This window comes from Tepidimonas sp., assembly GCF_046292505.1.
Lineage (GTDB): Bacteria > Pseudomonadota > Gammaproteobacteria > Burkholderiales > Burkholderiaceae_C > Tepidimonas.
The window spans coordinates 1-49,488 of the sequence record NZ_JBKBQX010000014.1 but is presented as its reverse complement, the minus strand read 5'-3'; the positions used below and the strand labels follow the sequence as shown (position 1 = coordinate 49,488).

At 68.3% G+C, this 49,488-nt stretch carries 43 protein-coding genes, 3 tRNA genes, 2 rRNA genes and 1 pseudogene; 23 read left to right on the top strand and 26 right to left on the bottom strand.

The genetic code is table 11. The features are described from left to right. From ACK4TH_RS07805 to ACK4TH_RS07765, 9 genes are all read right to left on the bottom strand, one after another. On the bottom strand, positions 1-226 hold a 226-nt coding region (locus ACK4TH_RS07805), incomplete at its 3' end, for a GTP-binding protein (RefSeq protein ID WP_409624675.1). Between the two features lie 70 nt (positions 227-296). Next, positions 297-371, bottom strand: a tRNA-Thr gene (locus ACK4TH_RS07800). 62 nt (positions 372-433) lie between these two features. Next, positions 434-507 (bottom strand) — tRNA-Gly (locus tag ACK4TH_RS07795). Positions 508-575: 68 nt separating this feature from the next. Continuing rightward, positions 576-661: transfer RNA gene (locus ACK4TH_RS07790), tRNA-Tyr, on the bottom strand. A 15-nt stretch (positions 662-676) separates the two neighbouring features. Beyond that, on the bottom strand, positions 677-1,255 hold the full coding sequence (locus ACK4TH_RS07785) for a hypothetical protein (RefSeq protein ID WP_409624672.1): 579 nt from the start codon (positions 1,253-1,255) through the stop codon (positions 677-679). Next, complete coding sequence (gene trpC, locus ACK4TH_RS07780; RefSeq protein ID WP_409624668.1) at positions 1,252-2,052, bottom strand: indole-3-glycerol phosphate synthase TrpC; 801 nt, start codon at positions 2,050-2,052, stop codon at positions 1,252-1,254. The genes ACK4TH_RS07785 and trpC overlap by 4 nt, the downstream gene beginning before the upstream one ends. Continuing rightward, entirely contained in the window at positions 2,049-3,104 is a 1,056-nt protein-coding gene (trpD, locus tag ACK4TH_RS07775) for an anthranilate phosphoribosyltransferase (protein ID WP_409624665.1), read from the bottom strand. Before trpD ends, trpC begins: the two co-directional genes overlap by 4 nt. A 33-nt stretch (positions 3,105-3,137) precedes the next feature. Then, on the bottom strand, positions 3,138-3,716 hold the full coding sequence (locus tag ACK4TH_RS07770) for an anthranilate synthase component II (RefSeq protein WP_409624662.1): 579 nt from the start codon (positions 3,714-3,716) through the stop codon (positions 3,138-3,140). After that, positions 3,713-5,233 carry an anthranilate synthase component I family protein gene (locus tag ACK4TH_RS07765; RefSeq protein ID WP_409624659.1) on the bottom strand — a complete coding sequence of 507 codons (1,521 nt, stop codon included), beginning with the start codon at positions 5,231-5,233 and terminating at the stop codon, positions 3,713-3,715. The genes ACK4TH_RS07770 and ACK4TH_RS07765 overlap by 4 nt, the downstream gene beginning before the upstream one ends. 354 nt (positions 5,234-5,587) lie before the next feature. Here ACK4TH_RS07765 and uvrA point away from each other — a divergent pair, with 354 nt between their 5' ends. After that, positions 5,588-8,551, top strand: a complete 2,964-nt coding sequence (gene uvrA, locus ACK4TH_RS07760; RefSeq protein WP_409624656.1) for an excinuclease ABC subunit UvrA — start codon at positions 5,588-5,590, stop codon at positions 8,549-8,551. A gap of 5 nt (positions 8,552-8,556) precedes the next feature. Here uvrA and ACK4TH_RS07755 read toward each other — a convergent pair whose 3' ends face one another. Next, entirely contained in the window at positions 8,557-9,420 is an 864-nt protein-coding gene (locus ACK4TH_RS07755) for a MipA/OmpV family protein (RefSeq protein WP_409624653.1), read from the bottom strand. A 119-nt stretch (positions 9,421-9,539) separates the two neighbouring features. Between ACK4TH_RS07755 and gorA the strand changes: the two genes are divergently transcribed. Beyond that, positions 9,540-10,946, top strand: coding sequence for a glutathione-disulfide reductase (gorA, locus tag ACK4TH_RS07750; protein ID WP_409624650.1), 1,407 nt, complete (start codon positions 9,540-9,542; stop codon positions 10,944-10,946). Here gorA and ACK4TH_RS07745 read toward each other — a convergent pair. After that, positions 10,915-12,207: an MgtC/SapB family protein gene (locus tag ACK4TH_RS07745; RefSeq protein WP_409624647.1), complete on the bottom strand. Its 1,293-nt coding sequence runs from the start codon at positions 12,205-12,207 to the stop codon at positions 10,915-10,917. The two genes, gorA and ACK4TH_RS07745, sit on opposite strands and share 32 nt — an antisense overlap. 50 nt (positions 12,208-12,257) lie before the next feature. Between ACK4TH_RS07745 and ACK4TH_RS07740 the strand changes: the two genes are divergently transcribed. Beyond that, complete coding sequence (locus tag ACK4TH_RS07740) at positions 12,258-13,787, top strand: AMP nucleosidase (protein ID WP_409624644.1); 1,530 nt, start codon at positions 12,258-12,260, stop codon at positions 13,785-13,787. Between the two features lie 39 nt (positions 13,788-13,826). Here ACK4TH_RS07740 and asd read toward each other — a convergent pair whose 3' ends face one another. Continuing rightward, on the bottom strand, positions 13,827-14,696 hold the full coding sequence (gene asd, locus ACK4TH_RS07735) for an archaetidylserine decarboxylase (protein ID WP_409624641.1): 870 nt from the start codon (positions 14,694-14,696) through the stop codon (positions 13,827-13,829). A gap of 91 nt (positions 14,697-14,787) precedes the next feature. Further along, positions 14,788-15,042, bottom strand: coding sequence for a helix-turn-helix domain-containing protein (locus ACK4TH_RS07730; RefSeq protein WP_409624638.1), 255 nt, complete (start codon positions 15,040-15,042; stop codon positions 14,788-14,790). Positions 15,043-15,147: 105 nt separating this feature from the next. Here ACK4TH_RS07730 and ACK4TH_RS07725 point away from each other — a divergent pair, with 105 nt between their 5' ends. The 3 genes from ACK4TH_RS07725 to ACK4TH_RS07715 all read left to right on the top strand — a co-directional run bounded on the left by ACK4TH_RS07725 (position 15,148) and on the right by ACK4TH_RS07715 (position 17,766). Then, the gene (locus ACK4TH_RS07725; RefSeq protein ID WP_409624635.1) at positions 15,148-15,849 is read left to right on the top strand and encodes a hypothetical protein; all 702 of its coding nucleotides are present in this window, start codon (positions 15,148-15,150) and stop codon (positions 15,847-15,849) included. 151 nt (positions 15,850-16,000) lie between these two features. Then, entirely contained in the window at positions 16,001-16,936 is a 936-nt protein-coding gene (locus tag ACK4TH_RS07720; RefSeq protein WP_409624632.1) for an ATP-binding cassette domain-containing protein, read from the top strand. 5 nt (positions 16,937-16,941) lie between these two features. Further along, positions 16,942-17,766: an ABC transporter permease gene (locus tag ACK4TH_RS07715; RefSeq protein WP_409624629.1), complete on the top strand. Its 825-nt coding sequence runs from the start codon at positions 16,942-16,944 to the stop codon at positions 17,764-17,766. Positions 17,767-17,770: 4 nt separating this feature from the next. On the opposite strand, the gene ACK4TH_RS07710 is transcribed toward ACK4TH_RS07715, so the two are convergent. The 3 genes from ACK4TH_RS07710 to ACK4TH_RS07700 all read right to left on the bottom strand — a co-directional run bounded on the left by ACK4TH_RS07710 (position 17,771) and on the right by ACK4TH_RS07700 (position 20,664). Next, positions 17,771-18,925, bottom strand: a complete 1,155-nt coding sequence (locus tag ACK4TH_RS07710) for an aminotransferase class V-fold PLP-dependent enzyme (protein WP_409624626.1) — start codon at positions 18,923-18,925, stop codon at positions 17,771-17,773. 110 nt (positions 18,926-19,035) lie between these two features. Then, on the bottom strand, positions 19,036-20,166 hold the full coding sequence (locus ACK4TH_RS07705) for a YbdK family carboxylate-amine ligase (RefSeq protein ID WP_409624623.1): 1,131 nt from the start codon (positions 20,164-20,166) through the stop codon (positions 19,036-19,038). A 9-nt stretch (positions 20,167-20,175) separates the two neighbouring features. After that, positions 20,176-20,664: a hypothetical protein gene (locus ACK4TH_RS07700; protein ID WP_409624620.1), complete on the bottom strand. Its 489-nt coding sequence runs from the start codon at positions 20,662-20,664 to the stop codon at positions 20,176-20,178. Between the two features lie 257 nt (positions 20,665-20,921). Between ACK4TH_RS07700 and ACK4TH_RS07695 the strand changes: the two genes are divergently transcribed. After that, positions 20,922-21,296 carry a hypothetical protein gene (locus ACK4TH_RS07695; protein ID WP_409624617.1) on the top strand — a complete coding sequence of 125 codons (375 nt, stop codon included), beginning with the start codon at positions 20,922-20,924 and terminating at the stop codon, positions 21,294-21,296. Positions 21,297-21,411: 115 nt separating this feature from the next. Here the strand turns inward: ACK4TH_RS07695 and ACK4TH_RS07690 are convergent, their stop codons facing one another. Continuing rightward, on the bottom strand, positions 21,412-22,275 hold the full coding sequence (locus tag ACK4TH_RS07690; protein WP_409624614.1) for a class I SAM-dependent methyltransferase: 864 nt from the start codon (positions 22,273-22,275) through the stop codon (positions 21,412-21,414). Positions 22,276-22,376: 101 nt separating this feature from the next. On the opposite strand from ACK4TH_RS07690, the gene ACK4TH_RS07685 reads away from it, so the two are divergent. After that, positions 22,377-22,967: a hypothetical protein gene (locus ACK4TH_RS07685; protein WP_409624611.1), complete on the top strand. Its 591-nt coding sequence runs from the start codon at positions 22,377-22,379 to the stop codon at positions 22,965-22,967. 24 nt (positions 22,968-22,991) lie between these two features. On the opposite strand, the gene htpG is transcribed toward ACK4TH_RS07685, so the two are convergent. The 3 genes from htpG to ACK4TH_RS07670 all read right to left on the bottom strand — a co-directional run bounded on the left by htpG (position 22,992) and on the right by ACK4TH_RS07670 (position 26,583). Then, on the bottom strand, positions 22,992-24,929 hold the full coding sequence (gene htpG / locus ACK4TH_RS07680; protein WP_409624608.1) for a molecular chaperone HtpG: 1,938 nt from the start codon (positions 24,927-24,929) through the stop codon (positions 22,992-22,994). Between the two features lie 118 nt (positions 24,930-25,047). Further along, on the bottom strand, positions 25,048-25,818 hold the full coding sequence (locus tag ACK4TH_RS07675; protein WP_409624681.1) for a pseudouridine synthase: 771 nt from the start codon (positions 25,816-25,818) through the stop codon (positions 25,048-25,050). Between the two features lie 48 nt (positions 25,819-25,866). After that, entirely contained in the window at positions 25,867-26,583 is a 717-nt protein-coding gene (locus tag ACK4TH_RS07670) for a Crp/Fnr family transcriptional regulator (protein ID WP_409624605.1), read from the bottom strand. Positions 26,584-26,787: 204 nt separating this feature from the next. On the opposite strand from ACK4TH_RS07670, the gene ACK4TH_RS07665 reads away from it, so the two are divergent. The 9 genes from ACK4TH_RS07665 to ACK4TH_RS07625 all read left to right on the top strand — a co-directional run bounded on the left by ACK4TH_RS07665 (position 26,788) and on the right by ACK4TH_RS07625 (position 38,310). Next, positions 26,788-28,734 (top strand): AMP-dependent synthetase/ligase, encoded by a 1,947-nt coding sequence (locus ACK4TH_RS07665; RefSeq protein ID WP_409624602.1) that lies wholly within the window; start codon positions 26,788-26,790, stop codon positions 28,732-28,734. 40 nt (positions 28,735-28,774) lie between these two features. Next, positions 28,775-29,560, top strand: coding sequence for an ABC transporter ATP-binding protein (locus ACK4TH_RS07660; RefSeq protein WP_068606285.1), 786 nt, complete (start codon positions 28,775-28,777; stop codon positions 29,558-29,560). 12 nt (positions 29,561-29,572) lie between these two features. Then, positions 29,573-30,502: a branched-chain amino acid ABC transporter permease gene (locus ACK4TH_RS07655; RefSeq protein ID WP_409624599.1), complete on the top strand. Its 930-nt coding sequence runs from the start codon at positions 29,573-29,575 to the stop codon at positions 30,500-30,502. 11 nt (positions 30,503-30,513) lie between these two features. Then, positions 30,514-31,590: a branched-chain amino acid ABC transporter permease gene (locus ACK4TH_RS07650; protein WP_409624596.1), complete on the top strand. Its 1,077-nt coding sequence runs from the start codon at positions 30,514-30,516 to the stop codon at positions 31,588-31,590. Between the two features lie 46 nt (positions 31,591-31,636). Beyond that, positions 31,637-32,974, top strand: a complete 1,338-nt coding sequence (locus ACK4TH_RS07645; RefSeq protein ID WP_409624593.1) for an ABC transporter substrate-binding protein — start codon at positions 31,637-31,639, stop codon at positions 32,972-32,974. A 141-nt stretch (positions 32,975-33,115) separates the two neighbouring features. Beyond that, positions 33,116-33,925: an ABC transporter ATP-binding protein gene (locus tag ACK4TH_RS07640; RefSeq protein ID WP_409624590.1), complete on the top strand. Its 810-nt coding sequence runs from the start codon at positions 33,116-33,118 to the stop codon at positions 33,923-33,925. Positions 33,926-33,970: 45 nt separating this feature from the next. Next, positions 33,971-35,236, top strand: coding sequence for a phenylacetate--CoA ligase family protein (locus tag ACK4TH_RS07635; protein WP_409624587.1), 1,266 nt, complete (start codon positions 33,971-33,973; stop codon positions 35,234-35,236). Between the two features lie 80 nt (positions 35,237-35,316). Further along, a complete protein-coding gene (locus tag ACK4TH_RS07630) occupies positions 35,317-37,233 on the top strand; it encodes a potassium transporter Kup (protein ID WP_409624584.1) in 1,917 nt (638 codons plus the stop codon). Positions 37,234-37,323: 90 nt separating this feature from the next. Further along, positions 37,324-38,310 (top strand): tripartite tricarboxylate transporter substrate-binding protein, encoded by a 987-nt coding sequence (locus ACK4TH_RS07625; RefSeq protein ID WP_409624581.1) that lies wholly within the window; start codon positions 37,324-37,326, stop codon positions 38,308-38,310. Positions 38,311-38,321: 11 nt separating this feature from the next. Here ACK4TH_RS07625 and ACK4TH_RS07620 read toward each other — a convergent pair whose 3' ends face one another. Then, positions 38,322-38,651: a DUF1840 domain-containing protein gene (locus ACK4TH_RS07620; RefSeq protein ID WP_409624578.1), complete on the bottom strand. Its 330-nt coding sequence runs from the start codon at positions 38,649-38,651 to the stop codon at positions 38,322-38,324. A gap of 213 nt (positions 38,652-38,864) precedes the next feature. Between ACK4TH_RS07620 and ACK4TH_RS07615 the strand changes: the two are divergent. From ACK4TH_RS07615 to ACK4TH_RS07590, 6 genes and pseudogenes are all read left to right on the top strand, one after another. After that, positions 38,865-41,208 (top strand): annotated as a pseudogene (locus tag ACK4TH_RS07615) (bifunctional salicylyl-CoA 5-hydroxylase/oxidoreductase). Between the two features lie 5 nt (positions 41,209-41,213). Further along, on the top strand, positions 41,214-41,696 hold the full coding sequence (locus tag ACK4TH_RS07610; protein ID WP_409624575.1) for a MarR family winged helix-turn-helix transcriptional regulator: 483 nt from the start codon (positions 41,214-41,216) through the stop codon (positions 41,694-41,696). Next, on the top strand, positions 41,693-42,547 hold the full coding sequence (locus ACK4TH_RS07605) for an enoyl-CoA hydratase family protein (RefSeq protein ID WP_409624572.1): 855 nt from the start codon (positions 41,693-41,695) through the stop codon (positions 42,545-42,547). Before ACK4TH_RS07610 ends, ACK4TH_RS07605 begins: the two co-directional genes overlap by 4 nt. 1 nt (position 42,548) lies before the next feature. Further along, on the top strand, positions 42,549-43,769 hold the full coding sequence (locus ACK4TH_RS07600; RefSeq protein WP_409624569.1) for an acyl-CoA dehydrogenase family protein: 1,221 nt from the start codon (positions 42,549-42,551) through the stop codon (positions 43,767-43,769). Between the two features lie 17 nt (positions 43,770-43,786). Continuing rightward, on the top strand, positions 43,787-45,445 hold the full coding sequence (locus ACK4TH_RS07595; RefSeq protein ID WP_409624566.1) for an AMP-binding protein: 1,659 nt from the start codon (positions 43,787-43,789) through the stop codon (positions 45,443-45,445). Positions 45,446-45,466: 21 nt separating this feature from the next. After that, on the top strand, positions 45,467-45,892 hold the full coding sequence (locus ACK4TH_RS07590; protein WP_409624678.1) for a RidA family protein: 426 nt from the start codon (positions 45,467-45,469) through the stop codon (positions 45,890-45,892). A 69-nt stretch (positions 45,893-45,961) separates the two neighbouring features. Here the strand turns inward: ACK4TH_RS07590 and ACK4TH_RS07585 are convergent, their stop codons facing one another. The 5 genes from ACK4TH_RS07585 to ACK4TH_RS07565 form a co-directional block, all read right to left on the bottom strand. After that, positions 45,962-46,834 carry a MinD/ParA family protein gene (locus ACK4TH_RS07585; RefSeq protein WP_409624563.1) on the bottom strand — a complete coding sequence of 291 codons (873 nt, stop codon included), beginning with the start codon at positions 46,832-46,834 and terminating at the stop codon, positions 45,962-45,964. A gap of 22 nt (positions 46,835-46,856) precedes the next feature. After that, positions 46,857-47,582, bottom strand: coding sequence for a GGDEF domain-containing protein (locus ACK4TH_RS07580; RefSeq protein WP_409624560.1), 726 nt, complete (start codon positions 47,580-47,582; stop codon positions 46,857-46,859). A 105-nt stretch (positions 47,583-47,687) separates the two neighbouring features. Beyond that, the gene (locus tag ACK4TH_RS07575) at positions 47,688-48,749 is read right to left on the bottom strand and encodes a homocysteine S-methyltransferase family protein (protein WP_409624557.1); all 1,062 of its coding nucleotides are present in this window, start codon (positions 48,747-48,749) and stop codon (positions 47,688-47,690) included. A 95-nt stretch (positions 48,750-48,844) separates the two neighbouring features. Continuing rightward, positions 48,845-48,958: ribosomal RNA gene (rrf, locus tag ACK4TH_RS07570) — 5S ribosomal RNA — on the bottom strand. A gap of 268 nt (positions 48,959-49,226) precedes the next feature. Further along, positions 49,227-49,488 (bottom strand): 23S ribosomal RNA (locus ACK4TH_RS07565); the annotation flags it as partial.

The window sequence follows — 49,488 nt, the reverse complement described above, 5'->3', positions numbered from 1 at the left end:
GGCGGTTGGCCGTCTCGTACTCGACGTGCGCGGTGTTGATGGTGATGCCGCGCGCCTTCTCTTCGGGCGCCGCGTCGATCTGGTCGTACGCCTTGGCTTCACCGCCAAACTTCTGCGACAGCACCGTCGTGATCGCCGCCGTCAGCGTCGTCTTGCCATGGTCCACGTGACCAATCGTGCCCACGTTGACGTGCGGCTTGGTCCGCTCGAATTTTTCCTTTGCCATCGTTACCGCTCCGAATGGATGTTTGCCGAACTCACTCACACGCCCCGACGTGGGGCCAGGACAACAACGTTGGTGCCCATGGGCAGGATCGAACTGCCGACCTCTCCCTTACCAAGGGAGTGCTCTACCACTGAGCCACATGGGCCTGCGACCGCCTTGCGGCGACCACAAACAAATCGTTCACCAACTCCAGCACCGGCGCTGCGTTGGAGCGGGAGACGGGAATCGAACCCGCGTCATCAGCTTGGAAGGCTGAGGTTCTACCATTGAACTACTCCCGCGTCGAACCCCGCCTGATTCGGACGCGGGCCGTCACTGCCTTCTCTCTTGCCAACACAACCGGCATCGCTGGTGGAGGGGGTTGGATTCGAACCAACGTAGGCGTAAGCCAACAGATTTACAGTCTGCCCCCTTTAGCCACTCGGGCACCCCTCCAGCGAGAGCCCCAGATTATGCCACGATTTGCGGCGCGTTTTCGACCCCCGGGGAAAATTGTTGCAGCACCGCGGCGCACCAGTGCGCGATGCGGCCGGCGGTGTCGGCGCCGGCGCGGATGCTGTTGATGGACCGCTGGCTCAGGTGGCGCTCGCAGGCGATGTCGGCCGTCAGCAGCCCTGCGTCGCGCAGCGCGCGCACGGCGGCATGGGCCTGGGCCCCGCAGGCCACCACCCAGCGCAGGCCGGCCAGTTCGGCGGCCAGCCGCTCCAGATTGGCCGGCTGCAGCACTTCGGCCACCGTGGGCACCGAGCGGCCGGTGAGTGCCGGGTATTCGACCTGCGGCCACGCATTGGTGACGACATAGTCGGCCCGGTGCGGGGACGCAAACCGCGCCGCATCTCGGCGATGCAGCTCGACCAGCACGCGCGCCAGGTTCGCCCCCGTGCCGGCGGCGCACGGGTAGCCGCGCTGCGCCTCGTAGCGGCCCGGGCAGATGAAGACGAAGCCGGTGGTGGCGCCGGGGCTGGGCTGGTGGTGGGCCGTGAGGCCCGGCACCGTCATCAGCGCCGCCACTGGCACCTGCCCGCTCATGCGCCGAACAGCGCGGCCAGCGCCGCGCCAGGGTCGTCGGCGCGCATGAACGCCTCGCCGACCAGGAAGGCCGGCACGCCCGCGTCGCGCAGGCGGCGCACGTCGTCGCGCGTGGCAATCCCACTTTCGGCCACCAGCAACCGCTCCGGCTCCAGCCGCGGCAGCAGGTCCAGCGTCGTCTGCAGCGAGACCAGGAAGGTGCGCAGGTCGCGGTTGTTGACGCCGATGAGCGGCGTGCGCAGGCGCTGCGCGCGCTCCAGCTCCGCCGCGTCGTGCACCTCCACCAGCACCGCCATGCCGAGCGCGTGCGCAATCGCCTCGAAGTCTGCCATCTGCGCGTCGTCCAGACAGGCCGCAATCAGCAGGATGGCGTCGGCGCCGAGCGCGCGCGCCTCCCAGACCTGGTACGGGTCGACGAGGAAGTCCTTGCGCAGCGCCGGCAGCGCCGCGGCCGCGCGCGCCTGACGCAGGTAATCCGGGTGGCCCTGGAAGTACGGCACGTCGGTCAGCACCGACAGGCAGGCCGCGCCGTGGCGCGCGTAGCTGGCGGCGATCGCCGCCGGGTCGAAGTCGGCGCGCAGCACGCCTTTGGAGGGGCTGGCGCGCTTGGCCTCGGCAATGACGGCGGCGCGCCCGGCGGCCTGCGCGGCGCGCAGCGCACCGGCGAAGTCGCGCGGCGGATCGTCGCGCAGGCTGGCTTCGGCCTGCGCGCGCACGGCCGCCAGCGGCGCACGCGCGGACGCGGCGGCCACCTCCTCGCGCTTGGTGGCACAGATGCGCTGCAGGATGTCGCTCACGCCGCAGCCTCCATGCCCAGCCGGTGTGCGGCCGTGACGAATTGCTCCAGCTTGGCCTTGGCCGCGCCACTGGCGAGCGCCTCGCGGGCGCGGGCGATGCCGGCCTCGATGGAATCGGTCACATTGGCGGCATACAGCGCCACGCCGGCGTTGAGGACGACGATGTCGGCCGCCGGGCCGTCTTGACCGTCGAGCACGGCCAGCAGCAGGGCGCGCGATTCCTCGGGCGTACTCACCTGGAAGGCCCGGTGGCTGGCCATGGCCAGCCCAAAGTCCTCGGGGTGGATGTCGTATTCGATGATCTCGCCGTCTTTGAGCTCGCCGACCATGGTCGCGGCGCCCAGGCTGACCTCATCCATGCCGTCCTTCCCATAGACGACCAGCGCGTGCTGGGTGCCCAGGCGCTGCAGCGCCCGCACTTGGATGCCAACCAGATCGGCGTGGAAGACCCCCATCAGGATGTTGGGGGCGCCGGCCGGGTTGGTCAGCGGACCCAGGATGTTGAAGAGCGTTTTGACACCCATCTCGCGCCGCACGGGGGCGACGTTCTTCATCGCCGGGTGGTGGTTGGGCGCGAACATGAAGCCGATGCCGACCTCGCGGATGCACTGCGCGATGGCCGCCGGTGGCAGGTTGATGTTGACGCCCAGGCTTTCCAGCACATCCGCGCTGCCGGACTTGCTGCTGACGCTGCGCCCGCCATGCTTGCTGACCTTGGCGCCCGCCGCGGCCGCGACGAACATGGCGCAGGTGGAGATGTTGAAGGTGTGCGCCCCATCGCCGCCGGTGCCGACGATGTCGACCAGGTGGGTGGTGTCCTCCACATGGACCTTGGTGGAAAACTCCCGCATCACCTGGGCTGCGGCGGTGATCTCGCCGATGGTCTCTTTCTTGACGCGCAGGCCAGTGATGATGGCGGCGGTCATCAGCGGGGAGATTTCACCACTCATGATCAGACGCATCAGGTGCAGCATCTCGTCGTGGAAGATCTCGCGGTGCTCGATGGTGCGCTGCAGCGCCTCTTGCGGTGTGATGACGTGGCGGTGGGGCATGAGGGGTCTCCTGGAGTCGGACGACGAAGGGGATCAGGGGGATTGCAGAAAATGGTTCAACAGCGCGTGGCCGTGCTCGGTCAGGATGCTTTCGGGGTGGAACTGCACGCCCTGCACCGGCAGCTCGCGGTGGCGCACGCCCATGATCTCGCCGTCGTCGCACCAGGCGGTGATGGCCAGCTCCGGCGGCAGCGTGGCGCGTTCGATGGCCAGGGAGTGGTAGCGGTTGACGGTGAACTGGCGCGGCAGGCCGGCGAACACGCCCTCCTGCGTGGTGGTGATGAGGCTGGTCTTGCCGTGCATCAGCTCGCGCGCACGCACGATGCGCGCCCCGAACGCGGCGCCGATGCTCTGGTGCCCCAGACAGACCCCCAGGATCGGCACGCGGCCGGCGAAGTGGCGGATCGCCGCCACCGAGATGCCCGCCTCGGCCGGGGAGCATGGCCCGGGCGAGATGACCAGCCGGTCCGGCGCGCGCTCGGCGATGCCCTCCAGCGTGATCTCGTCGTTGCGGAACACCTCCACCTCGGCGCCCAGCTCGCCGAAGTACTGCACCAGGTTGTAGGTGAACGAGTCGTAGTTGTCCACCATCAGCAGCTTGATGCGGCTCATTCCAGCCCCTCCTCGACCAGTTCGCTGGCGCGCAACAGGGCGCGGGCCTTGTGCTCGGTTTCCTTCCACTCCAGCTCCGGCACCGAGTCGGCCACCACACCGGCGGCGGCCTGCACGTAGAGGGTGCCGTCGTGCACGACGCCGGTGCGAATGGCGATCGCCAAGTCCATGTCGCCCGCCCAGCTCAGGTAGCCGACCGCGCCGCCATAGATGCCGCGCTTGGTGGGTTCCAGCCGATCGATCAGCTCCATCGCATGCACCTTGGGCGCGCCGGTCAGCGTGCCGGCCGGGAAGGTGGCACGCAGCACGTCCATGCTGGTCAGGCCCGGGCGCAGCAGCCCCTCGACATTGCTGACGATGTGCATGACGTGGCTGTAGCGCTCCACCGCAAACGCCTCGGTGACCTTGACGGTGCCGATCTGCGCGATGCGGCCAATGTCGTTGCGCGCCAGGTCGATCAGCATCACATGCTCGGCGCGTTCCTTGGGATCGGCCAGCAGATCTTGCTCAGCGACCTTGTCTTTTTCGGGCGTGGCGCCGCGCGGCCGGGTGCCGGCCAGGGGCCGGATGGTCACCTTCACCCCTTCGTCGGTGCGCTCCTGGCGCACCAGGATTTCGGGCGAGGCGCCCACCACGTGCAGGTCGCTGCCACGCGCATCGGCCCCGGCCAGGTTGTAGTAGTACATGTAGGGGCTGGGGTTGAGCGAGCGCAGCGCGCGGTACAGGCTCAGCGGGCTGTGCCGGTAGGGCTTGTGGATGCGCTGGCCGATCACGATCTGCATGAAGTCGCCCTGCTGGATGAGGGCCTTGGCCTCATCGACGGCCGCCAAGAAATCGGCCTTGCCGCGTTCGCGCTGCTCGGGGTAAGCGTCGCCGGCCTTGACGGACGGAGCGCTGACCGAGTAGCGCAGGCGGTCCTTGAGCTCGCGCAGACGGCGCTTGGCGCTGGCGTAGGCCTCGGGCTGGGCAGGATCGGCATAGACGATCAGGTACAGCTTGCCCGAGAGGTTGTCGATGACGGCCAGCTCCTCGGTCTGCAACAACAAAATGTCGGGCAGATCGAGCGGATCCGGTGGGCAGGTGCCGGCAAGTTTGCGCTCGATGTGGCGCACGGTGTCGTAGCCGAAATAGCCCGCCAGCCCGCCGCAAAACCGCGGCAACCCGGGGCTGAGCGCCACGCGAAAGCGTTGCTGGTAGGCGGCGATGGCATCCAGCGGATTGCCGCCCAGCGTCTCGACGACGGTGCCGTCGCGCACGACCTCGGTTCGCGCCGCCTCGCCAAAGCCATAGGCGCGCAGCCAGGTGCGCGCCGGCAGGCCGATGAAGCTGTAGCGGCCGAAACGCTCGCCGCCGACGACGGACTCCAGCAAAAAGCTGTTGCGGCCGCCGTGGGTGGCGTGGGCCAGCTTGAGGTAGAGGGACAGGGGGGTTTCCAGATCGGCGAAGGCTTCGGCGATCAGCGGGATGCGGTTGTAGCCTTCGGCGGCAAGGCTGCGGAATTCCAGTTCGGTGATCACGGCAACGGGGCTCCTGGCGGGGCGGGCCGGCGGGCGGTCTCGGACGGGATGGCCGGCACGGCCTGGTGGGTCCAACGGGGCCGGCGCGAGCGGCAACCGGCACAGAGAGCGGCACAGCGGACCGACTGCGCGGCGGCAGCGGTGCGTGCGCGCGGAGGGGGATCAGGCGCGCGTCGTTGGCTTGCGCCAGGGCCAGGCCTCCCGGCGGCCGGTCTTGAGGGCGGCAGCCAGGCGGGCGTCGAAGGTGCTGCGGACAGCGAACATGGCGGTGAGTGTATCAAAGGCACCGGGTGGTGCCCGCGTTCTATGATGCGCGGTTGCCCTCACCCTTGGCTCCCTCGGTCCGCCTCACCCATGTCTGCCCTGCCGTCCCCGCCCCCGGCCGACCGCGCGATCCGCATCCGCGGCGCGCGCACGCACAACCTGCGCAACCTGGACTTGGATATCCCCAAGCACGCGCTGGTGGTGATCACCGGGCTGTCCGGCTCCGGCAAATCCAGCCTGGCCTTCGACACCTTGTACGCCGAGGGCCAGCGCCGTTACGTCGAGAGCCTGTCGGCCTATGCGCGGCAGTTTCTGGAGCGCATGGACAAACCGGACGTGGACCTGATCGAGGGCCTGAGCCCGGCGATCGCGATCGAACAAAAGGCCACCAGCCACAACCCGCGCTCCACCGTCGGCACCGTCACCGAGATCCACGACTATCTGCGCCTGCTGTTCGCCCGCGCGGGCGTGCCCCACTGCCCGGCACACGACCTGCCGCTGCGCGCGCAGACCGTGAGCCAGATGGTGGATGCTTTGCTGGCCCTGCCGGCCGAAACGCGGCTGATGCTGCTGGCGCCGGTGCCCGCCGTGCAGGCAGACGATCCGGTCGCCGCGTTGCGGGGCCGGCAGGCCCAGGGCTATGTGCGCTTCCGCGTCGATGGCACGGTGGCCGAGGGCGACGAGGCGGCGGCCCTGCTGCGCCCGGGCGCGACGCTGGAGGTGGTGATCGACCGCCTGAAGGTGCGGGCCGACGCACGTCAGCGGCTGGCCGAGAGTCTGGAAGCGGCGCTGCGCGTGGGCGATGGCAAGGCGCGCGCGCTGGACCTGGACACGCAGGCGCTGCACGCCTTCTCGGCGCGCTACGCCTGCCCAGTGTGCGACCACACGCAGGCCACGCCCGAGCCAAGGCTGTTCTCCTTCAACGCGCCGCAAGGGGCCTGTCCGCGCTGCGACGGGCTGGGGCATGTGGAACTGTTCGACCCCGCGCGCGTGGTGGCGTTTCCGGAGCTGAGCCTGGCCGGCGGTGCCATCAAGGGCTGGGACCGGCGCAACCCCCATTACTTTGCGCTGATCGAGAGCCTGGCGGCGCACTATGGCTTCGACCCCGACACCCCGTGGCAGGAGCTGCCCGAGACCGTGCGCCATGTGCTGCTGCACGGCAGCGGCAACGAGGCCCTCGCCTTCCAATACGGCGCCGACGGCGGACGGCGGGTGACCAAGCGCCACCCCTTCGAGGGCATCCTGCCCAATTTCGAGCGGCGCTGGCGCGACACCGACTCGCCCACCGTGCGCGAGGAGCTGGGCCGCTACCGCAGCACCCACGCCTGCCCGGGCTGCGGCGGCACCCGGCTGCGGCGCGAGGCGCTGCAGGTCTATCTGGGCGAGGGGACGCAGCGTCGCCACATCCACGCCATCGGCCAGATGACGCTGGCCGAGGCGCTGGCGTACTTCGAGGGTTTGCAGTGGCAGGGTGCGCGTGCCGAGATCGCCGACAAGGTGGTGCGCGAGATCCGGTCCCGGCTGCGTTTTTTGAACGACGTGGGGCTGCCCTACCTGACGCTGGCGCGCAGCGCGGACACCCTCTCCGGTGGCGAGGCGCAGCGCATCCGCCTGGCCAGCCAGATCGGCTCGGGCCTGAGCGGCGTGATGTACGTGCTGGACGAACCCAGCATCGGCCTGCACCAGCGCGACAACGACCGCCTGATCGGCACCCTGCAGCGGCTGCGCGATCTGGGCAACACGGTCATCGTGGTGGAGCACGACGAGGACATGATGCGGGCCGCCGACCACCTGATCGACCTGGGGCCGGGCGCCGGCGTGCACGGCGGGCAGGTCTTGGCCCAGGGCCACTGGGAGGCGGTGGCGGCGGAGCCCGCCTCGCTGACGGGGCAGTATCTGTCGGGGCGGCGGCGCATTCCGGTGCCCGCGCGGCGCACACCGTGGCAGCCCGCGACCGGGGACGGCTCGGAGCCCGCGCCCCGGCGCAGCGGCGGCTGGCCCGGCCGGATGGAGCGCGCCGGCGGCCGGCAGCGCGATCCGGCGGTGCCCTCCATGGCGGCCCTGCGCCTGATCGGCGCGCGCGGGCACAACCTGCGCGATGTGACGGTGGAGTTTCCGGTCGGGCTGTTCACCTGCGTCACGGGTGTCAGCGGTTCGGGCAAATCCACCCTGGTCAACGACACGCTGCTGCGGGCGGTGGCGCGCCACCTCTACCGCAGCCATGACGAGCCGGAGCCGTTCGACGCCATCGAGGGGCTGGAGCACTTCGACAAGGTGATCGCCGTGGACCAAAGCCCCATCGGCCGCACGCCCCGCTCCAACCCGGCGACCTACACCGGCCTGTTCACCACCATCCGCGAGCTGATGGCCGAAACGCCCGCCGCGCGCGAGCGCGGTTATGGCCCGGGGCGCTTCAGCTTCAACGTCGCGGGCGGGCGCTGCGAGGCCTGCCAGGGCGACGGCGTGGTCAAGGTGGAGATGCACTTTCTGCCCGATGTGTATGTGCCGTGCGACGTCTGCGGCGGCGCGCGCTACAACCGCGAGACGCTGGAGGTGCGCTACAAGGGGCGCAACATCGCCGAGATCCTGGACCTGACCGTGGAGCGGGCCCACGGTTTCTTTGGCGCCGTGCCGGCCCTGCAGCGCAAGTTGCAGACCCTGCTGGACGTGGGGCTGGGCTACCTGCGGCTGGGCCAGAGCGCCACCACCCTCTCCGGTGGCGAGGCGCAGCGCGTCAAACTGGCGCAGGAGCTGTCCAAGCGCGACACCGGGCGCACGCTCTACATCCTGGACGAACCGACCACGGGGCTGCACTTCGCGGACATCGAACTGCTGCTGCGCGTGCTGCACCAGTTGCGCGACGCGGGCAACACCATCGTCGTCATCGAGCACAACCTCGACGTCATCAAGACGGCGGACTGGGTCATCGACATGGGGCCCGAGGGCGGTTCGGGCGGCGGCACAGTGGTGACCTGCGGCACGCCCGAGGCCGTTGCCGCCCATCCCGACAGCCACACCGGGCGCTATCTGGCCCGGGTGCTGGGGCACGGGTGACCGCGTCAGTGCCGGTAAGCCAGGCCGACCTGGGCGCTCCAGACCTGGCGAGCACCGACGAGCGGGCTGCGCGCCGCCGCCCCCACCAACCGCGACACGCCGACGCCCCCGTACACCACCCAGTCGCGGTCCAGCGCGGACACCAGCCGCCAGTCGAGCTGCACCGCCTCGGCACCGGCACTCGGCTGGTAGGGCTGCCGACCGACACGGGCGGCGGCCGCAGGCGACAGGCCATAGACCGTACGCAGATACGTGGCATTGCCGGCGCGGATGCTTCCGCCGAGGTCCCAATGGGTCCGTGCCGACACGGGATGCCGATAGCTCAGCCCGGCCGAGACCTGCGCGCCACCGGCTCGGCCCAACAGATCCTGGCTGACCCCCAGGGACAAACTCCAGCGTGACGCCGGCGCATAGCCCAGCGACAGCCGGCCGCGCAGGGTGCCGCGCACGGGTGACGCCCCTCGCAACAGGGGATCGTCCTCGTCGGCTTCGCGCCCCTCGTCCCACCGCAGGGATGCGCTCAGCGACACATTCGATCGGCTAACGAGGGTGGTGCTCAGCCCGGCGTCGACCACCGCCTCCCGTCCAACCCCCCACAGCGTGGCCGCTCCCCCGCTGGACAGGCGAAAACGCCCCACCCACAGCCCCCAGACCGGCTGCAGGATCGATGTTCGCGTGGACCGCCCGACCGGGTCGCGCCCGTCCACCAGCGCCGCACCGATCACATAGCCCTGCGCAGCGCGTGGTTGCGGCTGGGGCGGGGCCGCATCGGGGTCGGCTTGAGCGGCCACCGCCGTCGGCAGCGCAACGGCGGCCAGCGCGCACAGGCGCCCCCTCATGCCACACAGGGGTCGGGGCAGCGTCGGCATCGGGCAAGCTCCTGGGCAGGTCTCTTTGCTGGCATCATAGGGCGGACCCCGTTGGGGCACCAACCCCGCCGGGGCCCCAACGACAAGGATGGCAACGCAACGACAGACGGAAGGCGCACATGGGTGGTTTCGACTTCGATCTCTTCGTCATCGGCGGCGGCAGCGGTGGCGTGCGCGCCGCGCGCATGGCGGCACAGCGTGGCGTGCGCGTGGCGCTGGCCGAGGCCCAGGGACTGGACGGACTGGGTGGCACCTGCGTCAATGTGGGCTGTATCCCCAAAAAACTCTACAGCTACGCGGCCCACTATGCCGAAGCCTTCGAGGAGGCGCGCGGCTACGGCTGGCGCATCGGTGACGCGACGCTGGACTGGGCCGAGCTCAAGCGCCGGCGCGCCGCCGAGATCGCCCGCCTGAACGGGGTGTACGACCGGCTGCTGCGCGGCAGCGGGGTCACCGTGCTGAGCGGCTGGGCCCGGCTGCGCGACGCCCACACCATCGAGCTGGCCACGCTGAATGCCGACGGGACGCCGGGGCACCAGACGTGGCGTGCCGAGCGTATCCTGATCGCGACCGGCGGCACCCCGCATGTGCCGCATTTCCACGGGCGCGAGCATGTCATCACATCCAACGAGGTGTTCGACCTCGACCCGTTCCCGCAGCGGCTGGTGGTGGTCGGCGGCGGCTACATCGCGTGCGAGTTCGCCGCCATCTTCAACGGCCTGGGGGCGCAGGTGACGCAGCTGTACCGCGGCGAGCAGATCCTGCGTGGCTTCGACGACGAGGTCCGGCACTTTCTGGCCGGCGAAATGCGCAAAAAAGGGGTGGATCTGCGCCTGCAAACCGGCGTGGTGGCGGTGCACCGCGAAGCGGACGGCCTGCACGCGGTGCTGGAAGATGGCAACCGGCTGGTGGCCGATGCCATCCTGTACGCGACCGGGCGGGTGCCGAATGTCCAGGGACTGGGACTGGAGGCGCTGGGCGTCGCCCAGGGGGCGCAGGGGGCCATCCTGGTGGACGAGCACTACCGCACCAACGTCCCCAGCGTGTACGCGCTGGGCGACGTGACCGCGCGGGTGCAGCTCACCCCGGTGGCGCTGGCCGAGGCCATGGCGCTGGTCGATCACCTGTACGGGCCGGCCCCCGGGGCCGCCCCGCGCAGCGCGCCCTACGACCTGATCCCGACCGCCGTCTTCACGGCACCCAACGTCGGCACGGTGGGATTGACCGAGGCCCAAGCCCGCGAGCGGTACGGGCGCTTGCGCATCTACCGCAGCGAGTTCCGCGCCCTGCGCCACACCCTCAGCGGCAGCGAGGAGCGCACCCTGGTCAAGCTGGTGGTGGACGACGCCTCTGACCGGGTGGTGGGTCTGCACCTGGTGGGGCCGGACGCGGGCGAAATCGTGCAGGGCTTTGCCGTGGCGTTGCGCTGCGGGGCCACCAAAGCCCAGTTCGACGCCACGCTGGGCATCCACCCGACGATCGCCGAGGAATTGGTCACCCTGCGCGAACCGGTGTCCAGAGGATGAGCGCCACGGCCGGCAGCGTGTGCAGCCACAGCATGGGCACCAGCCAACGCGCGTAGTCGCGCCCCCCGGACGCCCAGGCCACCACGCTCTTGCTGGCGGCGTGGACCAGCAAGGCCAGCGCCAACGTCCAGACCAGCCGGTCGGGCGCGCCGGAGGCTGGCGGCGTGCCCTGCACGAAAATGGCCGCCAGCGCCGCATGCAGGTCGAACAGCGACGCGAGCAGCGTGCCGGCGGACTCGGCCACGGGACCCAGCCAGCGGCCCAGCCCATGCACCCCCACCTGCACCAGGGTCAGCACGCCGGCCACCACGGCGGCGTTGCGTAGGCTGAACATGCGCTGCGCCTGTGCGCCATCGACCAGGGCAGGCGCCCCCGCGTTGGCCCCCGCCAGGGCCCCCTGCACCAGCCACAGCCCCAACCCCAAGGCCAACGTGGCGCCAACCAGGGTGGGCAACCACAGCCAGGCCAGCCAGGCGGGCTGCAGCGCCGCGGCGATCACCGCCATCTGCAACAGCGTTGCCACGCACGACAGCAAACCGGCCCCGGCCATCAACCGCGCGCCCGCCCGTCCCTCGCGCACGGTCAGCCCGGAGCTGGCGATGGTGGCGGTGCTGGAGACAAAACCGGCCGCCAGCGACGACAAGGCAATGGCCTCCCGCGCGGCCAACAGCCGTTGGCTCAGGTGCGCCAGCGACTGGATGGCCAGCAGCAGCGCCAGCAAGCGGGTGAGCTGGTAGGGGTTGAGCCCCTCGCCGGCGACGGTGCGATCGGGCATCAACGGCAGCGCAATCAGGACGATCGCCGCCAGAATGATCCCGTCGCGCACCTCGTAGGGCCGCAGCCACTGGCGGGCAAAACGGTGCAGACGCTCGCGCGCGGCCAGCACGCCGGTCAGTCCCACCGCCACGGCCGCTGCCAGGGGCAGGCTCCAGGCGCACAGCACCCCGATCAGATAGGTCAGAAACAACGCGATTTCGGTGGTCGCGCCCGGATCGGGGGAGCGGTCGCGCCAGTGCGACACGACAGCCAAGCCCGCCACCAGCAGCGCCCCGACCGGCACCAGCCCGGCGCCGCCCATCAGCGCGGCCGCGGCGCCCAGCACGCACACCAGCGCGAAGGTGCGGATGCCCGCAAACACCCGCGTCGCGCCACGGCCCTTGCGGCGCTCGCGCTCCAGCCCGACCAGCAGGCCACATCCCAGCGCCGCCGCCAGGGCTCGGGCCGCACCGGACACCTCGGTCACCACCACGGAATCGACCATTGCGCGCGCGCTCTCCTTCTCAACCGGCTTTGGCCCGCGACAATCGCGCCATGGACCGAAATCCCGAAACCCCCGCCTTCGTGGCCCCACAAGCCTTCACCGACCCCGACGCCGCCGTGACGCAGGTGCGCCGGCTCTACGACGCCGCGGTGGGCTTTCTGCGGGACGCTTTGGCCGATTATGTGCACACCCCCCTGGCGCCCGATACCGCATTGACCCGGGTGCGGGCCACCTACCCCTTCGTTCGCCTGCGCACGCAACGGGCGATGGCCCCCGTGCGCCCCGGGACTGGCGGGCAGCTGAGCTTTGGCTTCGTCGCCGGCCCGGGCCGCTACGAAACCACGCTGACCCGCCCCGACCTGTTCGCGGACTACTGGCGCGAGCAGTTTCGTCTGTTGCTGGAGAACCACGACACACCGTTGGAAATCGGCCTGAGCAGCGAACCCATCCCCGTGCACTTTGCGCTTGGTGAGGACGCCCACTTCGAGGGCGAGCTGGACGCTCTGCACCGCGCCCGCCTGGGCGAGGTGTTCGATCTGCCCGACCTGACCGCGATGGACGACGGTATCGCCAACGGCACACACACCCCGCCGCCAGGCGCCCCCCAGCCGCTGGCGCTGTTCACCGGGGCGCGCATCGACTATTCGCTGCAACGGCTGCGCCACTACAGCGGCACCTCGCCGGTGTGGTTTCAAAACTTCATCCTGTTCACCAACTACGGCTTTTACGTCGATGAGTTCGTGCGCCTGGGGCTGGCAGAGATGCTGCGCCCGGACAGCGATTGCGTCGCATTCGTGGAGCCCGGCAACGTCGTCACCTGGCGGGTGGGCCTGTCGGCGGCGGAACGCGCGGCGCTCGCGGGGCCCGAAGGCGGCCCGCCCCCGCGCCTGCCCCAAATGCCAGCCTACCACCTGGTGCGCGCCGACCGCAGCGGTATCACGCTGGTCAACATCGGCGTGGGGCCGAGCAACGCCAAGACGGCCACCGACCACATCGCCGTGCTGCGTCCGCACGCTTGGCTGATGCTGGGCCACTGCGCCGGGCTGCGCACCAGCCAGCAACTGGGCGACTACGTGCTGGCCCACGCCTATGTGCGCGAGGACCATGTGCTGGACGAGGAACTGCCGCTGTGGGTGCCCATCCCCGCGCTGGCCGAAATCCAGCAGGCGCTCGAAGCCGCGGTAGCCGACGTCACCGGGTTGGACGGGGCGGCACTCAAGGGGGTGCTGCGCACCGGCACCGTGGCCAGCACCGACAACCGCAATTGGGAACTGCTGCCGGACAACCTGCCGCAGCGGCGCTTTTCGCAATCGCGAGCCGTGGCGCTGGACATGGAGTCGGCCACCATCGCCGCCAACGGTTTTCGCTTCCGGGTGCCGTATGGCACGCTGCTGTGCGTCAGCGACAAACCGTTGCACGGCGCCATCAAACTGCCCGGCATGGCGGACCGCTTCTACCGCGAGCGCGTCGATCAACACCTGCGCATCGGCCTGCGCGCCATCGAGCGGCTGCGCGCCGCCGGTGTGGATCAATTGCACAGCCGCAAACTGCGCAGCTTTGCCGAAGTGGCGTTCCAGTGACGGGTGTGGGACAGTCCGGCGGCCGGCTCGGGGGCGCCGTCAGGGCCGCCACGTCCCCATCGCCTCGCCCATGAGCACCGGACGACCTGGGGCCCAATCTGCCGCCAAGGCCGCCAACCCGGGCGGGAACAGCGCCACCACGGTCGAGCCGAGCAGAAAGCGTCCCATCTCCGCGCCCTGCGCCAGGGTGATCTCGCGCTCGTCGTAGTCCCAGCGCCGCGCGATGCCCGGGCGCGGCGGGTTGACCACGCCGTGCCAGACGGTGGCCATGCTGCCGACGATGGTGGCCCCGACCAGCACCAGCACGAACGGGAAGCACTGGCCATCGGGGCGCCGCCCCTCGAACAGGCACACCACCCGCTCGTTGCGCGCGAACAGCCCCGGCACCCCGCGCGCCGTCACCGGGTTGACCGAATACAGCGACCCCGGCACATGCACCATGCGCTGCAGCCGCCCCGCGCAAGGCATATGAATGCGGTGGTAGTCGCGCGGGCTGAGATACAGCGTGGCGAACGTCCCGTCGGCAAACGCCGCCGCCAGCGCCGCATCGCCGCCCAGCAGCGCCGCCACCGTGTAGCCGTGCCCCTTGGCCTGTAGGATGCGGTCGCGCTCGATCGCACCGCACTGGCTGATCGCGCCGTCCACCGGGCAGACCAGGTCGGCCGCCGCCAGCGGCCGCGCCCCCGGGCGCAGCGCGCGCGTGAAGAAGTCGTTGAACGTCGCGTACGCAGCCGGATCGGGCTGCGCCGCCTCGGTCATGTCCACGCCGTAGCGCGCGATGAAACGGCGGATCGCCGCCTGCGTCACTGGTCCGAGCGGCCGGCGCGCCAGCGCCCCGGCGAGCATCGTCAGCGCGCGCTTGGGCAGGGCGTGTTGCAGCCAGACGGCTGCGCGATCCTGAAACGTCATCGGGTGATTATCGGCGGGCTTGACGGCGGGTGCCGACCGGCGCGGCTTGAACGTGGCCGCTGGCCGACGACGCCCGACGGCCAGCCGGTCATCAAGAGGCGCCATCCCCTGTTGGAACTGGCAGCGAGGCCAAGACCGCCGCCGGCTCCAGCCCGACGCAACGACACCAGTCGACGAACGTCATCACATCGATGAACGCTTCACCCCGTTCCATCTTGGAAATCTGGGGCTGCCCCACCCCCAGCAAGCGTCCTACCGCCGCCTGCGTCATCCCTTTGGCCTTTCGGGCCCGGATGAGCTGGTCACGCAGCCAGCGATATTGGCTGCTGTAAAGCGAAGAGGGCACGCGCGGGATGCTCTATGCTCAAAACGAATATTCCAAAATGGACTTTTTCCGGTAAGATCCGACAGCCCACTCAAGGGCAGTCGCCCGCTTGTCAAGGAGGAAACCATGAGGAAGAACAAGATCATCCGTACTCTCTTCGCCTGTGTCGCAACCAGCCTGCTCACCGCCTGCGGCGGTGGGGGAGACGGCGATGCTGGGCCGCAGGTGTTCCCAGCACAGGGCTTGTGGAGCAATCAGTACGGAGGTGTACTCGTGACCTCGAGCGGCGAGTTCTGGGGACTGGAATACGCCGGGTCCAGCGCATGCGAATGGATCCTGTACCAAGGCCAGGCTTCCGCAAGCGGCTCGTCGGTGTCCGGCAGCGGCTCCGCCTACTGTGGCACCGCGAAGGTCAACGGCACGATCAGTGGCTCGTTCACCAGCACCTCGATGACCGTCACGCTGAGCGCCAGCGGCCTGGGTTCACAAACCGTGTCGCTGGCCCGGCAATCGATTTATGACCAGACCCCCAGCTTGACGCAGTTCGCCGGCTCCTACCGCAGTGACGGCGGTGCAGTCTTCGTGGTCACGAGCTCCGGAGGTATCAGCGGCTACAACGGCAGCTGTAGTTTCACGGGCACAGCCCGCCCGAGCGACGACGGCAAGAACTACTTCCGCTTCGGCATCACGTACGGAGCCGGTTGCGGCGTTCTGGCAGGTCGTTCCAGCAGCGGCATTGCAGTCCCCGCAGACAGCCGCACCGTTTTCTATGGTGAAAAATTGACCGACGGCTCGCTTGGTCAGGCCGGCGTGCTGACCCGGTTCTGAACGCCCCGCATCCCTCTGCCTCCCGCAAGGGATCGACCATCGGCTGCCGGCCACCCAACCGCTGGCCGTGCTGCACGCCCTCGGTCTGCAGCGTATGCGTGGGGAGGTCGAACCCTCGGTAGGGGTTCACTGGCCACGGCACAATGCCGCCATGGCCGAGGCTTTGCTGCAGATCGACGGGCTGACCAAGCGCTACGGCGGGCGCGCCGTGGTGGACGATCTGTCGTTTTCGATCGCGGCGGGCGAATGCGTCGGGCTGCTCGGGCCCAACGGGGCGGGCAAGACGACCACGCTGCGCATGGCGCTGGGGCTGGTGGCGCCGGACGCCGGGTCGGTGCGCGTCTTCGGCCTGCCGATGCCTCAGCAGGCCCGCGCGATCAAGGCGCGGCTGGGCGTGGTGGCGCAGTTCGACACGCTGGATCCGGACTTCACCTGCGCTGAGAACCTCCTGGTTTACGGGCGCTACTTCGGGCTGCCGCAGGCGCAGCTGCGCGCGCGCATCGCGCCGCTGCTGGATTTTGCGGCGCTTTCGCACAAGGCCGATGCGCGCCCAGGGGAGCTTTCCGGCGGCATGCGGCGGCGCCTGAGCCTGGCGCGCGCGCTGGTCAACGATCCGGCACTGCTGCTGCTGGACGAACCGACCACCGGGCTGGACCCGCAGGCGCGCCACCTGATGTGGGAGCGGCTGCAGCGCCTGCTGCAGCAGGGCAAGAGCATCCTGCTGACCACGCACTTCATGGACGAGGCCGAACGGCTGTGCCACCGGCTGGTGATCGTCGATCACGGCCGGCGCATCGCCGAAGGCGCCCCGCGCGCGCTGATCGCGCAGCACCTGGAGCCGGAGGTGATCGAGCTGTACGGCGAGCAGGGCCAGCCGGACGTGGCCGCGCTGCTGGACGACGAGGCGCGCGCGCTGGCCGGCCGCGTCGAGACGCACGGCGAGACGACCTTCCTCTACACCCGCGACGCGCGCCCGCTGCTGGCGCGACTGGCGGGGCGGCCACAGCTGCGGCTGCTGCACCGCCCGGCCAACCTGGAGGATCTGTTCCTGCGCCTGACCGGCCGGCAGATCCGCGCCGAAGGATGAACCGCATGCGTGACGTGCTCAACCCCGCCTGCTGGGCGCCGCCGCGGCCGAGCGGGCGCTTCGTGGCCGTGTGGCGGCGCAACCTGCTGGTCTGGCGCAAGCTGGCGATCCCGAGCCTGGTCGGCAACATCGCCGAGCCGCTGATCTGGCTGGTGGCGTTCGGCTATGGCATGGGCGCGCTGGTCGGCAGCGTCACGCTGCCCCTGCCCGGGGGCGGCACGCAGCCGGTGCCATATCTGGTGTTCCTGGCCAGCGGCAGCGTCTGCATGAGCACGATGAACGCCGCCACCTTCGAGGCGCTGTATTCGGCGTTCTCGCGCATGCACGTGCAGCGCACCTGGGACGGCATCCTCAACGCCCCCGTGACGCTGGACGACATCGTGCTGGCCGAAATGCTGTGGGCGGCGTTCAAGGCGCTGTTTGCCGCCAGCGCGATCCTGCTGGTGATGCTGCTGCTCGGCATCGGCCACAGCCCTAAGCTCGTGCTGGCGTGGGCGGTGCTGGCGCTGACCGGCGTGACGTTTGCGAGCCTGGCGCTGATCTTCAACGCGCTGGCCAAGGGCTACGATTTCTTCACCTATTACTTCACGCTGTTCCTGACGCCGATGATGTTCGTCTCGGGCGTGTTCTTCCCGCGCGAGCAGCTGCCCGGCTGGGTGCAGGCGGTCGGCGAGGCGCTGCCGCTGACGCACGCGGTGCAGCTGGTGCGCCCGCTCTTTCTGGACCACTGGCCGGCCGACGCGGCGCGGCACGTGGCGGTGCTGGCCGGCTATGCGCTCGCGGCGTTCTGGGTGGCGCTGGCGCTGACGCGGCGGCGCTTTGCGCGCTGAGGCTTCAAGCCACCGCAGAGGCACGCTCGTGCAGGCCGAGCGCGTCTAGCGCCTGCCGCAGGTGGCCGACGGTGCGCTCGACGTGCAGCAGCTTCTCCAGCCCGAACAGGCCGACGCGGAAGGTGCGGAAGTCCGCCGGCTCGTCGCACATCAGCGGCACGCCCGCCGCGGTCTGCAGCCCGACGGCGGCGAACTTGCGGCCGCTGGCGATGTCCGCATCGTCGGTGTAGCTGACCACCACGCCCGGGGCCTGAAAGCCCGGCGCGGCCACGCTGCGCAGCCCGCGCGCCTCGAACAGCGCGCGCACGCGCCGGCCGAGTTCCGCCTGCGCCGCCTTCATCGCGGCAAAGCCCTGCTCGCGCGTCTCCTGCATCACGTCGCGCAGGCGTGCCAGCGCGTCGGTCGGCATGGTGGTGTGGTAGACGTGCCCGCCCTGCTCGTAGGTCTCCATCACCTGCAGCCACTTCTTCAGGTCGCAGGCAAAGCTGGTGCTGGTGGTGCCCTCGATGGCCTGGCGCGCGCGCGGCGACAGCATCACCATCGCGCAGCACGGCGAGCCGCTCCAGCCCTTCTGCGGCGCCGAGATCAGCACGTCCACCCCGGTGGCGCGCATGTCCACCCACATGGCGCCGGAGGCGATGCAGTCCAGCACGAACAGCCCGCCCACCGCGTGCACCGCCTCGGCCACCGCGCGCAGGTAGTCGTCCGGCAGCATCATGCCGGCGGCGGTTTCCACGTGCGGCGCAAACACCACCGCCGGGCGCAGCGCGTGGATGGTGCGCACCACCTCGTCCAGCGGCGCCGGCACCCACGGCGCCTGCGGCGCCTCCGCCACCCGGCGGGCTTTGAGCACGTGCGCCTCGGCCGGGATGCGGCCCATGTCGAAGATCTGCGTCCAGCGGTAGCTGAACCAGCCGTTGCGGATCACCAGCACGCGCCGGTCGGTGGCGAACTGGCGCGCCACCGCCTCCATGCCGAAGGTGCCGCTGCCCGGCACCAGCGCCACCGCCTGCGCGCCGTACACCTCCTTGAGGATGCCGCCGATGTCGGTCATGACGCGCTGGAAGCGCTGGGACATGTGGTTGAGCGCGCGGTCGGTGTAGACGACCGAGAATTCGAGCAGACCGTCCGGGTCGATGTGGGGCAGCAGGCCAGGCATCGGTGTCGTCTCCTGGGTGGTGGGTGCGTGGTGGTGGGTGCGTGGAATCGGACGCCCACCCGGGCCCGGCAGGCACAGGGGGCACCGGCGCGGGCGGGAGCGCCTGCGGATCAGCTTAGCATGCCGTCGCGCAGCGCGTCGACCGCGGCGCGCACCACCGCCTCGATGCTGCCGGTGCGCGCGTGGACCGCGCGCAACTGGCGGGCGTGGTTGCCGGCGGAGCCGGCCACCGCCTCCAGCTCCACCAGCGCCGCGGTGCTGCCCAGCGCCTGCGCGTGCGGCTCCAGCCGGCGCAGCGTGGCCAAGATGTCCTCGCGGATCGACAGCGGCTCGCGCGTGCGCGGGTGCACCATCGTGCCCTCCAGCCCGAAGCGGCACGCCTGAAAGCGGTTGTAGGTGTAGACGAGGTAGTCGTCCTCCTGCGGCGGCGGCTCGCCGCCCTGCAGCAGATGGCGGCACAGCGCCTGCAGGTAGCAGGCCAGCGCCGCGGCACGCTCCACCGTCAGCGGCGTATCGCAGACGCGCAGCTCGATCGTGCCGTACTCCGGCTTGGGGCGGATGTCCCAGTAGAAGTCCTTCATCGACTGGACGACCCCGGTGGACTCCATCTTGCGGAAGTAGCCCTGTTCGAAATCGTCCCAACGCAGCACGAACGGCGCGCGGCCGCTGAGCGGAAACGCGAACACCGAGTTCAGCCGCGCCGAGTCGAACAGCGTGTCCACCCCCTGGAAGAACGGCGAGGAAGCCGACAGCGCGATGAAGTGCGGCACGTAGCGGTTGAGCGCATGCAGCAGGAACAGCGCCTCGTCGGCCGAGCGGCAGCCGATGTGCACGTGCTGGCCGAACACCGTGAACTGCTTGGCCAGATACCCGTACAGGCCCGAGAGCTGCTGAAAGCGCGGCTTGTCGAAGATGCGCTGCTCGAACCAGCGCTGAAACGGGTGCGTGCCGCCGCCGGCCAGCTCGACGTTGAGCCGTTCGGCCGCCGCCAGCAGCGTGTCGCGGATCGCGCGCAGCTGCGCCAGCAGCGCGTCGTGGCGCGTGTGCACGCCGGTGGCGATCTCGACCATGCTCTGCGTCATCTCCGGCGTGACGCTGCCCGGAAACGGCGCGCGCTTGAGCAGCGCGAGCAGGTCGTCCGCGCTGCTCGACAGGTCCTGATCGTAGGTGTTGACGATCTGCAGCTCCAGCTCGACCCCCATCGAGAGCGCATCGGACTGTTTGAACGGCTCCAGCGGCATCGACCACTCCTAATGCGGTGCGGGGGCGGACGCACCCGCACGGTCCGGGCCGCTGCGGGCCAGCACGGCTTCGCGCGCGGCAACCAGCGCCCACTGGCTCACCCAGGGGCCGAGCAGCTCCAGCCACAGCAGCGCGGCCGTTAGGTGCCACAAGGCTTCGGTCGCCGGCGGCAGCCCCAGTGCGATGCTGCGCTCCAGCAACAACAGGGTCATGGCAGACATGGGCAGCAGCGCGACGCCGGTGAGCACGCCCTTGCGCACGGTCGTGCCGCTGGGCACGGCCAGCGCGACGTTGAACGCCACCGGGATCAGCACCCGCGCAGCCAGCACGACCGCCGCAGCGGCCCACACCGCCCCCTGCGTCAACGCGCCCCACGACATGCGCGAGCCGACGTAGACAAACAAAAACACGCCGAGCAACAGCCCCAGAGAGCCGAAATCGCGCTGGGCGTTGGCAACGAACACCCGACGCTCGCGCAGCAGCACGCCAAAACTCAAGGCCGCCAGCAGCGGCGACAGGCGCAGCGTCGTCCGAGACGACGGTCAGCCACACCAGCGCAAGCGCGTAGCCCACCGTGGGTGCGGTGGACGTGCCAAACGGCCCACGCACCAGCGCCGTCACCATCACCGCCAGCGCCACCCCCAACGCCACCGACAGGCCAACGGCATACACGCTGCTCAGGGCAGCCTGCATCCAGTCGCCTTGGGCGCTCAGGTGCCAGTGACCGGACACCCCTTTGACGAACACCACGGCCATGACGGCCTGGATGGCCGCCAAGTGCAGCACGCGCTCGGTCACCTGGCCAGCGGCACGCAAATCGTTGGTCACGCGCAGCAGGCTGGCCGGCGACGCCGCGACCGCCACCGCGGCCACCAGCGGCCGCCACTCGGCCGCCACGCCAGCCACCCCCAGGGCCCAGGCCACCGCCACGAAAATCGCCACCGACTGCGCCACCCCGATCAGCAATACCCACGGGTTGTGGCGAAACCAGCCCAGGTGGATGCGGCAGCCCAGCTCGAACAGCACCAGCGACAGCGCAAACTGCGCGAGCAGCGCCGCGCCCCCACCCTCCGTGACCGACCCTGGCGCCAAGCCGATGGCGCTGCCCGCCAAGCCCACCGCGACATAGACACTCACCCGGGGCACGCCACGCGGTTGCGCACGTTCGGCCAGCCACCAGGCCAGCCACAGCAGCGCGGGCCAAACGACCAGCGCCGCCAGCTTCGGATCGAAACCAACCATGGTCATGCGACCGCGAAACGCGCGCGCAGTTCCTCCAGGCCCAGTTCATCGAGCATGCGGGCCAGGCGCTCGGCCGCGCTGCGCTTGCGCCGACCAGTGCGGCGCGCGACGATCAGCTCGTTTTTCATCGAGTGCTCCCAGCCCACCAGCTCGGTCACCGTCACGTCATAGCCACTCGCCTCGAGCCGCAGACAGCGCAGCACATTGGTGACCTGGCTGCCAAACTCACGCGTGTGCAGGGGATGGCGCCACAACTCGGCCAGCGGCGTGCGCGCCAGCTGCAGCGCCTTGTGGCGGCGCAGCGCAGCGGCCACCTCGGCTTGGCAGCACGGCACCACGACGATGGCGCCGGCCTGCCGTTGCAGCGCGAAGTCCAGCGCGTCGTCGGTGGCGGTGTCGCAGGCGTGCAGCGCGGTCACCACGTCCACCTGGGCGGGCAGCGCCGCCATCGCCTCGCGCACCGTGGCGGCGACGAAGTGCATGCGCGCAAAGCCCAGCCGCTGCGCCAGCGCGGCGGAACGCTCGACCAGCTCGGGCCGCGCCTCCACGCCCCAGACGGCGCCCACCGGACGCACTGCCAAAAACCGGTCATAAAGCAAAAAGCCGAGATACGACTTGCCAGCCCCGTGGTCCACCAGCGTGACATCGCCGCGCTCGGCCACGGCCGCCTGCAGCAGAGGCTCGATGAACTGCAACAGATGATTGACCTGTTTGAGCTTGCGCCGCGAATCCTGATTGAGCCGCCCGTCGCGCGTCAGGATGTGCAGCTCCTGCAGCAGCGCGATCGACTGGCCGGGATGCAACTCCGCCAGCACCTCGGGCGGCGGCCCCGCGGGCGGGGTCCGGGGGGAGGGGGATCGGGTCATGCGTGGATCATACGGCCGGGGCCTCGCCGCGACACACACGCCCCGGCGGCGGTGCTAGGATTGAAACCGACCGGAGCTGCAGCCCGGCTGAGGAGACTGTCATGGGCACCATCGTCGGCTATGTGACGCCAAACCTGCCAGAAAACAAACTGCGACGCTACCCGACCAAAGTCATCAACATCGTCGGCGGCCCGGGCTGTGACAAATCCTTGTATTCCTCGGCCATCGTGCTCAAGCTGCATCTGATGCACAAGACCGTGGAGCTGGTGCCCGAAGTGGCCAAGTCCCTGGTCTGGCAGGGGGACCTCGAAGCGCTGCGCAACCAGTACGGCATCGCGCTGCACCAGTTCCGCCTGCTGGAGGTGCTCGATGGCCAGGTGCAGTACCTGGTGACCGAAGGCGGGCTGCCACAACTGCTCTACTACAACGCGCGCCATCCAGACAACGTCTGCGACGTGGACAAGACGCGCCGCCAGATCCTGGAGTGGTACCGGCAGTTCGACAACGTCAACATCTTTGCCCAGCGCGACCCGGACAAGCCCTACATCCGCGCAGGTCGCTTGCAGGACGAAAACCGCGCGCGCGAGATGGACAAAGAAATGCGGACCCTCCTGGCGGCAGAAGGCGTCAAGTACACGCTTCTGCCCCCGGATCACCGCAAGATCATCGAGTTTGCCGGCACGCTGGGGTAGGTGCCGCCCTGGCTGGAGCGGTATTCAGGCCACCAGCAGCGTATTGACACGGCGCACGTACGCCGCCGGATCCTCCGGCAAGCCGCCTTCGGCCAGCAAGGCCTGGTCGAACAGAATGTGGGCCAGGTCTTCGAACCGCGGGTGCGACTCGAGCTTTTGCACCAGCGCATGGCTGGGGTTGACCTCCAGGATGGGCTTGACCTCCGGCGCCTTTTGGCCCGCTTGCTTGAGCAGGCGCGCCAATTGCATGGAGTATTCGCCGTCCTCCACCACCAGGCAGGCGGGCGAATCGACCAGCCGCGCCGTCACCCGCACATCCTTGGCCTTGTCCTTGAGGGCGTCCTTGAGCTTGTCCAGCACGGGCTTGAAGGTCTCGGCCGCCTGTTCAGCCGCCTTCTTTTCTTCCTCGTCCTGCAGCTTGCCCAGGTCCACCGCGCCCTTGGCCACGCTTTGCAGCGGCGTGCCATCGAATTCGTGCAGGAACGACAGCGCCCACTCATCGACGCGGTCGGTCATCAGCAGCACCTCGATGCCCTTCTTGCGGAAGACTTCGAGCTGCGGGCTGTTCTTGGCCGCGGCCAGGGTGTCGGCGGTGATGTAGTAGATCGCTTCCTGACCTTCCTTCATGCGCGCCTTGTAATCCGCCAAGCTGACGCTGACCGCGTCGCTGTGGGTCGAGGCAAAGCGCAGCAGCTTGGCGATGCGCTCGCGGTTGGCAAAGTCCTCGCCCAGCCCTTCCTTGAGCACGGCGCCGAATTCGGCATAGAAGCGGCTGTACTTGCCGGCCTGCCGTTCGGCCTCGGCCTTCTCGTCGGCGCTGAGCCGCTCCCACGCCTCGCCGGTGGGCAGCACGTCCTTCTTGGCCAAATCCTCCAGCATCGACAGCACGCGGCGCGTGTTGCCGTCGCGGATGGCTTTGACGTCACGGCTTTCCTGCAGCAGCTCGCGGCTGACGTTCAGCGGCAGGTCGGCCGAGTCGATCACCCCTTTGACCCAGCGCAGGTACGCGGGCATCAGCGATTCGGCGTCGTCCATGATGAAGACGCGCTTGACGTACAGCTTCACCCCGCCACGCTTGTCGCGGTTCCACAGATCGAATGGCGCTTTGGCCGGAATGTAGAGCAGTTGGGTGTACTCGGTGCTGCCCTCGACGCGGTTGTGGCTCCAGGCCAGGGGCGCTTCGCTGTCGTAGCTCAGGTTCTTGTAGAACTCGATGTACTGCTCGTCGCTGATGTCCTTCTTGGGCCGCGTCCACAGGGCGCTGGCGCTGTTGACGGCCTCCCACTCGTCTTGGAGCACATACTCGCCCTTGTCCTTGTCCCACTCCTCCTTCTGCATGAGGATGGGCAGGCTGATGTGGTCGGAGTACTTGCCGATGATGGACTTGAGCTTCCAGCGGTTGAGGTACTCGCTGGCGTCGTCGCGCAGGTGCAGGATGACGCTGGTGCCCCGCGCCGCACGGGTGATCGTCTCGGTGTCGAAGGCACCGCTGCCGTCGCTGCTCCAGCGCACGCCCTGCTCGGGCGGCAAGCCGGCGCGGCGGCTCTCCACCGTGATGCGGTCGGCCACGATAAAGCCCGAGTAGAAGCCGACCCCAAACTGGCCGATCAGTTGCGCGTCCTGCTTCTGATCGCCCGAGAGCCGCTGCAAAAAGTCGCGCGTGCCGCTCTTGGCGATGGTGCCCAGGTGCTCGATCGCCTCGGCCTCGCTCATGCCGATGCCGTTGTCGGTGATGGTGATGGTTTTGGCCGCCTTGTCGAAAGCGACGCGGATCTCCAGCGTGGGCTGATCCTCGTACAGCGCGGCATCGGCCAGCGCCTCGAAGCGCAGCTTGTCGCAAGCGTCGGAGGCGTTGGAAATCAGCTCACGCAAAAAGATGTCGGGGTTGGAATACAGCGAATGCGTGACCAGGTGCAACAGCCGGGCCACTTCGGCCTGAAAGGCGTGGGTGTGCTTGCTCATGGGGCTCGATGGTTAGGCGGAGAGTCCAAGCGATGACGGCGGGGCGCGTCATGCGGTGCGCGGACGCGTCCCGTGCCGCCTGACAGGTGAGGGCAGACGCCGCCGTTTCAAGGCCCGCTCAAAAGCGCTCATGCGCTCCCAGATAGCGCCATTGGCCGGGCGGCAGCGCCCCGAGCGCCACGCGGCCGATGCGCACACGCTTGAGGCCCACCACATGCAGCCCCACCAGCTCGCACATGCGGCGGATCTGGCGCTTGCGGCCCTCGGTGAGGACGAAACGCAACTGCTCGGGATTGATCCACTCCACCTGCGCAGGACGCAGCGGCACCCCGTCCAGCGCCAGCCCGTGGCGCAGCCGTGCCAGCGCCTCAGCTGGACAGACGGCCTGCACGTTCTGCGCCACCACCCCAGGGCCCTTGGGGCCGTGCGGGGCCCACTGCACGCGCACCAGGTACTCCTTGTCCACCGCCGAGCGCTCGCCCACGATGGCCTTGGCCACCCGGCCGTCCTGCGTCAGCACGAGCAGCCCGGTGGAGTCGATGTCGAGCCGGCCCGCCGGCGCCAGCCCGCGGGTGTGCGCTGGCTCGAAACGCCGGGGGGAGCGGTCCTCGCGCCAGCGGGTCTGGGCCCGAACCAGGGTCGCGGCGCTGGGGTGGCCATCCTCCGGCTGGCCGCTGACATAGCCCACCGGCTTGTGCAACAGGATGGTGACCTGCTGGCGCTGCTGCGCGCGCGCCGACGGCGCCACCTCCACACGATCGGCTGCGCCGACGAGCTGCCCCAGCACGGCCGGCCGGCCGTTGACGTGCACCCACCCGCGCGCAATCCAGTCATCGGCCTCGCGGCGGGAGCACAGGCCCAGCTCCGCCAGCCGCTTGTTCAAACGCATGCTCATGGCGGGACTGTAACCCGCCCTCGGGTCCGACTGCGGCCCCCATCAATCCATCCCGCGCCCGGCGCTGCGCAGGGTATCCAGATCCAGCACTCGCAGCCCCCCATACTCCACCCGAATCGCCCCCGCCTGCTGCCAGCGCGCCAGCGCCTGATTGACGCGCTGGCGCGATAGCCCGACCAGGTAAGCCAACTCCTGCTGGGTGATGCGCAGCACCTGCCCCACGCCCGGAAACAACCCCGGATGGAACAGGTTGGCCAGGCTGCGCGCGACGCGCACATCCGGATCGGTGATGCGATCGATTTCGCGCGCGGCGATGAACTGGCCCAGGCGCTCATTGAGCTGGTTCATCACGAAACGGTTGAAACCGATCGAGTGGTCGAGCAACCAATGGAAAGTCTCCACCGGCAGCCCCGCCACCAAACTGCGCCGCAGCGCCTGAATGTTGTAGCGGTACGCCTCGCGCTTGAGCGCCGTGCCCTCGCCAAACCAGCCCCCCGGGGCCACGCCGGTGAACGTCATGATCGGCCCCTGGCTGTCGTCGTTGCTCATCTTGAGCAAACCGTCGATCAGGCCAAACCAGTACGTGACCGGCCGCCCGACACGGCAGATGAAATCCCCCGGATCCACCTCGCTGACCACGAGCGCGGCCTGCGCTCGCTCCCGCGCGGGCGCTTCCAGCGGCCCGATCCAGGGGATGCTCTCCAGTTCGGCGGCGCTCAGTGCGCGCGCGCGCTGCCGCAGTCGATTGGCTTGGCTCACGGTGGTCCCTCGAACTCCCGCTGTGGTGTCGCCATTCTTCGCCCCCGCTTTCGCGCGCCCGAAAGCACCTAGGGAAAGTCCTAGTCAGGGCAACCCTTAGATTGTCAACGGACAGACAGAAGAACGTCAAACACGGCCATACAGTTGTGGCAACACAGCGGCATCGCCTCGTGTTCACACGACCGCCGCGGCAGAGGAGCCCGTATGCAAACGACATTTCCCCGCCTGCTGATCCAGCACGCGAGCGCGCGACCGGACGCGCCCGCCATGCGCGAAAAGGAATACGGCATTTGGCAAACGACCACCTGGCGCCAGATGCTCGAGCGCGTGCGGCACATCGCCGCCGGCCTGCACCAGCTCGGTCTGCAACGGGGGGAACACCTGGTGGTGATCGGGGCCAACCGCCCCAGCCTGTACGCCACCATGCTCGCGGCGCAGTCACTCGGCGCCATTCCGGTGCCGCTGTACCAGGACGCCGTGGCGGCCGAATGCGTCTTTCCGATCAACAACGCCGAGGTGCGCTTCGTCGTCGTGGAAGACCAAGAACAGGTGGACAAGATGCTGGAGATCCGGCCGCAGTGCCCACAGATGGCGCACATCCTGTTCGACGACCCGCGCGGACTGCGCAACTACGACGAGCCCGGCCTGGCGGGGCTGAAAGAGGTCGAGGCCGCGGGCGCCGTGTTCTGCCAGGAGCACCCCGACTTCTTCCAAGAGGAAGTGGAAAAGGCCCGGCCGGACGACGTCGCGGCGATGTTTTTCACCTCCGGCACCACCGGCAACCCCAAGGGTGTGGTGCACACCCACTTCACGCTGCTCAACCGCGCGGAAGTGGGCGCCAAGTTCGACAAGCTGACCGAGAAAGAGGAGGTGCTGGCGTACCTGCCACCGGCCTGGATCGGGCAGAACATCTTCAGCTACGCGCAGTGGCTGGCGTGCGGCTATGTGGTCAACTGCCCCGAGTCCGCCAGCACCGTGATGATCGACCTCAAGGAAATCGGGCCGACCTATTACTTTGCGCCACCGCGCGTGTTCGAGGGGCTGCTGACCAGCGTCATGATCCGCATGGAGGACGCCGGCGCCTTCAAACGCAAGCTGTTTCACACCTTCATGGACGTGGCCCGCCGGGTTGGCCCGCAACTGATGGACGGCAAGCCCGTCGGCCTGGGCGACCGGCTGCTGTACGCGCTGGGCGACATCCTGATCTACGGCCCGCTGCGCAACACGCTGGGCTTTTCGCGCGTGCGGGTGGCCTACACCGCCGGCGAAGCCATCGGCCCGGATCTGTTTACCTTTTACCGCTCGATCGGCATCAACCTCAAGCAGCTCTACGGCTCCACCGAGACGGCCGTGTTCGTCTGCCTGCAGCCCGACCACGAGGTCAAGGCCGACACCGTCGGCGTGCCGTGCGAAGGGGTGGAGATCAAGCTGTCCGAGCAGGGCGAGATCCTGGTGCGTTCGCCCGGGCTGCTGAAGGAGTACTACAAAAACCCCAAGGCCACCGCCGAAGTGCTGGACGCCGACGGCTGGTACCACACCAGCGACGCCGGCTTCCTGGACAACTCCGGGCACCTGAAGATCATCGACCGCGTCAAGGACGTGGGGCGCCTGAAGGGCGGGCCCAACGACGGGGCCATGTTTGCGCCCAAGTACGTGGAAAACAAGCTCAAGTTCTTCTCGTACATCAAGGAGGCGGTGGCTTTCGGCGACGGGCGCGAGAAGGTCTGCGCGATGATCAACATCGATTTCGAGGCGGTGGGCAACTGGGCCGAACGGCGCGGCCTGCCCTACGCGGGCTACACCGACCTGGCCGGCAAGCCCGAGGTGTACGCCCTGATCCAAGAGTGCGTGGAAAAAGTCAACGCCGACCTCAGCCGCGACCAGATGCTGTCAGGCAGCCAGATCCACCGCTTCCTGATCCTGCACAAGGAGCTCGACGCCGACGACGGCGAGCTGACACGCACCAACAAGGTCCGTCGCGGCTTCATCGGCGAGAAATACGGCGTGCTGGTGGACGCGCTGTACGGCGGCAAGACCGAGCAGTACATCGAGACCCAGGTCAAGTTCGAGGACGGCCGCACCGGCCAGATCAGCGCGACCCTGCGGATCGTGGACGCCAAGACCTTCGCCCCCCTGAAGGCCGCGGCCTAAAGCACGCGCCCGACGGCACTTCGACCTTTCAGGATGCCCCATGGCCCACAAGCAAATCGGTGACGTCATCCTCGACGTCCAGAACATCAGCCTGCGATTCGGCGGCGTCAAGGCGCTGACCGACATCTCGTTCAACGTCCGGGAGCACGAGATCCGCGCCATCATCGGCCCCAACGGTGCGGGCAAGAGCTCCATGCTCAACTGCATCAACGGCGTCTACACGCCGCAGGAGGGCTCGATCACCTTCCGCGGCCAGACGTTCAAGCACATGAACAGCCGCCAGGTGGCCGAGATGGGCATCGCGCGCACCTTCCAGAACCTGGCCCTCTTCAAGGGCATGAGCGTGCTGGACAACATCATGACCGGGCGCAACCTGCGCATGAAGAGCAACCTCTTCCTGCAGGCGCTGCGCATCGGCCCGGCCGAGCGCGAGGAAGTCGCGCACCGCGAGGTCGTGGAGCGCATCATCGATTTCCTGGAAATCCAGGCCTACCGCAAGACGCCCGTGGGCCAGCTGCCCTACGGCCTGCAAAAGCGCGTGGACCTGGGCCGCGCACTGGCGATGGAGCCGCAGGTGCTGCTGCTGGACGAGCCGATGGCCGGCATGAACGTCGAGGAAAAGCAGGACATGTGCCGCTTCATCCTCGACGTCAACGACGAGTTCGGCACCACTATTGTGCTCATCGAGCATGACATGGGTGTGGTGATGGACATCTCCGACCGCGTCGTGGTGCTGGACTACGGCAAGAAGATCGGCGACGGCACCCCCGACGAGGTGCGCAACAACGAAGACGTCATCCGCGCCTACCTGGGCACGAGCCACTGAGGAGCCACGGACATGGGATTTTTTCTGGAAACCCTCTTCGGCGGCCTGATGGCCGGCATGCTGTATTCGCTGGTGGCGCTCGGCTTCGTGCTGATCTTCAAGGCCTCTGGTGTGTTCAACTTCGCGCAGGGCGCGATGGTGCTGTTTGCCGCGCTGGCGATGGCGCGCTTTTCGGAGTGGCTGCCCCAATGGCTGGGCTTCGAGAGCCTGCTGCTGGCCAACTTGCTGGCGTTTGCCGTGGCGGCGCTGCTGATGTTTGCCGTGGCGTGGCTGGTCGAAGCGCTGGTGCTGCGCCACCTGGTCAACCAGGAGGGCGCGACGCTGCTGATGGCGACGCTGGGCATCACCTACTTCCTCGACGGCGCCGGGCAGACCATCTTCGGCAGTGACATCTACCAGATCAACATCGGCATGCCCAAGGACCCGATCTTCATCCTGGAGGGTATGTTCGAAGGCGGCATCCTGCTCAACCAGGAGGACCTGATCGCCGCCGGCATCGCGGCTCTGCTGGTGGCGGCGCTGTCGCTGTTTTTCCAGAAAACCGCCACCGGCCGCGCCCTGCGCGCGGTGGCCGACGACCACCAGGCCGCGCAGTCCATCGGCATCCCACTCAACCGCATCTGGGTGATCGTGTGGTGCGTGGCCGGGGTGGTGGCGCTCGTCGCCGGGATGATCTGGGGCTCCAAGCTCGGGGTGCAGTTCTCCCTGACCACCATCGCCCTGCGGGCGCTGCCAGTCATCATCCTCGGGGGCCTCACCTCGGTCCCCGGCGCCATCGTCGGCGGTCTGATCATCGGCGTGGGCGAAAAGCTCTCCGAGGTCTACCTGGGGCCGCTGGTCGGTGGCGGCATCGAAATCTGGTTTGCCTACGTCCTGGCGCTGGTGTTCCTGCTGTTCCGTCCCCAGGGCCTGTTTGGCGAAAAGATCATCGACCGCGTGTGAGGTGAGGAATCATGTTCTACAGAGAAAACGGTCAGTTCAAAACCAGCTACCACGCGGATCAGCAGATTTTTCCGATCGCGCAGGACCGCTGGGTCATCCTCGCCCTCGTCGCCTTCGCCTTCATCGGCGTGCCGCTGCTGGCGGATGAGTACCTGTTTCGCGCCATCCTGATTCCGTTTTTGATCCTGTCGCTGGCGGCCATCGGGGTCAACATCCTGGTCGGCTACTGCGGTCAGATCTCGCTCGGCTCGGGCGCCTTCATGGCCGTGGGCGCCTACATGGCCTACAACGCCTTCGTGCGATTCGAGGGCATGCCACTGATCGCCGCGCTGCTCATCGGCGGTCTCTGCGCCACGGTCGTGGGCATGTTCTTCGGCATCCCCAGTCTGCGCGTCAAGGGGCTGTACCTGGCAGTGGCCACGCTCGCCGCGCAGTTTTTCACCGATTGGGCCTTCCTGCGCATCGGCTGGTTCACCAACAACAACCCGTCGGGCTCGGTGTCGGTGTCCAACCTCAGTATGCTCGGCTGGCGCATCGATACCCCGGTCGAGAAGTACCTGCTCTGCCTGGGCTTCGTCGTGGTCTTCGGCGTGCTGGCCAAAAACCTCGTGCGCTCCACCATCGGGCGCGAGTGGATGGCCATCCGCGACATGGACGTGGCTGCCGCGGTGATCGGTATCCGTCCGGTGTACGCCAAGCTGTCGGCGTTCGCGGTCAGCTCCTTCATCGTCGGTGTGGCCGGCGCTCTGTGGGGCTTCATCCACCTGGGTTCGTGGGAGCCGGCGGCCTTCTCGATCGACCGCTCGTTCCAACTGCTGTTCATGGTCATCATCGGCGGCCTCGGCTCGATCATGGGCAGCTTTTTCGGCGCGGCCTTCATCGTCGTGCTGCCCATCTTCTTGAACCAGTTCCTGCCCTGGCTGGGCGGGTTGTTCGGGATTGACGTTTCGACCGCGGCGGTGTCCCATGCCGAATACATGATCTTCGGGGCGCTGATCGTGTGGTTCCTGATCGTCGAACCCCACGGTCTGGCCAAGCTGTGGAGCGTCGGCAAGCAGAAGCTGCGCATCTGGCCGTTCCCGCACTGATCATCGATTTTCCCACCCGTGCTTCAACCACCCTAGGAGACAGACCATGAAGCTACGTCCCGTGATCCTCGCTGCCGCAGCAGCGACCGCCGCCCTGTCCAGCGCGCTGGTGGGCACCGCCGCCCACGCGCAGGCCAAGGAGCAGTTTTTCCCCGTCCTGGTGTACCGCACCGGCGCCTATGCCCCCAACGGCGTGCCTTGGGCCAACGGCTTCGTGGACTATCTCAAGCTGACCAATGCCCGCGGTGGCATCAACGGGGTCAAGGTCTCGTTCGAAGAATGCGAAACCGGCTACGCGACCGACCGCGGGGTCGAGTGTTACGAGCGCCTCAAGGGCAAGAACGGCGGGGCGTCCATGTTCCAGCCGCTGTCCACCGGTATCACCTTCGCGCTGACCGAAAAAGCCCCCGTGGACAAGATTCCGCTCATTACTGCCGGCTACGGCCGCAGCGAATCGCAGGACGGCGGCGTCTTCAAATGGAACTTCCCGCTTGCCGGCACCTATTGGGTGGCCGGTGACGTGATCATCCAGCACATCGCCAAGAAGGAAGGCGGCTTCGACAAGCTCAAGGGCAAGAAGATCGCCCTGGTCTACCACGACAGCCCGTTTGGCAAAGAAGCCATCCCCATCCTGCAGGAGAGGGCCGCGATGCACGGCTACCAGCTCACGCTGCTGCCGGTGCCCCACCCCGGCGTGGAACAGAAGTCCACCTGGCTGCAGATCCGTCAGCAGCGCCCCGACTACGTGATCAACTGGGGCTGGGGCGTGATGAACTCTACCTTGATCAAGGAAGCGCAGGCGGTCGGTTATCCGCGGGAAAAAATCTATGGCGTCTGGTGGGCAGGTGCCGAACCCGACGTCAAGGACATCGGAGCCGGCGCCAAGGGCTACAACGCCATCACGATGCAGCACGGCGCCGAGCCCAACGCCCCCTTCATCAAGGAAATCCTGGAGAAGGTGCATGGCAAGGGCCAGGGCACGGGCCCCAAGGACGAGGTCGGCTCGGTGCTGTATGTACGCGGTGCAATGAGCGCTATGCTCGCCGTCGAGGCCGTGCGCACCGCGCAGGAGCGCTTCGGCAAGGGTAAGGTCATGACCGGCGAGCAGGTGCGCTGGGGTCTGGAAAACCTCAACCTCACGCAGGCCAAACTCGACGCGCTCGGCTTCAAAGGCGTCATGCGGCCCATCTCCACCACCTGTCAGGACCACATGGGTGCGGCCTGGGCGCGCATCCACACCTGGAACGGCAGCAAGTGGGAGTTCACGAGCGACTGGTACCGGGCCGACGAGCAAATCATCAAGCCGATGGTTCGCGCCGCAGCCGACAAGTACGCCGCTGAGAAGAAGCTGCAGCGCCGCACGCCGCAGGACTGCCAGTCCTGATGGCCCGCTTGGGGGAGTCGGTCGGTCCATGCCGGCCGCCCCGACAGCGGGGGTTGCTACCCCCGCCACCACCCGCCAGCGTCGGTCCGCGGCGCTGACGGGTGATGCCTGCGCACCCAGCCATGTTACCGAGGTCACCCCATGACGACACCCGCCCCCGTCCTCACCGTCAACGGCATCGAGGTCATCTACAACCACGTCATCCTCGTGCTCAAGGGCGTCTCGCTGCAGCTCGCCGAAGGCCAGATCGCCGCCATCCTGGGCGGAAACGGAGCCGGCAAGACCACGACCCTGCGCGCCATCTCCAACCTGCTCAAGGGCGAGCGCGGCGAGGTCACCAAAGGCTCGATCGAGCTGCGCGGCGAGCGCATCGAAAACCTCACGCCCGCCGATCTCGTCAAGCGCGGCGTGGTGCAGGTGATGGAGGGGCGGCACTGCTTCGCCCACCTGACGATCGAAGAAAACCTGCTGACCGGCGCCTACACGCGCAAGGACAAGAGCGAGATCGCCGCCAACCTGGAGAAGGTCTACACCTACTTCCCGCGCCTGAAGACGCGCCGCACCAGCCAGGCCGCCTACACCTCCGGCGGCGAGCAGCAGATGTGCGCGATCGGCCGCGCGCTGATGGCCAACCCCAGCGTCGTGCTGCTGGACGAGCCCTCCATGGGCCTGGCACCGCAGATCGTCGAGGAGGTGTTCGAGATCGTCAAGGACCTGAACCACAAAGAAAGGGTTAGCTTCCTGATCGCCGAGCAGAACACCAACATGGCGCTGCGCTACGCCAACTACGGCTACATCATGGAGTCGGGCCGCATCGTGATGGACGGCGCCGCCGAGGACCTGCGCAACAACGAAGACGTCAAGGAGTTCTACCTCGGCATGGGCGGCGGCGAGCGCAAGAGCTTCCGCGACGTCAAGAGCTACAAGCGCCGCAAGCGCTGGCTGGCCTGACCCCACCCCTGTCGAGTTCGTCCGCCGCTGCGCCGTTTTCCTGCCATGCCCGCCTACCACGATTCCCTCGAAACCCGAGCCCCCGCCGAACGCGAGGCTGCCCTTTTCGCCGCTCTGCCCCATGTGATCGCCCATGCGCGCGCGCACGGCGCCGCCTGGGCCGAACGCTTGGCCGACGTCGATCCGGCGCGCGTCACCTCCCGCGCCGAACTGGCACGCCTGCCCGTGCTGCGCAAACACGACCTGATGGAGCGCCAGCACGCCAGCCGCGCAACAGGCGGCGACCCTTTCGCAGGACTGTCGACGATCGGCTGGCGCGGGCTGCTGCAGGCACGCGGGGCGCGGCGCGTCTTCCAGTCGCCCGGTCCCATTTACGAGCCCGAGGGCCAGGGCGTCGACTACTGGCGCAGCGCACGGGCGCTCACCGCGGCCGGCTTCGAGGCCGGCGACCTGATCCACAACGCCTTCAGCTACCACCTGACGCCCGGCGCGTGGATCATGGAAGCCGGCGCACAGGCGATCGGCTGCGCGGTCTTTCCCGGCGGCGTGGGCAACACCGAGCAGCAACTCGCCGCGATCATGGATCTGAAACCGGTAGGCTACTGTGGCACGCCGAGCTTTTTGCGCATCCTCGTGGAAAAAGCCGAGGCTGCGGGCGTGCGGCTGCCCATCCGCAAGGCCCTGGTGTCCGGCGAGGCCTTCCCGCCCAGCCTGCGCGACTGGCTGGCCGAGCGCGGCATCGCGGCTTATCAGGCCTACGCGACGGCCGACGTCGGCCTGATCGCCTACGAAACCCCGGCCCGCGAGGGGTTGGTTCTGGACGAAGGGGTGATCCTGGAGATCGTTCGCCCCGGGACCGACGATCCCGTCCCCGACGGTGAGGTGGGCGAGGTGGTGGTCACGGCGCTCAACCCCGACTACCCACTGATCCGCTTTGGCACCGGCGACCTGTCGGCGGTGCTGCCTGGACCGTGCCCAACGGGCCGCACCAACACCCGCATTCGTGGTTGGCTCGGGCGCGCGGACCAGACCACCAAGATCAAGGGCATGTTCGTCCATCCCTCGCAAGTGGCCGAGGTGCTGCGCCGCCACCCCGAGGTGCGGCGCGCACGGCTGGTGGTCAGCGGCCGCATGGCCGACGACTGCATGACCCTGCGCGTGGAAACCGACACCCCGTCGGAGGCGCTGCAACGTGCGGTGCAGGAGTCGCTGCGCGACGTCACCAAGCTGCGCGGCGACGTCGAGCTGCTGACCATCGGCGCGCTGCCCAACGACGGCAAGGTCATCGAGGACGCCCGCACCTACGACTGACCCACCGCTGACCGACCGCCGGGCGGTCAGCGTTGCTGCAATGCAACATCCGGCCGCGCCCTTGGCGGGACAGGCGCACAATGTCGGCCTCGCAACCACCCCGGCGATCCTTGGCCCATCCCTCCCCATCCTCGATCGATGGCTCCAAGCTGGCGGCGCTGACGCTCGGCGCGCTCGGCGTCGTGTACGGCGACATCGGCACCAGTCCGCTGTACGCGCTCAAGGAAGTCTTCACCCACGGCAATCTCGCGGTCACGCGCGCCAACATCTTCGGCATCCTGTCGCTGGTGTTTTGGACGCTGACGATCATCGTCTCGCTCAAGTATGTGACGCTGATCCTGCGGGCCGACAACAACGGCGAGGGGGGACTGGTGGCCATGCTCGCGCTGGCCTCGATGGCGGTCGAGGACCGCCCCCGCCTGCGCCGCCGGCTGCTCGCCATCGGCATCTTCGGCACCGCCATTTTTTTTGGCGACGGCATCATTACACCCGCCATTTCGGTGCTCTCGGCCGTGGAGGGTCTGGAGGTCGCCGCCCCGGGCCTGGAGCCCTTCGTGGTACCGGTCACCCTGGTGGTGCTGACCGCGCTGTTTGCGATGCAAAAGCGCGGCACCGCCAGCGTTGGCAAGCTGTTCGGCCCCATCACAGCGGTGTGGTTCCTGGTGCTGGCGCTGCTGGGCAGCGTGCACATCTGGCGCAATCCGACGGTGCTGGAAGCCGTCCTGCCACACCATGCGCTGCGGTTCATCGTCGATAACCCGGGGCTGGCCTTCGTCTCGCTGGGGGCGATCGTGCTGTGCGTCACCGGGGCCGAGGCGCTCTATGCCGATCTGGGCCATTTCGGCAAACGCCCCATCCGCCTGGCCTGGTTCGGACTGGTGATGCCGTCGCTGCTGCTCAACTATTTCGGGCAGGGCGCGATGCTGCTGCAGCACCCGGAAAACGTCAGCAACCCGTTCTACGAGATGGCGCCCACCTGGGCCCTGGTCCCGTTGATCGGCTTGGCCACCTGCGCCACGGTCATCGCCTCACAAGCGCTGATTTCGGCGGCCTATTCGGTCACCAAGCAGGTCGTGCAGCTGGGCTATCTGCCACGCCAGCGCATCCTGCACACCTCCGTGCGCGACACGGGCCAGATCTACGTCCCCTCGGTCAACTGGGCGCTGTATGGCGGCATCGTGAGCGCGGTGCTGCTGTTCGGCTCCAGCGGTGCGCTGGCGTCGGCCTACGGCATCGCGGTCACGATCGACATGCTGATCACCACGGTGATGACCTTCTTCGTCATCCGCTACGCGTGGCGCTATCCGTGGCTGCTGTGCGTGGCGGCCACCGGGGTCTTTCTGGTCGTGGACGCGCTGTTCTTCTCCGCCAACGCGGTCAAGGTGATCAACGGTGGCTGGTTCCCGCTGGCCATCGGCATCGCCATGTTCACGCTGATGACCACGTGGCAACACGGGCGCCAGTTGCTCGCGGAGCGGTTGCGAGACGAGGCGATCGATCTCAAGCCGTTCTTGGATTCGGTCTTTCTCAGCCCACCGGTACGCGTACCTGGCACGGCGGTCTTCCTCAATGCAGAGACCGGTGTGACACCCAACGCACTGCTGCACAACCTCAAGCACAACAAGGTGCTGCACGAGACGAACCTCTTTGTCTCCGTGCGCCACCACGAGGTACCCTGGATCGGCTTCGACAAGCGGGTGGAGGTGGAGCCGCTGGGCCACGACTGCTGGCGCGTGGTGCTGCACTTTGGCTTCAAGAACGACCCGGACGTGCCCGAGGCCCTCAAATTGCTGCGCAGCCACGGGGTGCAGTTGGACGAGATGGAGACGTCGTACTTCCTCTCACGCGAGATCGTGCTGCCCCGCCGCGGAGCGGGCATGATGACTTGGCGCGAAAAGCTGTTTGCCGGTATGCACCGCAACGCGGCATCGGTGGCGGATTTTCTGAACCTGCCGGCCAACCGTGTGGTCGAACTGGGCGCCAAGATCGAAATCTGACCCTTGGGGGTGTGGTTTCCCGAATGGCGCAACCCGCGCCACCCGGGGTAGTATCCGGCCCGTTCATTCCACTGACCGGAGACCTCCCCGATGAAAGCGCTACTCGCCCTGACGCTGTCGACCGTTGCCTTCGCGGCGGCCGCCCAAGACTTCCCCTCCAAACCCATCACCTTCGTGGTGCCCTTTGCCGCCGGCGGACCGACCGATACCGTCGCACGCCAGTTGGCCGAGACGATGCGCAAGCACCTCAACAATGCGACGATCGTCGTCGAGAACGCCGCCGGGGCGGGCGGCACGATCGGGGCCAACAAGGTCGCCCGCGCCGCGCCCGACGGGCACACGCTGCTGGTCTGGCACATCGGCATGGCCGCGACGCCCGCGCTGTACCGCAAGATGCCGTACAAGCCGCTGGAGGACTTCGAGTACCTGGGCATCATCAACGACGTGCCAATGACCCTGGTGGGCAAGCCGCAACTGCCGGCCAACACCTACCGCGACTTCGAGAACTACATCCGCGCCAACCAGGGCAAGCTCAACCTCGGCCATGCCGGGCTGGGGTCGGCCTCGCATCTGTGTGGGTTGATGTGGCAGTACGCCGTCAAACTCGACAAGTCGATGGCCACCATTGCCTACCGCGGCACGGCCCCGGCCATGAACGACCTGATCGGCGGCACCATCGACGTGATGTGCGACCAGACCACTAACACCACGCAGCAGATCGAGGGGGGACGCATCAAGGCCTTTGCGGTGACCACGGCCAAACCGCTGTCCGATCACCCGACGCTCAAGCACTACCCCACATTGCAAGAAATGGGGTTGAAAGACTTCAACCTGACCATCTGGCACGGCATGTACGCGCCCAAGGGCACCCCGGCCCCGGTGCTCAAAAAACTGAATGACGCCCTGCGTGCCGCCCTGCGCGATCCCGACTTCATCCAGAAGCAAAAAGCGCTGGGCGCCATCGTCGCCGCGGCGAACGACAAGCGCGTCACGCCGGAGGGCCACAAGGCCTTCGTCGCCAGCGAGATGGCCAAGATCAAGGCCGTGGTCGACGCCGCGGGCCAATACGCCGACTGACCGCGCGGGGCTCAAACGCCCCAGACCACTTCGCAGCCCTCGCGCTGGCAGTGCTGCAGCATCTCGATGAAGGGCGCGACCCGGGCGCGCAGCGGCACACGCTCGTCGGGAGGGAGGGCGGGCTCCTCGCCCTGCGCCTCGGCCTCCTGACGCTTGCGCTCGGCCTCCGCCTCTTCGGCCGCGACCGCCGCGCGCAGGGCCTCGATGGCCGCGGGAATCTGCTGCGGCAGGATGATGCCCGGCCCCTCAGGATCCTTGCCCAGGATCTCCAGCACGCGACGCCCGTTGGGTTGGAGCATCACCACATCGCCAGTGGCTTTGGACTTGAATCGGTACAGCATCGCACTCTCCTGACGGGGTTGTGGGCGCGCACACCGCGCGCCCTGATTGTGGCCCTTTCGGTGCGGCACGCCAACGCCGGCCCCATTCGCCATCGCCCCCCTCTCGACCCGGCCCAGCGGATCGCGGCCTAGGGTTTCCCCGCTGCGCGCCGCACCCTGCCCACCCCACAATGGGGGCATATCGTTCAAACCTCAATCATTTGGGGGCGGGACATGAACATTCTGTGCATCGGCGGCGGCCCGGCGGGCCTGTACTTCGGGCTGCTGATGAAGCGGCAGCGCCCCGATGCGCGTGTCGTCATCGTCGAGCGCAACCGCCCCTACGACACCTTTGGCTGGGGGGTGGTGTTCTCCGACGCCACGCTGGACCACCTGCGCGCTGCGGACGCCCCCACGGCGGCCCAAATCGGCACCGCCTTCAACCACTGGGACGACATCGAGGTGTTCTTCAAGGGCCGCTCGGTGCGCTCCAGCGGCCACGGTTTTTGCGGTATCGGGCGCAAGCATTTGCTCAACATCCTGCAAGCGCGCTGCCAGGCGCTGGGGGTGGAACTGGTATTCGAGACCGACGTCACCGACGACCAGGCGCTCGCGGTGCAGATCGGCGCCGACCTCGTGATCGCCAGCGACGGCATCCACAGCCGCATCCGCCAGCGTTACGCCGACACCTACCAACCCGACATCGACACCCGGCATTGCCGCTTCGTGTGGCTGGGCACGCGCAAGACCTTCGACGCCTTCACCTTCGCGTTCGAGCAGACCGAGCACGGCTGGTTTCAGGCGCACGCCTACCAATTCGATGCCCAGACCTCGACTTTCATCGTGGAGACGCCCGAGCCCGTCTGGAAAGCGCATGGCCTGGACGCGATGAGCCAGGAGGAGGGCATTGCCTTTTGCGAACGGCTGTTCGCCCGCCACTTGGATGGGCATGCGCTGATGAGCAACGCGGCGCATTTGCGGGGCTCGGCGATCTGGATCCGCTTTCCGCGCGTCATCTGCGGGCGCTGGGTGCACTGGCAGTCTCTGCCCGATGGCCGCCGCGTACCGATCGTGCTCATGGGCGACGCCGCACATACCGCGCACTTTTCGATCGGCAGCGGCACCAAGCTTGCACTGGAGGATGCCATCGACCTGACCCAATCCTTCGCGGCCGGCGGATCGCTGCAGACCGTGCTGCAGCGCTACGAGGACCACCGCCGCGTGGAGGTGCTCAAAATCCAGAACGCCGCGCGCAACTCCACCGAGTGGTTCGAGCACGTCGAGCGCTACACCGCGATGGAAATCGAGCAGTTTGCCTACTCGCTGCTCACGCGCAGCCAACGCATCAGCCACGAGAACCTGCGCCTGCGCGACCGCACCTGGCTGGAGGGCTACGAACGCTGGCTGGCCACGCGGGCGGGGCTGGCGGTGCCGGCCGACCGACCGCCCCCGCCCCCAATGCTGCTGCCGTACCGGGTGCGCGGCCTCACGCTCAAAAACCGCATCGTCGTCTCGCCCATGGCCCAGTACAGCGCCGAGGACGGAGTGGTCGGCGACTACCACCTGGTCCACCTGGGGGCACGGGCGCTGGGCGGCGCCGGACTGGTCATGGTGGAGATGACCAGCCCGACGCCCGACGGGCGCATCACCCCCGGCTGCCCGGGTCTGTGGAACGACGCGCAGACGGCCGCGTTTGCCCGCGCGGTGGACTTCGCGCACCGCCATGGGCACTGCGCCATCGGCCTGCAGCTCGGGCACAGCGGCCCCAAGGGCTCCACCCAGCGCGGCTGGGAGGCGATCGACGAGCCCCTGCCCAGTGTCGACGGCCGCCCCGACTCCCCCCCCCAACTGGCCGCTGCTGGCCGCCAGCGCCATTCCCTACGGGCCGCAAAACCAGGTGCCGCGCGCCATGACCCGCGTGGACATGGACCGCATCCGCAACGCCTTCGTCGAGGCCACGCGACGCGCGGCCGAAGCCGGCTTCGACTGGCTGGAGCTGCACTGCGCCCACGGCTATTTGCTGTCCAGCTTTCTGTGCCCGCTGACCAACCGGCGCGACGATACCTACGGTGGCTCGCTGGAAAACCGCTGCCGCTATCCGCTCGAGGTGTTTGCCGCCATGCGCGCGGTCTGGCCCGCCGATCGCCCCATGAGCGTGCGCCTGTCCGCCCACGACTGGGCCCCGGGTGGCAACACCCCGGACGATGCGGTCGCCATGGCGCGCCTGTTCCAGGCGGCCGGGTGCGACCTCATCGACGTGTCCTCCGGCCAGACCACGCGGGATGCCCGCCCGGTCTATGGCCGCATGTACCAGACACCGTTCGCCGACCGCATCCGCAACGAGGTGGGCATCGCCACCATGGCCGTGGGCGCCATTACCGAGGCCGACCACGCCAACAGCATCGTCGCTGCCGGGCGGGCCGATCTGGTGGCCATCGCCCGCCCACACCTGGCCGATCCGGCCTGGACGCTGCACGAGGCGGCCCGGCTGGGCAGTCCCTGGACCGACTGGCCGCTGCCGTATTTGAGCGGTCGCGACCAACTCTATCGTGAGCTGGCCCGCCAGCGCAGCACCTGACCCCTATGGACCGATACCCCGCCCCCGCCGACCTGGAGGCCCGGCTGCACAGCGAGCACCCGCAGGCGCTGCGCCTGTGGCTGCGGATGCTCACCTGCACCCAGCTCGTCGAGCAGCGGGTGCGGCGGCGACTGCGCACCGAGTTCCAGACCACTTTGCCGCGCTTCGACCTCATGGCCCAGCTGGAACGGCACCCCGAAGGGCTGCAGATGAAGGAGCTCTCGCGCCGGTTGATGGTCACGGGCGGCAACGTCACCGGCGTCACCGACCAGCTCGTGCGCGAGGGACTCGTCGAGCGCCTGAGCGTCCCCGACGACCGGCGCGCCTACCGGGTGCGGCTGACACCCGCCGGGCGCGAGGCGTTCGCGCGCATGGCGCACGCGCACGAGCAATGGATCGTCGAGGCCTTCGCCCGCCTCGGCCCCCGCGACGCCGAGCAGCTTTACCGGCTGCTGGCCAAGGTCAAGCACGGACAGACCCCAACATGAAGCCCCCCATCCCCGACCACAACCCGATGCGGCCACAATTCCGGGCGGCCGCCGACACCCGCCCCCGCCACTTCGCCTGCACGGTCGAGGAGGGCATCGCCACCGTGACGCTCAATCGGCCGGAGCGCAAAAACCCCCTCACCTTCGACTCCTACGGCGAGTTGCGCGACTGGTTTCGCGCTCTACCCTTCGCAACGGATGTGCGCGCCGTCGTACTGCGCGGCGCCGGCGACGACTTCTGCTCGGGCGGGGACGTGCACGAGATCATCGGACCGCTGACCCGCATGACCATGCCGGAGCTGTTGGCCTTCACCCGCATGACCGGCGACGTCGTCAAGGCCATGCGTGCCTGCCCGCAGCCCATCGTCGCCGCCATCGACGGCGTGTGCGCGGGCGCGGGCGCCATGCTCGCACTGGCCAGCGACCTGCGGCTCGGCACCGAACGTGCGCGCACCGCCTTTCTGTTCACCCGCGTCGGCCTGGCCGGCGCGGACATGGGGGCCTGCGCGCTGCTGCCCCGGGTGATCGGGCAGGGCCGCGCCGCCGAGCTGCTCTTCACCGGCCGCACCATGACCGCCGCCGAGGGACTGGCCTGGGGTTTTTTCAATGCCTTGCACGCGCCGGACGCGCTGGCCGACGAGGCGCATGCGCTGGCCGTCTCGCTCGCCCGAGGCCCGTCGTTTGCCCATGGCATGACCAAGACCATGCTGAATCAGGAGTGGGCCATGACCGTCGAGCAGGCCATTGAGGCCGAGGCCCAGGCGCAAGCCATCTGCATGCAAACGCAGGACTTCCGCCGCGCCTACGAGGCTTTCGTCGCCAAGCAGCGGCCCGTCTTTCAGGGCGACTGACATGGTGGCCTTCGACACCCCCCATCCGCATGCCGGCCTGCCGGCGGCGCCGCCCCAGGGCCACTTGGCGCTGCCCTTCTTCGACGAGGCGCACCGCGCCCTCGGGCCGGCCCTGGCGGCCTGGGCCGTGGAACAGGTGGTGGACGAACGGGACGACCGCACCGCCTGCCGCGACTGGGTGCGGCGTCTGGGCGCGGGCGGCTGGTTGCGCTACTGCGTGGCGGCCGCCGACGGCGGCGCACTGCCGCGGCTGGACTCACGCGCCCTGGTGATCGCGCGCGAAACCTTGGCCTACCGCTCCCCGCTGGCCGACTTCGCCTTTGCCATGCAGGGGCTGGGTTCCGGCGCCATCACCCTGGCGGGGACCGCCGCGCAGCGCACGGCCTATCTGCCGGCGGTCGCCCGCGGCGAGCAAATCGCCGCCTTTGCCCTGAGCGAGCCCGAGGCTGGCTCCGACGTCGCGGCCCTGCAGACCCGGGCCACCCCCATGGCTGGCGGCTGGCGACTCGACGGGACCAAGACCTGGATCAGCAACGGGGACCTGGCGGACTTCTACGTCACTTTTGCCAAGACCGACCCGGACGCCGGCGCCCGCGGCATCAGCGCCTTCATCGTGCCCGCGCCCCGGGCGGGCCTGGACACACGGGAGCACATTCCCCTCCTGGCCCCCCACCCGCTGGCCACCCTGCGCTTCGACGGCTGCGCGCTGCCAGCGGATGCGCTGCTGGGGGAGGTCAACGGTGGTTTCAAACTGGCCATGCGCACGCTGGACATTTTCCGTCCCTCGGTGGCCGCGGCCGCCCTGGGCATGGCGCGGCGCGCCCTCGCCGAGGCGGTGGCCCATGCGAAGCGCCGGCGCATGTTCGGGCAGACGCTGGCCGACTTCCAACTCACCCAGGCCCGCCTGGGGGAAATGCAGGCCCTGATCGATGGCGGTGCGCTGCTGACCTACCGCGCCGCCTGGTTGCGCGATCAGGCGCCGTCGGATGGGCCCCTGCCCCGCGAGGCCAGCGCCGCCGCGGCCATGGCCAAGATGGTCGCCACCGAAAACGCCCAGCGCGTCATCGATATGGCGGTGCAGATGCACGGTGGACTCGGGGTGCGCAGCGGCCAGACCGTCGAGCACCTCTACCGCGACATCCGTGCGCTGCGCATCTACGAAGGCGCGACCGAGGTGCAGCTGCTCATTCTCGGCAAGGCGGTCCTCGCCGCCGCCGGTTGATCCCCAGGAGGTCCGCCATGACCCTCGCCCCCGGCAAGAGCGCCCAGATCGACCGCTATGTGCACGACCGGCTGCCGCCGCCCGAGCGCTGGCCGCAGCTCATCTACGACCTGCCCGAGCTGCAGTTTCCGCCCCAGGTCAACCTGGTGGCGCGGCTGCTGGACGACGCCGTGCATCAGCGCGACTGGGGTGCGCGGGTGTTGTTCCGGGACGACCGGCGCACCCTGACCTACGCGCAGGCCCTGGACGAGGTGAACCGGCTGGCCCATGTGCTGGTCCACCGACAAGGTCTGGTGCCCGGCAACCGAGTCCTGCTGCGCGGGCGCAACGGGATCACCCTGGCGCTGGCCTGGCTGGCCGTGGTCAAGGCCGGCCTGATCGCCGTCGCCACCATGCCCCTGCTGCGCGCCAAGGAACTCGGCGACATCCTGGCCAAAGCTCGTCCCAGCCTGGCCCTGTGCGAGCACGCCTTGCGGGACGAGCTCGACACGGCGGCCCGCGCGGCGGGCGGACTGCCCATCGTCCCCTTTGCCGTGCCGGACGGCGATCCAGCCCAGGATGCCGCCCTGGAAACCTGGGCCGCGCGCGAGTCGAGCGACTTTCCCGCCTGCCCCACGGCAGCCACCGACATCGCGCTGCTCGCCTTCACCTCGGGCACCACGGGCAAACCCAAGGCGGCCGTGCACACCCATCTGGACGTGCTGGCAGCCTGCGAGTGCTGGCCGCGCCACGTGTTGCAACAACGCCCCGACGACCTCGTGGCCGGCACCCCACCACTGGCCTTCACCTTTGGCCTGGGCGGGCTGTTGATCTTCCCGATGTGGGCCGGGGCCTCGGTGTACTACCCCGCCGGCCCGCTGTCGCCCGAAGGCATGGTGCAGACCCTGGCCCGGCAAGGCGTGACGATCTGCTACACCTCCCCCACGTTCTACCGGCAGATGGCCCCGTTCGCCCAAGCCCAAGGAGGCATCCCCGGGCTGCGTTTGACCGTCAGCGCCGGCGAAGGCCTGCCCGATGCCACCCGACAGCTCTGGAAAAGCGCCACCGGGCTGGAGATGATCGACGGCATCGGCTCGACCGAGATGTTCCACATCTTCATCTCCGCCGCGGGGGACCAGGTGCGCCGCGGCGCCGTCGGCCGTGTGGTGCCCGGCTACCGTGCCCGGGTGGTCGACGACGATGGGCACGAAGTCCCGCGCGGCAGCGTCGGCAAGCTCGCCGTGGTCGGCCCCACCGGATGTCGCTATCTGGACGACGAACGGCAGACCGCCTATGTGCGCGCGGGCTGGAACTACCCCGGCGACGCCTTCGTGCAGGACGCGGACGGCTATTTCATCTACCAAGCCCGCGCGGACGACATGATCATTTCGTCCGGCTACAACATCGCCGGCCCCGAGGTGGAAGACACCCTGCTGCAGCACCCGGCCGTGGCCGAATGCGGCGTCGTCGGACAGCCCGACGAGGAGCGGGGCATGATCGTCAAGGCGTTTTGCGTCCTCAAACCCGGTCACACCCCCTCCCCGGAACTGGTGTGCGCCTTGCAGGAGCATGTGAAGCGGACGCTGGCCCCCTACAAATACCCACGCGAGATCGCCTTCGTCGAGCGACTGCCACGCACCGAAACCGGAAAACTGCAGCGCTATGTGCTGCGGCAACAGGCATCGACCCCACCCTAGTCTCCCGAGCGCGCCACGCCCATCCTAACCCTGTTACAGCCTCCCGACTGGGCCCCTCCCAAGGGGTATGCCAATGGCATCGCCGTGAGCGCCGAAGGGGGTGCGCGCTGGCTGTTCGTCGGTGGCCAGATCGGCTGGAATGCCCAGCAAATCTTCGACAGCGACGACTTCATCGACCAGTGCCGGCAGGCCCTGCGCAACGTCCGTGCGGTGCTGGCCTGCGCCAATGCCGGTCCCGAGCACATCGTGCGCATGACCTGGTATCTCACCGACCGCGAGGAATATCTGCGGCGCTTGCCCGAACTGGGCGCGGTGTACCGCGAGGTGATCGGCCGCCACTACCCGGCGATGAGCGCGATTCAGGTCAGCGCCTTGATCGAGCCGCGCGCCCGGGTCGAGATCGAAGTCACGGCCATCGCACCGCCCGCCGCGGCCACCCCAAGCTGATCGGTCTTCTGCGCCGACCGCGCGCGAACGCTGCCACGCTTGACACCCCCGAGTGTCAACACGCGGACGTCACGCATGCTCATGCGCGCGCAGCACCGTATCCACCAGCCGGCCGGCAATTTGCCCCACAGCCAAGCTGGCTGGGCAGCCCGGCGTATGCAACAGCAGCAGTTGGCGGCGCATGACCGCCTCCTTGACGGCTTTGTCCACGGGAATATCCCCCATGTGGACCAACCGGATCGCTTTCGGCTTGGCATCCCCAGCCGCCGCCCCCCCGCCGACGAACCGGTTCAGCACGGCTTGCAGTTGCGCCGTGATGGCCCGGCCATCGCCCGGGCGCACGGCCTGGTTGACGATCAGCCGGACCAACTGGCGCTGCTGCTGGGTGGCCAGCACCTTGATGGTCGCATAGGCATCGGTCAGCGAGGTCGGCTCGGGCGTGGCGACCAGCAAAATCTCGCTTGCCAACGACAAGGCAAACAGGACCACATCCGAAATCCCTGCGCCCGTGTCGAGCAGCACCACGTCGAATCGGGGCACGACCTGCCCCATCAAACGCAGAAAGTCCTCCCGCACCTCCGGCGTCAGGCGCGAGTACTCCACCATCCCCGAGCCCGCCAGCAGCACGGAAAACCCGCCCGGAGCCTTGACGATCGCGTCCTCCAGCTCGCACTTGCCGGTGAACACATCGTGCAGCGTCAACTTGGGGTACAGGTTGAGCACCACATCCAGATTCGCCAGCCCCAAATCGGCATCGAGCACCAGCACGCGCAACCCGCGCCGGGTCAACGCCGCGGCCAGATTGGCCGAGATGAAGGTCTTGCCCACCCCGCCTTTGCCGCTGGTGATCGCGATAACCCGCCCCTTGCTCGGCCGCAGCAGCACGCCCCCGCTGTCCGCAGCGGGTGCAGGGGGTGGGGCAGTGATCTGGGGTGTGTTCATGTCACGGTTGGTCATCCGACGCTCAGAGCGCGTCGGCGGGATCGATGATAAGCCCGTCCGCATCGGGCCACGCAAACAGCAGCTCCTTTTCCTCGGCGCTGACCTCGCTGTGCGCCACCGGCTCGATCAGGACTCGGTTGCGGCCCTGCCGCTTGGCCTCGTAGAGTTGGCGATCAGCCCGCTCCATCCAATGCTCGATGGACGAGCGGCCCCAGGCCGGCGCATACGCCCCTCCGCCGCTGACCGTCACCCGCAACACCGTCACGCCATCCGGCAAGGGGACGCCAGTGCCTTCGACGGCTGCGCGCAAGCGCTCGGCCAACTGGGCGCCGGACCCGGGGCCGCAATTCGGAAAGACCACCCCAAACTCTTCACCGCCCAGCCGGCCCACGGTATCCATGGGGCGAATGTGCGATCTCAACGTATCGGCCACGGCGCGGATCACCGCGTCCCCGGCAAGATGCCCGTAGCGATCGTTGACCGCCTTGAAGTGATCGATGTCCAACATCAACAGCAATGCCACCTCGCCGGAACGGCTGGAGCGGTCCAACTCCTGCGCCAGCCGGGCCGTGAACACCCGCCGGTTGGGCAGCCCCGTCAGCGGATCGCGCTCGCTCAGCTCGCACAAGGCATCGATGATCGCTTGGAGCTCCGCCGCCTCCTCGCGCTCACCGGGCTCCGGCAGCACGCCCCCGGCCTGCCGAAGCAGGGCTCGGGCATGGTTCAGGCGCAAGGTAGGCAAGCTCATGGGTTGGAACGGCCCGCGTTGACGCGAGCACCTCCCTCCCCGCTCACGACAACGGCCGTCTGAACAAGTATACGCGCGCCGCCCGGCCGGTGCCCGCACCGGTGGTCATTCTTCGCGATACCACCGCACCGCACGCGGTGCGCACGCGGCGACCGTCGCGCCAATCGCAGCGATGTGGTCCGGCGTCGTGCCGCAACAGCCCCCGACGATGTTGACCAAACCTTCGGCCGCAAACCCGTGCAACAGCCGCGACGTGTCCTGCGGCGTCTCGTCGAAGCCCGTCTCGCTCATCGGGTTGGGCAGACCGGCGTTCGGATAGCAGCTGATGTACGTGCCTTCTGCCACCCGCGCGAGTTCCTGGATGTACGGTTTCATCAAAGCCGCGCCAAGCGCGCAATTCAACCCGACAGCCAGCGGCCGGGCGTGGCGCACACTCGCCCAAAACGCCGCAACCGTCTGACCACTGAGCAAGCGGCCCGACGCATCGGTGACCGTACCGCTGATCAACACCGGCAAGCGCTCCCCGCTGTCGTCAAATGCGCGCTCAATCGCAAACAGCGCCGCCTTGGCGTTGAGGGTGTCGAAAATGGTTTCCACCAGCAGCACGTCCGCGCCGCCCTCGATCAGCGCAAGTGCCTGCTCGTGGTAGGCCCGTTCCAGTTCGTCGAAGGTCACATTGCGAGCACCGGGATCGTTGACATCGGGACTGATGCTCGCCGTGCGGGGCGTCGGCCCCAAGGCTCCAGCCACAAAGCGCGGACGGTCCGGTGTCGCATAGCGATCGCAAGCCTCGCGCGCCAGACGGGCAGAGGCCAGATTCATCTCCCGCGCCCACGCCTGCAGCCCGTAATCGGCTTGGGCGATCGAGGTGGCGCCGAACGTATTGGTCTCGATGATGTCGGCACCGGCCGCCAAATAGCCTTCATGGATCTGCCGAATCACATCCGGGCGGGTCAGACTCAGCAGATCGTTATTGCCTTTGAGATCCCCGGGGTGACCGGCAAACCGCGGATCCACAGACCGCCCGCTCAGCCCCGCCCCGCGGTACTGTGCCTCGTCGAGCCGAAACCGCTGAATCATCGTGCCCATCGCACCATCGATCAGCACGATGCGCCGAGCCAATAGATCCGCCAACGCCTGTCCACGCGTGTAGATGTTCACCGTCATGTTCCGAATTGTGCCGCCTGAACGGGGCGGCCCGCCCGGCAAAACGCAAAACCCCGAAAGCTCGTTTAGAGCTTTCGGGGTTGCGGGAAATAACCGCCTGACGATGACCTACTTTCACACGCGAGCTGCGCACTATCATCGGCGCGAAGGCGTTTCACTGTCCTGTTCGGGATGGGAAGGAGTGGGACCACCTTGCTATGGTCGTCAGGCATAACCGGCAGGGGCGGCTCAGCCGTCTTCCATGCGCGCTTGGCGCGCGGATCGGCTTGAGCCGCCTTCACAGAGTTCGAATCATTGCGATGGTGTCCCATCATTGCGTCGGATTTGCGCCCGAGCACACGTCGGGCTCGCAGGGAGCTGAAGACAGGGCGAAGCCGCGCAGCGCGCGTGCTCACGTCTCTTGTCTCAACGAGCGTCTCAACTTTCGTCTTGACAGCCGTCTTCTTTGGCCGCTTTGCTCTTCACATGCAAAGCTATAGGGTCAAGCCTCACGGGCAATTAGTACTGGTTAGCTCAAACGCTTGCACGTCTTCCACACCCAGCCTATCAACGTCGTGGTCTACGACGACCCTTCAGGGGGCTCAAGGCCCCAGGCAGATCTCATCTTGGGACGAGTTTCCCGCTTAGATGCTTTCAGCGGTAGCCACCGGCATAGACGAACACGGCCGCCACCAACGCAAAAAAGGGAAAGGTGACCAACAGGATGGAGCCCATGGGGCCCGATGGTAGCGACCGCGCC

Coding starts and splice junctions, on each gene's coding strand:
- ACK4TH_RS07710 (WP_409624626.1), bottom strand. CDS start 18,925: ATGCCTGGCCTGCTGCCCCACATCGACCCGGACGGTCTGCTCGAATTC.
- ACK4TH_RS07595 (WP_409624566.1), top strand. CDS start 43,787: ATGACCCTCGCCCCCGGCAAGAGCGCCCAGATCGACCGCTATGTGCAC.
- ACK4TH_RS07645 (WP_409624593.1), top strand. CDS start 31,637: ATGAAGCTACGTCCCGTGATCCTCGCTGCCGCAGCAGCGACCGCCGCC.
- asd (WP_409624641.1), bottom strand. CDS start 14,696: ATGACGTTTCAGGATCGCGCAGCCGTCTGGCTGCAACACGCCCTGCCC.
- ACK4TH_RS07635 (WP_409624587.1), top strand. CDS start 33,971: ATGCCCGCCTACCACGATTCCCTCGAAACCCGAGCCCCCGCCGAACGC.
- ACK4TH_RS07725 (WP_409624635.1), top strand. CDS start 15,148: ATGAGGAAGAACAAGATCATCCGTACTCTCTTCGCCTGTGTCGCAACC.
- trpD (WP_409624665.1), bottom strand. CDS start 3,104: ATGCCCCACCGCCACGTCATCACACCGCAAGAGGCGCTGCAGCGCACC.
- ACK4TH_RS07600 (WP_409624569.1), top strand. CDS start 42,549: ATGGTGGCCTTCGACACCCCCCATCCGCATGCCGGCCTGCCGGCGGCG.
- ACK4TH_RS07655 (WP_409624599.1), top strand. CDS start 29,573: ATGGGATTTTTTCTGGAAACCCTCTTCGGCGGCCTGATGGCCGGCATG.
- ACK4TH_RS07755 (WP_409624653.1), bottom strand. CDS start 9,420: ATGCCGACGCTGCCCCGACCCCTGTGTGGCATGAGGGGGCGCCTGTGC.
- ACK4TH_RS07640 (WP_409624590.1), top strand. CDS start 33,116: ATGACGACACCCGCCCCCGTCCTCACCGTCAACGGCATCGAGGTCATC.
- ACK4TH_RS07690 (WP_409624614.1), bottom strand. CDS start 22,275: ATGACCCGATCCCCCTCCCCCCGGACCCCGCCCGCGGGGCCGCCGCCC.
- htpG (WP_409624608.1), bottom strand. CDS start 24,929: ATGAGCAAGCACACCCACGCCTTTCAGGCCGAAGTGGCCCGGCTGTTG.
- ACK4TH_RS07675 (WP_409624681.1), bottom strand. CDS start 25,818: ATGCGTTTGAACAAGCGGCTGGCGGAGCTGGGCCTGTGCTCCCGCCGC.
- ACK4TH_RS07705 (WP_409624623.1), bottom strand. CDS start 20,166: ATGCCGCTGGAGCCGTTCAAACAGTCCGATGCGCTCTCGATGGGGGTC.
- ACK4TH_RS07715 (WP_409624629.1), top strand. CDS start 16,942: ATGCGTGACGTGCTCAACCCCGCCTGCTGGGCGCCGCCGCGGCCGAGC.
- gorA (WP_409624650.1), top strand. CDS start 9,540: ATGGGTGGTTTCGACTTCGATCTCTTCGTCATCGGCGGCGGCAGCGGT.
- ACK4TH_RS07625 (WP_409624581.1), top strand. CDS start 37,324: ATGAAAGCGCTACTCGCCCTGACGCTGTCGACCGTTGCCTTCGCGGCG.
- ACK4TH_RS07605 (WP_409624572.1), top strand. CDS start 41,693: ATGAAGCCCCCCATCCCCGACCACAACCCGATGCGGCCACAATTCCGG.
- ACK4TH_RS07785 (WP_409624672.1), bottom strand. CDS start 1,255: ATGAGCGGGCAGGTGCCAGTGGCGGCGCTGATGACGGTGCCGGGCCTC.
- ACK4TH_RS07720 (WP_409624632.1), top strand. CDS start 16,001: ATGGCCGAGGCTTTGCTGCAGATCGACGGGCTGACCAAGCGCTACGGC.
- ACK4TH_RS07575 (WP_409624557.1), bottom strand. CDS start 48,749: ATGACGGTGAACATCTACACGCGTGGACAGGCGTTGGCGGATCTATTG.
- ACK4TH_RS07630 (WP_409624584.1), top strand. CDS start 35,317: ATGTCGGCCTCGCAACCACCCCGGCGATCCTTGGCCCATCCCTCCCCA.
- ACK4TH_RS07620 (WP_409624578.1), bottom strand. CDS start 38,651: ATGCTGTACCGATTCAAGTCCAAAGCCACTGGCGATGTGGTGATGCTC.
- ACK4TH_RS07695 (WP_409624617.1), top strand. CDS start 20,922: ATGACGGCCTGGATGGCCGCCAAGTGCAGCACGCGCTCGGTCACCTGG.
- uvrA (WP_409624656.1), top strand. CDS start 5,588: ATGTCTGCCCTGCCGTCCCCGCCCCCGGCCGACCGCGCGATCCGCATC.
- ACK4TH_RS07685 (WP_409624611.1), top strand. CDS start 22,377: ATGGGCACCATCGTCGGCTATGTGACGCCAAACCTGCCAGAAAACAAA.
- ACK4TH_RS07580 (WP_409624560.1), bottom strand. CDS start 47,582: ATGAGCTTGCCTACCTTGCGCCTGAACCATGCCCGAGCCCTGCTTCGG.
- ACK4TH_RS07650 (WP_409624596.1), top strand. CDS start 30,514: ATGTTCTACAGAGAAAACGGTCAGTTCAAAACCAGCTACCACGCGGAT.
- ACK4TH_RS07740 (WP_409624644.1), top strand. CDS start 12,258: ATGGACCGAAATCCCGAAACCCCCGCCTTCGTGGCCCCACAAGCCTTC.
- ACK4TH_RS07585 (WP_409624563.1), bottom strand. CDS start 46,834: ATGAACACACCCCAGATCACTGCCCCACCCCCTGCACCCGCTGCGGAC.
- ACK4TH_RS07660 (WP_068606285.1), top strand. CDS start 28,775: ATGGCCCACAAGCAAATCGGTGACGTCATCCTCGACGTCCAGAACATC.
- ACK4TH_RS07665 (WP_409624602.1), top strand. CDS start 26,788: ATGCAAACGACATTTCCCCGCCTGCTGATCCAGCACGCGAGCGCGCGA.
- ACK4TH_RS07770 (WP_409624662.1), bottom strand. CDS start 3,716: ATGAGCCGCATCAAGCTGCTGATGGTGGACAACTACGACTCGTTCACC.
- ACK4TH_RS07745 (WP_409624647.1), bottom strand. CDS start 12,207: ATGGTCGATTCCGTGGTGGTGACCGAGGTGTCCGGTGCGGCCCGAGCC.
- ACK4TH_RS07610 (WP_409624575.1), top strand. CDS start 41,214: ATGGACCGATACCCCGCCCCCGCCGACCTGGAGGCCCGGCTGCACAGC.